This window comes from Orenia marismortui DSM 5156, assembly GCF_000379025.1.
GTDB classification, from domain to species: Bacteria; Bacillota; Halanaerobiia; order Halobacteroidales; family Halobacteroidaceae; genus Orenia; species Orenia marismortui.
In genome coordinates this window covers 111,599-163,135 of the sequence record NZ_KB900621.1, presented here as the reverse complement: position 1 = coordinate 163,135, position 51,537 = coordinate 111,599, and the positions used below count along the sequence as shown (strand labels likewise).

Below are 51,537 nucleotides of genomic sequence, written 5' to 3'. Positions count from 1 at the left end.
TATAATGAGAAGGAAGTTAAATTTTATTATGATGACAATAAGGATGGATCTAATAGAAAGGTAATGACTTTAAAAGTCGAAGAATTTATCCGTAGATTCCTATTGCATGTGCCGATGCCACATTTGAAGGTAGTAAGATATTATGGGATATATGCTGGTTGCAAAAGGGATGAATTGAATAAATGTCGACAGACATTTGGACAAGATGAAGTAAGAGAAATTGAGAAGATAGAGTGGCAAGATTATTGTGAAGAGCATGGGAAAGCAGCAGTATGCCCAGTGTGTGGCAAAAAGTTAGTTAAAGGAAGAGAGTTTAAAGGTGTAGAGTTGAGATTATTATTGCTTTTAATGGGTAAAGAATTAAATTCAGATTTGACATTACGAGACAGAGAGAGGTCTGCGTAGTGTAAAGTATGATTTTTAATAACATGGGTTAGTGAGAAGTGGTTGGAGTAGGCCTAAATTTGCTTAATTGATGATTATGGTATAGTTAATTAGTAAAGTTGGACAAGAAAATAGATGTTAAGGGCAAGAATAAGCTAAATAGAATCCAAGTTATCGCAAGTTTATGGAGGTAAAAATAAATATAAAACTCCATAGAAGGCGCTACGCACTTCATGTAACAAGAGTTTAACGACATCTAATTTTGATCAGAGGTGAAGGTGGCGAGGACTTATGTTAGATATAGATTGATGTGAGGGATAGGTGCGTCTATGAGATGTCGCGAAACTCTGGGACGTTATAAGACATTTTGCTAACTGAGGGTTTTATATTTTCATCAAAAGAGAAAAACCTCTTGGTAAAAACTTAAATTACCAAGAAGTTTAGATAGAAGTAGTATTTTGTTTTAACCAATTTGTTAATTCATCTTTTGAAAGACCTTCAGAAGACAGTTTTATCATTATTGTATAAGTTTCTTTCTCAGATGCAGTTATTTCATAGCCATTATTTTGAAGAAATGTATCCATAGCAACAAGAGCAATTCGCTTATTTCCATCTACAAATGGATGATTTTTGCACAAGTGAAATCCATAGGCTGATGCCATTTTGAATATACTATTATGCAGATATTCACCTTCAAAAGTGCTTTTAGGTTGTTGGATAGCAGAATCAAGAAGTTTTTCATCTCTTACTCCTGTGCTACCACCGTAAATTTGAATTAATTGTTCATGAAAATAGAGTATAGCTTTTTTAGGAATAAAATTTATGCTTTTCATTTAGATAGTTCCTTTAATGTATTCTTAAATTTTTGATTTGTTTTTTCAAAAGATTTAGTCCATTTTTCAAATTCAGGGTCATAAGGGGTTAATGTAAAACCATCATTTTCTTCAATAAGATGAAGTTCTTCCCCTTCTTTCAAATGATATTTTTCCATAAGTTCTTTAGGAATAGTAAAACCATAACTATTTCCAACTTTACGGATTTTTATAGTTTGCATATTAATCACCTCACTAATATTATAACATTTGTATTACATAATATTCAATAAAAATTTAAATGCGATAGTGTCAAGTTTCTGTAGGTAAAAGTTTAAAACTCCTCTTTTGATAATTAAAGCAATGACTTTACTGCTTTAAACAGTCTAGTTCTTACTCCTTTATTTATACTTGGGATATTATTGCTTGGTTCAGCAAATTTCTTTTTCAAATTATTTTTCACTACTTTTGATTCTATTTCCACTATTTTTTCTTCTTTTTGCTCTTTTCTTGCTTTCTCTAGAATAATTTCTTTTAATTCGTATTCTGTTCCTCCATTAAATTTAAAAGACCTTAATCTTGCCATCTGATCTACTCCTACTTCAGACCAACCCATTGGTCTTGAACTTAATCTATCTGATAATATATGACTAACATGACCTTCAGCACTACAACCAATAGCATTTTCATCTTTATAATAGTTTACTATTCCAGCCCAGTTATTATAAATATAGCTTCTACTTTGTCTTATCGCTTTCTTCTTAGATTCCTTTTCAGCTTGAGATATCAATTCACTAAATATCTCTTTTATCTGTACTTTATCTAAATTATTTATTCCTTGCCAAAGATCAAATCTAAGCTTTTGGGCATGTCCTGTAGCCTTTAAAACATACTTATTTAAATGATATCTATCTAGTATCTGCTTACTTTTAGGCAACCACTTTAAACCCTCTTTAATCCAAAGTGCCCCATCTCCTGCAATATAAATCTGCTTTATGCTATCAAAGTCGTAATTATCCTCTATATAGTCCATAATTTCTAGCCACAAGTCTTCCGACTTGTTATACATACCTGAAAAGGAATAACTGTTCTTTAACTTATTTCTACCATTTTCTTTAATAATTCCTTCATGAACATAAACTAATCTTGGTACAGCATTCTTCCCGTTTTGCAAAGAAACATGGTCTTCATCAGCTTCTATATATAAATAATCAATCTTTCTTTTTGCTTTCGGATTACTTAATTTATCGTTTTCTATTTTACCTAATTTTCTTATTTTATTCATAACTGTTTGACCTGTTATAGTTAAATTATTCACTACTTCCTCTCCTACTTTGGCGTAAGATTTATCAATTGATAAATCTACTATCTTTGCTTCTAAGCCAGTATCTATCCTTTGATACTTATCTATACCTAATTTTTTATCTGCTAAATGTTCATACTCTTTATTGAACTTAGATTTATAATACCTTCTCTCAAATTCAACTTCACCAAACTCTGTTATCAATTTTCTCTTCTTTTTTCTTACTATCTTCCAATTCTTTTTACGCTCAGGACTTTCCTTAATTACTTCATCTATTACTTCTATAATATACTTACACAANTCTTTACCTAATTCATCAAAGTCTTTTCTTAGAGTATTTATAAAGTCTGAAATATCTTCTTTATCACTCAATAGAATATTTTTTAAAAATTCTTCTGAATTATCCTTAATTTTTTCTCCAAACTGCTGTATAATTGTATCCATAGGGACTCCTCCTTGATGTGTTTTGATTAGGTACTTAACACTTTATCAAAAGAGGAGTCCTTTTTCTAATTTTTTGATTAAATTTACCTACACTTATTTTACACTAAGTTTGATTTAACAAAAAATTAAATTATTAAACAACAAAATCAAAGACAATAACTATATCAACAGTTTAAATATCTATCAAGGATATTATAAAATTTTAAGCTTTCCTCCAAGAACAGCTAGCAGAATAAGATATTAAGTCAATATGATTTTTTAACAAAAGCTATTAAATATCAGAATAATATCTTATTTCTAATCTTGTCTTGCTCAAAAGAAAGGTTAATCATTACAAACTCCAAGCATTAGATAATATTTTTTACCTTCTATTGCTTTTTCAATAGTCTTGTCACATTGACAATATATTTCCACTTCATTAAAACAACTTAGTAAATTTCTAAATTCTCCTTCTGTATATTGGCGATAATGATAAGGATTAGAACACTCATAATCTCTACCTCTTCCAAAAGGAGTAGAAATTATCAGCTTTCCATTTCTCTTGAGCATCTTTTTTAAATTTTTGATAAATTTATAATCATCCTTAATATGTTCTACAGTTTCCATGCTAATTATACAATCAAACTCACCAAGTTTTTGTACCAAGTCATCATTAACACCATTCCCTACCATGAATTTATTCCATGGGTATTGATAATTAGATTTTGCATAATTTATAGTTTCTTCATCTACATCAACACCAATTATTTCTTTTATTCCTTCACCCATAGCCATTAATATCTCTGTACCATACCCAGAGCCACAAGCAATATCTAATACTCGCCCTTCTATAAATTGACTGGCAAACTTATATCTCGCTATATGCTCTATTAATAATCCATTCTTAGGACTCATTTTTTTCGGAATAACTCGCTCCCCTGTATATTCCACCTCTTATTCATTCCCTTCTCTAAACTTTTTACTGCTGAAATTGTATATTTTGATCTTGGATTCCATAATAACCATCCTGATAGTTGATTATCTTTTACTGCTTTTATCTGTTCTTTAACCTCTTTATTTGTATATCTATGTCTTAGAGAAAAATCTTGTAACCAAGGACGTAACTTATGACCGTCATCCCCTAATTTTTCTTTAGCATCTTCTAGACTTTCAAAGATTATCTCATAGGGATTCTTATCTGGATTATCAACCCCATACATTCCAGAATTATAGTGAGATGGATAAATCATAGGAGATAAGTAATCAACATAATTGATAAGTTTAGTTATATCTTGACCAATTGATAAATCCCCCTTAACGGTTGTAGTTAAGCCAAAAACATCTGCAGAAGTTAAAACATCGTATTCTTTTAAAGCCTTTTTTGCATATTTTAAAAAACCAACAATAGCATCAACTTTTGAATTATTCTTTTTGGATCTAATGATAAATTTACTGTTTAACGCTAAAGTAGGAAATCTAACATAATCAAACTGAATCTCATCTAATCCTAATTCTGCAGCCTTTTTTGCAATATCTAAATTATATTTCCATATGTCTTCCGAAAAAGGATCTACCCAATTATCACTATTAATTATAGTTTGACCATCTTCAGCTAGTACATATTTTAAAGCATAATTCTTATTAGATTTTGCTAAATTTGAATCTTTAAATACAGCTAAACGCCCAATAACATAAATCCCTTTCTTATGAGCTTTATCTATTAATACTTTTAATCCGTTCTCAAATAAGTTTTTCTTTTCGTTCTTACCTTTGGTAAATGTAATTCTTCCTGTTGTTTCTTTCAAATCAACTACAATAGCATTTAAATCACTTTCCCCAATTTCTTCTATTAATTTGTTAACTTTCCCCTCATTAGTTGCTATCCACGCATTGATGTATATACCTTTTACATTTTTAGAATAGCTAACATGAGGAGAAACTAAATTTTGAATATCTAATTTATATATTTTTTTATTTCTATATAAAAAATCAGTATCTAAATCTAATTTATCAAAAGACAAACCTTCAGCAACACTAAAACTATTATCTATATGATCATCTGCGTATATATCATATGAATTAAAAAAACAGATCAGTAATATTATCAAAACTACTGACTTATAACTATTCATTTATAAACACCTCATATTTTTAATATTTACTGTATACCTGATATTATAACATATGCTAGAGGTATTTTTTATATCAATTTATAACAACAAATGAAAAAAGAGGTGGAACTCCACCTCTCCCAACATATAGTTTAGTTGCCTATTTATTTTCCGGTCTCAAATGAGGGAATAATATAACTTCTCTAATTGAAGGTGAATTAGTTAACAACATAATTAATCTATCAATACCAATTCCTAACCCTCCTGCTGGCGGCATACCATATTCAAGAGCTCTAATAAAGTCTTCATCCATCATATGTGCCTCATCATCTCCTGCTTCTCTTTGAGATACCTGATCCTCAAATCTATCTTTTTGATCAATTGGATCATTAAGCTCAGAAAATGCATTAGCAATCTCATTACCCGCTATGAATAATTCAAATCTATCTGTAAAATTGGGATTATCCGGATTTCTTTTAGCCAAAGGAGATACTTCTACAGGATATTGAGTAATAAAGGTAGGTTGAATCAACTTCTCTTCTACAAATTCCTCAAAAAACTCATTAATAATTTCACCAATAGAAGTATTTTCATCATAATGTACATCTTTATCATCAGCTAATATTTTTGCTTCTTCTAGCGTATTAACTTCTGCAAAATCTACATCAGTATATTTTTTAATAGAATCCACCATAGTCATTCTATCCCAATTAGCTAAATTAATTTCTAATCCACCATATTCAACTTCTAGGTGCCCCAGTACATTTTGAGCTACCGTTTTTATTAAATTTTCAGTAATATCAAGCATATCTTCATAATCTGCATATGATTGATATAACTCTAAAGAAGTAAATTCAGGGTTATGCTTAGTAGATAATCCTTCATTTCTCATATTCTTACCTAATTCAAAGACTTTTTCAAAACCACCTACTAACAACCTCTTCAGATAAAGCTCTGGTGCAATTCTCATATATAAATCAATATCTAAAGCATTATGATGAGTAACAAAAGGTCTTGCAGAAGCCCCACCAGCAATCGGATGCATTAATGGAGTTTGAACTTCTAAGAAACCTTTATCCTCTAAGTATCTTCTAATATTATGTAATATTTTACTTCTTAAAATAAACTTTTCTTTAACATCAGGATTTACCACTAAATCTACATATCTTTGTCGATATCTTAATTCCACATCTTTTAGCCCATGCCATTTTTCTGGTAATGGTCGTAGAGATTTGGATAATAATTTAAATCCAGAAACTCTAATACTTATCTCTCCACGTCTAGTTTTAAATACTGTTCCTTCTACACCGATATGATCTCCAATATTCAAACTAGTTAATAAATCGTAATCTTCTTCACCGAGCTTATTTTTTTGACCATAAATCTGAACTTTTCCAGACATGTCCATAATATCAGCAAAAGTAGATTTACCATGATTTCTTAAAGCCATAATTCTTCCTGCAGTTTTAATAACTCTTTCTTCACTTTCTAATTTTTCGAAGTCAGATAGGATATCAGCTATTAAGTCCTCTCGCTCAAAATCATTACTATAAGCTTCAACACCTTTCTCGTTCAATTCATCTAACTTTTTACGACGTTCTAACATCAATTCATTCAAATCATTTTCTACCATAATCTTATATACCCCCAAATTGTATTAAATATACTATTTTTTAATTGATAAAATTTCAAATTTAATTGTTCCAGCTGGTACATTAATTTCAACTACATCTCCAACACTATGTCCCATTAAACCTTTACCAATCGGCGAAGAATTAGAAATCTTTTGATCATCTGGATTAGATTCTGTAGATCCAACTATTGTATATTCTTCTTCTTCATCAAAGTCTAAATCTTTAATTTTTACCCTAGTCCCTATGCTCACTTTAGTAGTATCTATCTCTTCTGTATTTAAAACCTCAGCATTTTTCACCATCTGCTCAAGCTCTTTTATCCTTCCTTCTACAAAAGCTTGTTCATTTTTAGCATCATCATATTCAGAGTTTTCACTGATATCACCAAGGGCTCTTGCTTCTTTTATTCTTTGAGCTACCTCTTTTCGTTTCGGTCCTCTGAGGTATTGTAATTCTTCTTTTAATTTATTTAATCCTTCTTCAGATATAACAACACGCTCTTCTTTCATTCTGAATTACCCCTTTTCTTTATTATGATAATATATTTATTATTTCAAAAATATAAAATAGTGTCAAGACATATTAGCCTAACACTATTTAATCCACTTTAATAATTTATTATAGCTCAATTTGAAAAATTTGTCAAGTGGAGCTTAGTATTCTTCTAACCTTACTAAGTTGCTGTAAAGTTATCTCTCTTTCTAGGCTTCTAAGACTCGATAATTTAAAACCATGTTTTATAGCTAAACTACTTATTTCTAATATTCTTTCCATTTCAAGTTCTGGTCCCAAACTATAGTTTTCAAGCCTTCCTTCTAATGCCAAGATCATTGTTTCTGCCATACATGCATAAGATGTTCCTGGAGGAAAACCAAAATCTAAATTAAACTGTACTTTTCCTGGCACCTCTACTATTCCTCCATCTATGACTAAGATATCCTCTCTTTTACAAGCAACTTCTTCTGCAACATCTCTAGGACGAGCAATATCACAAACAATAGCTCCTGATCTTAATAAAGAAACATCAATTAAACTATTTATTGAACTTGAAACTGTAATAATTATATCAGCCTCTGGTAATAAGCTATTTAAATCAACACTAAATTTTACCTGGGTATTGTATTTACCCCTTATCTCTTGAGCCAACTCTTCTAGCTTCTCTTCTCTCCTAGCAGCTAACATCAAATAATTATTATCTCTAGCTAAAATCCTTGTACAGGCTTTACCTATAGATCCAGTTGCTCCTACAATTAATATATTACTTTTCTTTATATTAATTCCCATTATATCACTAGCTAATTTAGTCCCTTCTAAAGCAGTGGCAACTGTATAGCTGTTCCCTGTAGTTACTGGAATATCTAAATTTTTGGCTACTGTAACTCCTTTGTCCCCTACTACAGAAGTAAATGCACCTAAACCTACAATTTGACATCCTAAATCTATGGCTATATTTCCAGCCGAAATAATCTTTTCCATCACTTCCTCTACTGGAGCTTCTATCATCTGTTTTGATGTAAGTGGACAACATATAAAATATCCTTCGGTTTCAATTCCTAAATCTGACTTAACACCTGTTATCTTAGATGCTTTAAATGGGGGTACTAGTTTAATTACCTTCTTCATTAAATCATCAGAGAAAAATTTAGAAACAGGAAATTTTCTAGCAATATCTTTTATTGTAAGTGGATGAATAATAAAACCAAATTTGTTCATTGCTTTACCTCCTCATAACTTGGAGCAAATTATATCTCTATAACCTCTTAATTATTTGACATATAAAATTGATCAAAATCTTCAATTCGTGGTTCAAACTTAATTTCACGTAATATATTTAAATAATCTGAAATTCTAATTTCTTCTAAAGGCTTATCTAATAATGTAACCAGAACTGCTTCCATTACATTGGTGCCAAAAGACCGACCTCTAAATTCCGGTGTAGTTGTTATTAACTTACTTATCCCTCTATCCTTTAATAAGTTCACATCTGATGAAGTTATTGTATTAGTTATAACAACCTTATTATCTAAATCCTTTGGCAGATATCTCTTTATGTAATGAAAATCACCTGCTATAATATCAGCCCAATCATAGTATTTATTATATTTATTCTTTATATTCTCTTGTTCATTTCCTGTTGGATATAAAAGGTTAAAGGGTAACTTGCTTACCACAGGCATAATAATTTTAGCTACATTATATAAAATCTCTAAAGATTTAAGAGGTACAGGCAGTCCAAGTCCAAAGATTAAGTCACCAATTAACAAATCTGCTCCTATATTATTAAAAGCTTCCGCCATCCCAAACCTATCTAATGCACAAACTATTAAAACTTTTTTATTTTTTAAATCTACTTTGTTATTAATAGACCTAATAGCAGCTCTTTCTAAAGTATTTTTCAAACCACTTCCATCAACTATAGGAGTTTTGTTAATGTTTTTTACTATTTTTTTAGCATCTCTTAATAAATATTTTTTCTTGCCTGCATATAAATATAGATCTATCCCTCCTAGACCAAAAGCATCTACGTTTCCATCTAACTGTTTAAATAATTTAATAGCTTGATCAATATCACCATTTGTACCAATTCGTTCAATGATAAAATGTTCTCCTAGAATATCTATTTCTACCTTATGGTCTCTTGTTGAGGAACCTAAACTAATACTTATAACTCTCTTCATCACTACCACCTCTTGAAAATTTTACTATAAAACTCTCAATTTAATATGTAACAACTATCTAAAATTTATGTATAAAAAAGAAAAAAAGCTGACATCAAAATTGATGTCAGCTTAACTGAGCTCTATATTCTAATAATATATCTTTCATTTTAAATGCATTTTTCGTCTGGTTTAACATATCTTTTATCACTGTACAATTGCGAAGACCTTTAATATACCATGATGTATGCTTTCTCATCTCTCTAACTGCTACATACTCTCCTTTATAATCTACTAGATTATCTAAGTGCTCAATAGCTATATCTATCTTCTCAGATGATTTTGGCAATGGCAATAACTCTCCAGTTTTTAGATAGTGAGCAGTTCTTTTAAATATCCAGGGATTACCTTGAGCTCCCCTTCCAATCATTATACCGTCACAACCCGTCTCATCTATCATTTTTATAGCATCCTCTGGACTAAAAATATCACCATTACCTATTACAGGAATAGAAACAGATCTCTTTACATCAGCTATAATGCTCCAATCTGCTTTACCACTATAAAATTGACTTCTAGTTCTACCATGTACTGCTATAGCTTGAGCACCATTATTCTCTGCAATTTTAGCTATTTCTACAGCATTAATATTATCTTGATCCCAACCTGTTCTAATCTTAATAGTAACAGGTGTATTAACAGCTTCGACCATACTTTTAACTATCTGAGCAAGTAGTCTAGGTTCTTTCATTAAAGCAGAACCATAGCCATTTTTGACAATTTTAGGAGTAGGACATCCTACATTTAAATCTATTATCTCAGGCTGACTGACAGATTCTACTATTTTAGCTGCTTTAGCCATAACTTCTGGATCATTACCAAATATCTGTAAAGAAACCGGCCGTTCCTCTGTATCTATCTCTAGCATCTCTTCTGTTCTTCTATTATTATGAATCAATCCATTTGCACTTACCATCTCTGTACATACTAAGCCACATCCCATCTTCTTAACTATCTTGCGATATGGTAAATCAGTAACACCTGCCATTGGTGCTAAAATTACTGGATTATCTAATTCTAAATCTCCTATCAACAATATCATCACCTCTTTTACATTTAAATACGCTACAAAGATAAAAAGGAAACCTAAAAGTCTCCTTTGATACTTTAATTTATATTAAATAAATTTTAACTATTAGTTAATAAAAAATGATTATCATCACTCTATATCAGCAGCAACACTAACCTTTAGCTGAATCATAAAAATTAAATAGAAATTTTACTCTTAGTTTTGACTAGCAACTACTATCTATTCATCTTCTCAATAAACCTTAATCCCTCTAATGTAAGAAATTCATTATGTATATCTATCTCTTCAGAATATGGACTGATCAACTCAGCTAAACCTCCAGTAGCTATCACTTTAATTTCCTCAGATATCTCTTCTTTCATCCTCTTTACAATTCCATCAACTTGACTAACAAAACCATATAAAATACCAGATTGTAAGGCATTATGAGTATTTTTAGCAATTACCTTGGGAGGAAAATTCAACTCAATTTTAGGTAATTTAGCAGCTTGATTAAATAAAGCTTCTGTTGATATTCCAATACCAGGAGCAATAACCCCACCGACATATTCACCTTGTTTAGATAGTACATCAAAAGTAGTTGCTGTCCCAAAATCAATAATAATGGCTGGCCCACCATATAAGTTATTAGCTGCTACTGTATTTACAATTCTATCTGCCCCTACTTCTTTTGGATTATCCATCTTTATATTAATCCCAGTTTTAACTCCTGGACCTATAATTAAAGCTTCTACTCCAAAGTACTTAATAGCTACCTCATCTAAAGTGTTAATCACTGGTGGAACAACCGATGAAATAATAATTCTATCAATCTCTTCTAATTTAAAACTGTTACTCTCAAAAAGATTTCTGAATAAAATTCCATATTCATCAATAGTCTTACCTCTATCTGTAGAAACTCTCCAATCTATTAGTAATTCATCTTGTTCATATAAACCCAACACAGTATTAGTATTACCTACATCTATAGCTAAAATCATTAACTTCCTCTCCTCATCACATTATTATCTATATAAATGTCCAAAGTGAATTCTATAATATTTTTATATTTTTTACTCGTCACTCGTTACTAGTCACTTGTCACTGTTCTCCAACTTTACTTCATTTTAAACCTCATTCTAAAGTTGGAAAAATTATATTAATTTCCTGAACTAAAATTACTATGACCTAAAGAAACTTCTCCAGAATAAAACTTTCTTATTTCATTGCCCACTTTAACAATTAAAGCACCATCACTAGCTATATCAATAGCTGTTCCTGAAACTTTCTCCTTACTACTCTCTACCTGAACCTGCTTACCAATTGTATAAGAATATTCTTTCCACTCTTCTAATATATCTTCAAAGTCATTTAATTTCTGATAAATCACCTCTATCTCTTCTAATAGAACCTGTACAAATTTAACTCTACTTATCTTCTTGCTTGTCTCATGATAGATAGTAGTTACTTTATTATGTAAAGATTTGTCAAAACTATCTAAAGGAAAATTAAGGTTAATTCCCATCCCAACTACTAGGTAATCAACTCTATCTAACTCAGCACCCATCTCAGTCAAAATTCCACTAACCTTCTTGTCTCCAACTAAAATGTCATTAGGCCATTTTATCTTAGCATCTACATCACTTAGCTTATTTATCGTCTTAACTATAGCTAAAGAAGCAATATAGGTAGCTCTAGTAGCCAAGGTAGGCTTGATATCAGGGCGCAGAATGCAGGATATCCAAATCCCTCCTAAAGGACTACAGAACTCTTTACCTAAACGCCCCTTACCTTTCTTCTGCTCCTCAGAGACAACTATTGTTCCTTCTTTTAGTCCACTTTGAGCTAACTTCTTAGCTGCATCATTGGTCGATTCTATCTCTTTATAATAAATTATCTTTTGACCAATTACATCTGTATTCAGATTACGTTTAATCTCTTCTGGTAATAAATTATCAGCAGGAGTAATTAATCTATAGCCAATCTTTGATGAAGAGTCAATATGATATCCTGCCTCTCGCAAATATTTAATATACTTCCAGATTGTTGTGCGAGAAACTCCTAATTTATTACTTAACTCTTCTCCAGATAAATAATTCCCCTCGGCTTGATACAATAAATCAAGTACCTTTTCTCGTCTTCCTAAATTTTTTCTCATTTGTTTTCACCTCAAAGGCTGATATATATTTAAAGTATGTTGTTGTAAATGTATAAATTAATATAAAGATTATTAATAAAAGACTTTTTATAAATTATATAATAATTTCTTTAAAAACACAATATTTGAACATTGAGAATAGTTAATCTTTAGCAAAACAGGTCTAGGCTTTTATTTTTCTAACCCTAAAATAAAAAAAGAGCCGATATTGGCTCTTTTCATTGTTATCATATATTAAAACCTAACTGTAAATCCAGTAGATAACTCTAACCCATCAAAATCAGCATCTTCAATTTCAAGAACTCTATAAGAAATTTTTCCTACAAAGTCCATGTTAGTACTAAGCGGCATAGCTGTCTCTATACCAAATTTAATTCCTAAATCACTTTCTGAATCAGAATCTAATTCATAAGAATCAACGTCATAAGAATAATATCCTAAAGCACCATTTAAAGATATATTATCTGATAATTTATATGTAAGAGTACCTAAAAGACCAATTAAAGAAACATCTACATTGTAATAATACAAACCATAAAAACCATCATATTCTACTGCTTCAAAATCATAGCTTGTATAGTTAAATTCTGCTCCAAATGCTAATTTATCAGAATTCCATTTTCTAATACCAGTAAAAAATCCTACACTAGAATCTTCACCAACTTTATCTTCGTCGAAAGTATAATAACTAAGCCCTCCATATCCTTCTAACTCATCTTTATAATTAGCCGCACTCACATTAATAGTCATTCCTAAAATTAATGTTACCAAGATAGTTAAAATAAGTTTATTTTTCATTATAAGCCCCCAATAATTATTTTGTTTCTTTTTAGATATTATACCATTTTTATGATAATTGTGTCAATAATTCTTTAAATTATATAAGAAATTATGTATTTAAAAATATTTAAACACTATAATAATCATTTATAATAACAATTAAAAAATGCCCCAAATGGGGCATTTTTATTAAATAATTAATTTATATTATGCTTTAACTTCATCTTTTAAGCTACTGATTAATAAAGCAGTTACCACTGTACCAACTAAGATAGATACAGCATACATCAATACATTGCCTACTGCTCCAGGAATGAATACAGTAAAGATTCCACCATGAGGAGCTCTTAAAGTAGCATTAAATAACATTGATAAAGCACCTGTTACTGCAGAACCTGCCATAATAGATGGTATTACTTTTACTGGATCAGCTGCTGCAAAAGGAATTGCTCCTTCTGTGATAAAAGATATTCCTAATACTGCTGCTGCTTTACCTGCTTCTTTCTGTTGGTTATCAAATTTCTTAGGAGCAATAAATGTAGCTAATGCAAGTCCTAATGGTGGTACCATTCCAGCAGCCATTACTGCAGCCATTGGAGCATAAACTTTTGAAGCTAACAATCCAGTTGCAAAGGTATATGCTGCTTTATTAACTGGACCACCCATATCAAAGGCCATCATTGCACCCAAAATCAAACCTAACAATACTCTATTTGTACCTGACATTCCTTGTAACCAAGCTGTCAATCCATCCATGATATTCTTCATCGGTGTACCTAGTACATAGATCATTAATAAACCTACGATCAAAACAGATAATAGTGGTAAAATCAATACAGGTTTTAAACCTTGAAAATTCTTTGGTAACTTAATAGTGTCATTCAACCACTTAGTAATATAACCTGCTAAGAAACCGGCTACTAAACCACCTAAGAAACCAGCACCGATATTAGCAGCTAACATACCACCAACCATACCAGGAGCAAAACCAGGTCGATCAGCAATAGAGCTAGCAATAAATCCTGCTAATACTGGAATCATCAAAGCAAATGCTGTTCCACCACCAATTTGCATCAATGCTGCAGCCAATGTCCCTTCTTGTTCAAAAGCCTTAATACCAAAGACAAATGATATAGCAATCGCCAATCCCCCAGCAACAACAAAAGGTAACATATTAGATACACCATTCATTAAGTGCTTGTAGAATCCACTTCTTTCTTCTCTTCTTTCAGACTTATGCTTTGCCACATCAGAATATAAATCCTCTTGTGGCTCAAAATCTTTAGCCTTATCTAAAGCTCTGTCAATTAATCCTTTAGGATCTTTAATAGCATCTCCTACAGGAACAGATACAACAGGTTTTCCTTTAAAACGATCAACATCTGCATCGGTATCAGCAGCAACAATAATTGCTTCTGCTTCTTTAATATCTTCTGTAGTTAAAGCATTTTCTACTCCAACAGAACCTCTAGTCTCTACCTTAATATCTATTCCTTTCTCCTTTGCAGCTCCTTCTAAAGCCTCAGCAGCCATATAAGTATGAGCTACACCAGTTGGACAAGCAGTTACAGCTAATATTTTCATTGTATTTCCCCCTTTTAAGATAATAATTTATATTAAGCAGACTCCATATCTAATACCCTCTCCGATGAAGATATTATAATAGGGGGTTCTTATAAAACTTATACATGAAATCTGCCCTATGTCAATTTAATAAATCTCTATCTCAGCTGTTATTCATTCTCTTCAATTACTTTTAACAATTCCTCTTTTGTATCAACAGATAATAAAGCTTCTCTAAAATCAGCATGCATCAATTTCCTTGATAATTTAGCTAATACCTTTAAATGATCATCATTTTTACCTTCAGGTACTGCAATCATAAAGAAGATTTTGGCTGGTTTATCATCAAAACTTCCAAATTCAACACCTTCCTCTGATTTAGCAAATACTAGTGTAGGCTCTTTTACTACACTACTCTTACCATGAGGTATGGCAACTCCATTTCCCACTCCAGTCGTACTTTTTTCTTCCCTCTCCAAAATAGTCTGGTAGAAATCTTCTTTTGAAGTAATTCTTTCAGCTTGGTCTAAAAGATCTACCATTTCTGATAAAACTTCATTCTTAGTATTACTATCTAATTTAAGCTTAATTAAATCTTTACTCATTAAATTACTAATCTTCATTCAATGCTCACTCCTTTATTCTAAAATTTCTATTTCAACCTCTTTAACTAAATTCTTTACCTCTTCTTTACTGCAAATCTGAGTTCCTGCTTTAGTAACAGTACTAGCACTAGCAGCTGTAGCATAAAGCAAGGCCTCTTTTAAATCTACTCCTTCATTTAACTTTAAGGAAAGAGAACCCACCAAAGTATCTCCTGCTCCTATTGTGCTTGCCACTTTGACTTTAGGAGGTCTTATCTTCCAGACTCCCTCTTTACTAATTACAATCGAACCTTCACCACCAAGAGAGATAACTACAATCTTAATCCCTTGTTGATATAATTTTTTCCCTGATTCTACAATCTTATCAATACTATCTAGTCTTTTATTAAATAAAGTCTCTAATTCATCTAAATTAGGCTTAACTAGATATGGTTTAGCCTTTAATCCTTCTATTAGAGGTTTATTAGAGGTGTCCAAAATCACCTTAGCTCCTTTACTTTGAACTTCTTCTATTAGACTAGCATAAGTGTTTTGAGGAAGGCCTTGAGGTAAACTTCCACCCATAATGATTAAGTCATTCTGATCTATACTATCTAATAAATCTTTTTCCAATTTACATAATTCAATATTAGTGATCTGTGGGCCAGGTTCATTCACTTCAGTTTCTTGCTTATTATTTATATCTATTATTTTTAAATTAGTACGAGTATCATCCTTTACCAGAGTAAAATTATGATAAATACTTAATTTGCTTAAACTTTCTTTGATGAAACCTCCACTGCTACCTCCTATAAAGCCAAATGCTTTAGTTTCTCCACCTAGCTCAGATATTACCTTTGAAACATTAATTCCTTTACCTCCAGCATCTTTTCTAACTGCTTTAATTCTATTTAAAGTACCTAATGTAAATTTTGATATTTTAACTGTCTTATCTACAGCAGGATTAAGAGTTAAAGTTATAATCATATTTTCACCTCCTAAGCTAGGATAATTTCTACATTATCTTTAAATTTCTTTAAGGTTTCTCTATTTAAATCTCTATCAGTTATAATTGTATCTATATCTTTAATTTCTGCTATTTTAACAAAAGCAGTCTCTCCAAATTTACTATGATCTGCTAGTATAATTACTTCTTTGGCTCGTTCCAGCATCGCCTTTTTAGTATTAGCTTCTACTAAATCTGGAGTTGTTAGGCCATCACTTAATGTTATTCCATTAGCACCTAAAAAAACTTTATCTGGATTAAGATTTCTTAAGTTTAACTCTGCAATTGGTCCAACCATGGCTAAAGTTTTTTTCTTTAAGATTCCTCCAGTTAAAATTATCTGATGTTTACTTGTAGATAATTCTAAAGCTATATTAGTAGCATTAGTTACAATTGTTAGATCTGAAAGTTCTTCTAATAATCTAGCCAATTCAGTAGTAGTAGTTCCTGCATCTAAGATAATTGTATCTCCATCTTCAATCAATTCTAATGCTTGCTTAGCAATCTTCTTCTTAGCATTAGGATGTTCTTTTTCTTTCTCAATAAAAGATGGTTCAAATTTTCTACCTTCTGCCACTACAGCACCACCATGAGTTCTATTAATCAATCCTGAATCTTCTAACTGCTGTAAGTCTCTTCTTATAGTAGAAGAAGACACATTAAAGATATCACAGAGTTCATTGACTGCAACAGCTTTTCCATCTTTAATCAATTCAAAGATCTTATCTCTACGCTCTTCAGCAAACATTTAATCACCTTTAGATTTATTTTTAGTTTAGCATCTATGACTATTTACTTTTTTTATCACTTTATTTTATGATTGTTTTTGATTGTTTGTTCTTATTTATGATTATATTATAAGTATTCAGAAAAGTCAAGCAGTTATTTATAAATAACTTCATAAACTTTATAAGTAGCTTCTCAGACTTGTGTGCGAAAAGAGAATTATATAAGTCTACTCTCTTATAATACCCATGTTTCAATCACCAAATTCAATCATAAACAGTCAAATCTAAAATTTCAACTTCAGTCTATGAATTAAGTTTAACAATTTTCTATTAATGGGAATAAGATATATTAGATTAATTTGTGGAGGTGATTTAATGGCTAATAGAAGGCCCAATATAGAAAGAGAGCACAAACCTAGCTGCGATTGCCAACTAGCAGAAGCTTGTATTCCCTTTCAAAACTATGGTTCACGCTATAGTCCAATGGAGGCATTAAGCATAGGAACTATCTTTATCGATTTGTATCGACCATATAAACGAAAAAGAATCTAGTCACAGATATAAGGAGGTGAAAAGATGACTAGAGAACAATTGGAAATGCTTAAAGAACTTATGGCTCTCGACTTTTATTTAGTAGAACTTAGTTTATTTCTTAATACCCACCCTAATAATCGACAAGCTTTAGAAGACCATAATATGATTGTCAGAGAATATAAAGAATTGAAAATGGATTATGTCAGAAGATATGGTCCTTTATGTACTAATTGTGTTAGTAAATACCCATGGCAATATATCGAAACTGAATGGCCATGGCAGATTAATTATTAAAAAAGGAGGAAGTAAAGTGTGGAATTATGAAAAGATATTACAATATCCTGTTAAAGTTAGTAAGAATGATTTAGAAATGGCAAAATACCTTTATGCGCAATATGGTGGACCTGATAGTGAATTATCAGCAGGCATTAGATATTTAACTCAAAGATACTTTATACCTACAGGCGAAGCCAAAGCTACTTTAACTGAGATTGGAACTGAAGAATTGGCTCATTGGGAAATTTTAGGGACATTAATTTATAAATTAACTGAAGGAGTTCCAATTCAAGCCCTAAGAGAAGCGGGCTTAGGAGCTCATTATGCTCAACATGGTAAAAACTTATATCCTCATGATGCAGCAGGAGTTCCATGGACAGCATCATATATTCAATCTCACGAAGATCCTATTGCTACTTTACATGAGAATTTGGCTGCTGAACAGAAAGCAAGAGCTACCTATGAAAACTTAATTAATCTTAGTAATGATGCAGGAGTTATTGATACCTTAAGCTTCTTAAGACAAAGAGAAGTAGTTCATTTTCAAAGATTTGGAGAGACCTTAGATATTGTGAGAGATTATTTAGAAAATGACAATAATTATAGAGGATAACTTTTATAATATATACTAAAAGGTGATGTTTAAACATCACCTTTTAGTATATATTATGCAGATATAAAGACTTCTCTACTACCATAATTAATTACCTCTTGATAATTATTAATTAATCTTTCAAAAACTTTATCCCATGATTTATTTATAGCATAGTTATATGCATTATCAGCTAACTCTTCTCTCAACTTCTTATTTATAATCACTTTCTCCAAATTTATAGCAAAACTTTCTGGAGTAACTTCGACACATGCCAATCCATTATATCCATCTTCTAAGTTCTCTCTTACTCCACCTTCCAAGAAAGAAACAACTGCTAATCCTGAGGCCATTGCCTCCAAAATAACATTCCCATAGGTTTCTGTTATAGAAGGAAATGCAAAAATATCTGCAGAAGCATATATTTTACTCAAATTATGTCCCTTTAAGTATCCTGTAAAAATAACATTAGAAGGAGCTTCTGATTTTAATTTATCTAATAAAGGGCCATCTCCTGTGATTAATAATCTGACTTGATCTTTATATTTCTGATTAATGATCTTCATACTCTCCATTAACAAATTTAAATTCTTCTCTGGTGCTAACCGACCTACATATAATAGCGTTATCCTATCTCCTAATTCATAACTTTCCCGTAAATCTTCATCTCTATATTGAGGAGAATATAATTTAGAGTTAATACCTCTATCCCAAATTTCTAGATTTTTAATTCCATTATCACTTAGTTCTTCTAAGCTAGACTGGGAAGGACACAAATTGATTGTAGAATGGCTATGAAACCATCTAAAGAAAGTCCAAATAGGTTTTTCTAAAAAGTGCAGGTTATAATAATCTAAATAATGAGTGAAATTAGTGTGATAAGAAGAGATTAGAGGTATATCATAGCTAGTAGCATATTTCAATCCACAAAGTCCAAGATTAAAAGGTGTTACTATATGAATTAGATCTGGTTGATACTCATTCAATTTATTTTTAATCTTAAAGTAATTGGGTACTGATAATCTACACTCTGGATACAAGAAGAATCGAAAACTAAGCATCCTTTGTATATTCTTTTCAAAATTCAGACTATCAGCTTCTGGGTCATCAGGAGCAAAGATCAAATAATCTATTCCCTCTTTCTCTAAATACTCCTTAAGTTTAGCTAAGGTCTTTGTGACACCATTAACCTGAGGCAAAAAGGTATCAGTAAATATAGCAATTCTCATAATTACCTCCTCTAAAAATTTATTTAACTTATAGAGTTAAAGTGAATGGCCAGAGAAAAAACAATACTAATAAGAATCCCAATAATTACATCTGAGGGATAATGAACACCTAAATATATCCTTGATAACCCAACTAAAAAAGATAAAGATAGAAATAAAAACGAAAGTGAAGGAAAAAAGAAGCTTAATGTAATCGCTAATGAAAAGCTTGCTGTTGTATGGCCTGAAGGAAAAGAGTATTCTTCAAAAGGAATCTTAACTAAATCAATATCCTCTAAAACTCTATATGGTCTTGAACGGTTAACAATTCTTTTAATTATATGAACAAATAAATTACTACTTAGTAGTACTAATAACATTTCAAAAGCAACTTGATCCAATTTTTGATCTCCAAAAATAATTAATAATACTGGTAATGTGATAGTAAAAACTGCTCCACCTAAATGAGTTATATAAGACATAAAACAATTTGAAAATTTACACCTTGCTTTAGTATAGATGAAATTAAATAATTCTATATCTTTAAGCAACAAACGATTAGTTAAGCAGTTCATTGTACTTACCCCCTTAATTACTAGTTTAAATATATTATATACATAAAGTATTAAATCATTGTTAAGGAAAAATTAATTAATTGTAAAATTTCGTAAATCATTCAAAAGAAACTCTAGATAATTATTACATTTAAATCTATAATTACAAAAAAATAAAACTACCCTTTAAATTTAAAGGGTAGTTTTATTTAAGTTTATAAATTAAAATAATCCATGTGCCCAATTAGAAAAATAGATTCCTATTAAAGCACCTGTTATTATATCAGAAGGATAGTGTACACCTACATAAGCTCTTGAAACTGCAACTAATCCAGCTATAGTTTGACTAACAGGATAAAAGCTTGGAAAATTAAATCCTAATACCATAGCTACAGAGAAAATTGCTGTTGTATGACCAGATGGGAAAGATCTTACATCAAAAGGTGGGGTAGTCAAATTCACTTTCTCTAATGCTTCATAAGGTCGCGAACGATTGAAGGTATATTTAGCAAGTTGAACAAATATACCACTGCTAACTAAAGCAATCATCGCTTCCCAACCAACTTGACGAAACTGAGCCCCTCCAAAGAAAACTAATAAGAAAGTAACAGTAAATGTAAATATAGCTCCACCCAAATGGGTTATTCTAGGCATAATTAAATCTAGAAGTCTACATTTAATCTTACGATTAATAAGATAGAACAGCTGAATATCTCTATTTATAATAGCTTTTATTATTCTGTTCATATGTTTCGACTCCTTTTTCTTATAGTATTAATATTATAATATAATTTCTATTAGGACTCAATGATTTTATTATTTTCTTTATTAATATTAGATTAGCCTCCTAGCTCCTGCATATTTCTTCCTCCAAAAACGGTTAAAACGGCTAACCTCTACATCCCTTTTTTGTAAAATATGAATAAACTCATGATCATTAATCATAATTCCAGAATGAGTTACTATGCCATCTAATAATTCAAAATAAACCAAATCTAATACTTGTAAATCTTCTGATCCAATAGGTTTTCCTATCTTTAACAATCCATTCAAATAGCGATCTGGATCTTCCTTATACCACTCTTCAGAGACATATGCCCCATCATTAGATGGAAGTTTGATTCCAAATTCTTTATATATAGCTATAGTTAGACCTAAACAATCCAAACCAGTTAATGATCTACCATTATGCTTGTAAGGGATATTACGATACTTTTTTACTATTTCCCTCATCTTCTTTTCTATTCTCTCCTTCTTCACAAACCCACCTCCTTTGTCATATTGGCAGAACTGATTAAATAATATAACTAAATCATTCTATTAAAAAAATTATAACGCGGTTTATTACATTCTATGTAATAAATGACAATTGGTGAGAGTTTATATCTTTTATTTACTAGAAGAGAATATCTCAGCTAATTTCAAATTCTTCTTAATTAAATCAGGATGTTTTTTAATATACTCTACAAATTTAAATTTAAACTGAATATCTATCTTTTCATCATCTATTTGATTTGCTTTTGCCTTCAAAATCTCTGGTGAAGATTCTTCAACTGAATCTACAAAGCATAGTGGGGGGAATAGTACACACCACCAATTAGCACCTTCTCCTTCTCCTATAACTACATTTACAGCTTGATAATCTCCTGATGGCAAGGTAATATTACCATAAGTTCTTGTAGGAAATTTCCTCATTCCTACATTAATATCTACTTTATAATTAAATCCTTTATCTTTAACTACCTGTTCTGCAACTTCTCTCAAATGATTCTTTTGCTCTCTAACAATATTACTAGCTTCAGTTATATTTTCTATATCTGCAAATAGTGTTTTACTAGATTCGATAATCTTATCTCTAATCTTTCTTTTTAAAGATTGATCTATTAAAGAGTTACTATTAGCTATCACATGTAACCTCAATAAATTAGACGGATTATAGTCTCTATCTTCTAATACAAAAGCTGTTCTACTACCTAATAAAAATAATAGAATTAGTGTTATAGTTATTGATGTAATAAAATATATTCTTCTCATTTTGCTTCCTCCTTTAGTTCAATAGCACTCTTTAACTTCTCTAAAGCCTTCTTTTGAATTCTAGATATTTGGGCTTGTGAGACTCCTACTCTATTAGCTATCTCCTCTTGAGTTTCCCCTTCATAAAACCTCAAATTAATTATTAACCTTTCCCTAGCTGATAAAACCTCAAAACCTCTTCTCATATTTATCTCTTCAATCCAACCTATTCCACCTTTATCACTTATTTGATCCATTATCCTTAATGGTTCACCTTCATCTTCAAATATAGGGGTAAAAATAGAGATAGGACTCTTGGTCGCTTCTAAAGCATAGATTATATCTGATCTAGGAATATCTAATTTCTGGGAGATTTCTTCTAAACTAGGTTCCTTCCCTCTCTTCTTAAGTAGTTCATCTCTTAATTTCAAAGTGCGATAAGCTATCTTTCTTAGTGATCTACTTACTCTAATTTCCCGGTTATCACGAATATAACGTCTAACTTCTCCTAAAATCATAGGTACCGCATAAGTAGAAAATCTAACCCCCTTATCTACTTTAAAATTATCTACTGCTTTAACCAAGCCTATACAACCAACCTGAAATAAGTCATCTAATGGGTGACTATTATTTCTAAACTTTTGTAAGACACTTAATACTAACTTTAGATTTCCATTTACTATCTGATTTCTAGCCTCTATCTCTCCATTATTCATTCTATTAAATAAATCTAACATCTCTTTATTTGATAAAACAGGTAGTTGTGCAGTATTAACTCCAGTCAATTTTACCTTTTCCATCTTAACCACTCCTAATTTATTCCAATTTTTACTATTACTATCATTGACACTAATAACCAGAGTTATACATATAAATTTTAATTTTTTCAACTTATAGTTATATAAATTAAAAACAAACTTTCAAGCCTACTATTAATAGGTATAAAATTCTTATAGATACAAAAAATAAATTATACTAATTATATATCTGCGGAGTGATTATATGAAAAAAATCTCCAACTTGCAGCTTTTTCTGATAGTGATTAACTTTATGCTTGGTAGTGCCATCTTATTTCCTCTTGGTATTAAAGCAAAACAGGACTCTTATCTAGTTATGTTAATTGCTATACCAATAGGTATTCTCTTAGCAATTATTTATATCAAGATAGCTTCTATAGACCCAAATAAAAACTTAATTGAAATAAGCAAAAAGATATTCGGTAAATATTTAGGATGGTTAATTGGGTTAATCTATTCTAGCTTCTTCTTTTACATAGCAATTAGAAATATTAGAGATTTTGCAGGACAGCTGAGCCACTTTCTAGTACCTCAAGCCAATTTAAAATCAATTACTTTTTTAACTATTATACTAGTAATCTATTGTGTTTATCATAATATTGAGACTATAGCAAGGGTAACCACCTTTACTATTGTATTAGGTTTCTTACTACTAACACCTAGTACCCTTTACTTGTTATTCTTTAGTGCCGATTTCACAAATTTACAGCCAATTTTGGCTAAAGGACTCACTCCAGTATGGAAGGAAATATATCCAGGAATATTAGCCTTCCCACTGGCTGAACTGGTGGTCTTTATTATGGTATTCTCTAGAGTCAACGATCATAATAAAAGTAAGCAATACTTTATTATGGCTATTATTTTTTCTTTTCTAATATTAACTATAAATACTATTACTATAATCTCAGTCTTAGGTGTAAAATTATCAGAACAAGTAAGCTACCCTTTAATTAGAAGTGGTCAGGTAGTTAATGGAACCTTACTAAAGCTTGATTTCTCTATCTCTTTAAGCACTACCTTAATCCTATTTAAAAAAATAAAACTATTAACCTATGGAGCAGTAAAGGGCTTTTCTAATCTTTTTAACATTTCATACAAAAAAATAGCTATCATACTACCTATAATAGGAGGATACCTATCAATCATTATCGCTCCTGGTCGAATACAACATCTTGAGTTTGGCTTAGGTCCTTCACTATGGATTAATATAGCTGTAGGAATTTATCTACCCATAGTCAGTTTAGTAGTATATTATCTGAAAAAGTTTTTTATGAGGAAGAGAGGTAAATGATATTTAATAAGTATAAAGAGACAGTAACGAGTGACTAGTAACAGGTGACAAGTTAATCTATTTACTATTTACTATTTACTATTTACTATTTACTATTTACTATTTACTATTTACTATTTACTATTTACTATTTACTGGTTACTCGTCACTAGTTACTAAAGTATCGCAATCTCTATCTATTCTCTTACTATATAAAATCTAACTCAAAACATAAAAAAGAGTTGAGGAAGATTCCTCAACTCTTTTTTAGGCTAATAATTGATCAAATATATAATCATAGATAGGTTTAAACAGATCTGATAATATCAAAATAGGATTAGGCAAGTCTAAATCCAAAAGCACCCCATAACTATATAGAATTCCTATGGACATTAATAGGCTATAGACAAATAACTCTTTCCATTCCTTCTTTTTTATTAATCCTTTAACCTGAAAATAAATTAAAAACATAAAGAAAAGGCTTAAAGCTATTATTTTCATCTATCATCTACTCCCTTATTCAGGCTTGGTAATTGGTTGAGAGATCATTCCTAAACGTTTGATAGTAACCTCTACCTTAATATCTGTAACTACTGTAGGAAAGATTTGATCCCATTGCTCCTTTATCTCTTCCCATTTCTGAGGATCATTTCGATAAACAGCATTTCCATATCCAAAAATATCAGCATTATAATCTTGTTGAGCCCTCCAAAGAACTGTTTTAATATTACCTTCAATCTCTTTGGCTAAGTTCTTCTGTAACTTCTTAATATCCTCACTTTTAGTAAGGTCTAAATTAGTAACTGCTTCAGTGATTGCTAAATCAGTCTTAACCTTTAATTTAAAACTGATCTTTCCATCTTTGATCTCTGGCTTTAAATCAGATTTGCTACTTAATATTTCTGCTGAAAATTTCTCTTTTCCACTTTCATACTCTACAATAGCTCCACCTTCAATTTCATCAATTACAAAAAGATAACCTTTTGATTCTACTCTATCAAGCCATCCTTTTAATTTCCCATCTTTCAAAACAGCATCACCGGATAAAGCAATTACATCTCTTAAATCTTCTGGTATATTCTTTACTAAATCTAACTGCTGATAGGTTCCTTCAGGAGGTAACTTGGGCTTATAGTTAGTTAGACGTCCAGTAACTTCATCAAAATCATCATCGGCTAATCTAATTAACATATCCTTAAGATTAAGAGCATAACTTTCTGACCAGTCTGTTTGATTATTCTGAATCAAACCTGTAATCTCAGCTGGAAGACTAGATTCAAAGCGTGGATTTGACTCTATGGTCTCTTTAATAGGAAATTGTGATATTAATACCCAACTATTGTATCTAATCTCTTTATTTCTAGCAAAGAAGTCTATTATATCCTTCAACCCTTTTTTAGCAGCCTGCTCTCCAATAATTATTAAATTACTATGAAACCAGACTAACTTCTTAGAAACTTTAGACCTCAAATTCTTACTAGCTCTCATCATAGTCTTACCACTAGCAGTGACATTCCAGCTTTGGATAATCGATCCACCCATTCCACCACCTGCTTTACTAGGTACCATTACCTGTACTATAATTTCATACTTCCCTTCATCAGGAAGCCAATCAACACCGGTCAGTCCAACAATTCCCAACTCGTCCATCTCTCTTTTACCAGCACAAGAACTTAAATTTAAGGATATAGTTAATAAAATCAATACGCAGATTAACCTTTTATTCATTCTCATCATCACCTTTTGCTGGAGATGGCTTTACATTTGATCTAATTCTTTGCTGATCTGTTTTTACCAAATAAGAAGGACGATTGTTTTTAAACCATTCTGGTACTTTAATAATCGTATCCTTTAATCCATCCCAATCTGTTGGTGTAAATGGAGATAAATATGGAACACCAAAGGTTCTTAAGCTACATAAGTGAATTAAGAGAAATAAGACAGCAAAAGTAATCCCAAACATCCCCCAACTAGCAGCCAAGAACATAACTCCAAATCGAATCATTCTAACACCTAAAGCAAAATTATAAGCTGGAATCATAAAGGAAGCAATCCCTGTCAATGCCACTACAATAACCATAGCTTGAGAGACCAACCCAGCTTCTACTGCTGCCTGCCCAACAACTAAAGCACCAACTATACTAACTGCCTGACCAACCTGTTTTGGAAGCCTTAAACCAGCTTCTCTTAAAGCTTCAAAGGCAATTTCCATTATTAAGGCCTCTACTAAAGCTGGAAAAGGAACTCCTGCTCTTGAAGCAACAATACTTAATAGTAATTTGGTGGGAATCATCTCTTGATGAAAGGTTGTAATTGCTATATAGATAGATGGGCCTAATAAAGCAGTAAGAAAAGCAAAAAATCTTAATAATCTGGCAAAACTAGCAAAGAAGAACCTCTGATAATAATCTTCATTAGCTTGTAAAAAATGACTGAACACACTTGGAACAATTAATACAAAGGGAGTCCCATCAATTATAATGCCAACCCTCCCTTCATTCAAAGCTGCTGCCAATCCATCTGGTCGTTCGGTATTAGCTATTTGAGGGAAGGGAGAGAAAGGGTCATCCTCAATTAATTGCTCAATAATTCCACTTTCATTAATCATATCTATATCAATCCTCTTCAAACGGTTCTGCACCTCTGCTATCAAATCATCTGGAGCAGTGCCTTCAATATAAGCAATATTAATAGCAGTCTTACTAACCCTTCCTAGCCTAATTGCTTCTAACTTTAAATCTGGAGTCTTGATTCTAGCTCTAATCAGAGATAAATTTGTATCTATATTCTCTACAAATCCTTCTCTTGGTCCACGAACAACTGTCTCTGTCTCAGGCTCTTTGACATTTCTACTTTCACGGGCTGGTATAGGTAATGATAATGCTAAATCATATTCATCTAAAAGTAATATAACATGGCCTGAAAATATATTTTCTATGATCTTCCCAAAGTTATCAACCTTTTCAACAACCCCTATAGTTAATAAACTATTAGGCAATAATTCAATCAAACCTTGATTTCTACTTGATTTTTTTAATTCTTGATTTCTACTTATAATCATTAATTCTTTAAGGATAGTATCATTAATAAACTGTTGATTAACTATACCTTCAATATAAACAAGCGCTGAATCTAGCTGTAGCTGATCGCCAAGAATAAAACGCCTAATATCTAAGTCACTTACTTTATTAAAGACTCCTTTGATATAAGTTAAGTTCTCTTCTAAACTACTTTTTAAGTTTACATTATTAATATCTATTCCCTTTTGGTACTTTTTCTTTAAAGCCTTTAAATCTTCTTCTTCATCCTTTCTCTTCTTCTCTTCTATTGTTAAGGGCCTTTTTATCTTCTTACTCATTCATTATCCCATCCTTTTATGTATAGAAAAGTTAAAATTTATATAACTCTATCTTTTAGCATTATTGTGTACAAATCTGGATTAATTATTAATATTACCCCTTACTATATCTAAGCTTAAGTGCTACACTTTAGATTTTTTCCTATTTTCCAAGAAATATGCAATAATTAATACTAGGATAAAAAGAATTTTCTAATATACCACCTAACTTACTCCCAAAAACTCCAATAGTAACCATTATTAAAAAGCTAACTAAAAGCTGACTAACTAAATTTCCTATTAAACTCATCTTAAGCACCTTAAACCTATCTTTAAAAAAAGGCTTAAACCCCAAAAATAAATTAGGAATAATTAAAAACCAATGTGCTGGTAACAAAGTGCCTCTAATTATTCTCTTAAAGTCTAAATTTAATGGTTTTAAACGAGCTAATTCTATCCAATTATAACTAGTAAAGCTAATAAGCAGAATTGATAAAATTACAATTAATATTCCAAATAGATTGACGCGAATTATTGTTTCTAGACCTTTATAAGATAAATAGCCCCCCATTAAAACTACCAGAATCCAAAAGCCTAATATTTGTTTTCCTGCCATTACAAACTCTATAAATCCAATACTCTCATAGATAATTAAAATAGTTAATTCTATATTTAGCAATATAAAAGGTAGCAAAATTATTCTTCCTAATATACTAACAAAAACCTCAATACAGTCCTGGACAATATTCTGATTAGAAAATTCACAGCTTAACTTAAATACTAGATAGTGTAAGGGGGCAACAATAAAACCAGAAATTATAATTGCTAGCCAAGCATTCACTCCACTCTCCTTAATCACTTCACTTGGTACTAATAATAAAATAGTAGCTAGAACTACATTGAGCGATAATAAAAATGCTTGTCTGCTACTTATCTTCTTTTCTGACATTCTATCACCTAATATGAGTTTATTATATATTTAACTATTTCTTATTTCTATTGGCTATAGCATATGCTAGAGTCAATAATAAAATAGTAGGTAGACTAACAGTTGTTAAAACACCAATAACAAAATATTTAGTTACTAATCCAGGTAAAGAGATACCACTACTATAGATCGTTAAAGTCAAAATAAGAAGGGTAAAGGGAATGACTACTCTTTTGTAATCCTTTAACTCAAAACAATCAGCAATTAATTTAACGGTCACAAAATTAAATATCCCCATCTTCAAAACATTACCTAAAATCCAAATCACAAAGGTAATTACCTCTACACCAGACAATGATAGATCACTTAAATTATGAAAAGAAAAATTTAAAATTGATGCTAGATTCCTTCCAAAAATACCAACTAAAAAAATAACTAATACACTAACTAATATCTGAATTACTAAGTTAGAAAATCCTACTGCCTTAATCACTCTTTTCTTATTATTAAAATAAGGCTTTAATACTATTAAAATAACAGAGTGATAAAAGAATAACCTAGCTGGATATAAACTTCCAGCAATAATTCTCTTAAAATTAAAAATCAATGGCTTTAATCTAGACAATTTTAAAGTGGTAACTAAAGGAGTTGTTAGCAGAATAATAATTGTACCAGTCAATAAAAGAAAGCTACCGATAGTATTACTTCTAGCTATAACTTCAATCCCTTTAGATGATAAATATGCTACTAAAACACTAATAGCAATCCAAAAAGCGGTGATAGATGACTCCTCCATAACAAAAGTAATATAACCTGTACTAAAGATTAATAGCATAATATTAGTCATAATTAAAACTAGAATGTATGGTATCAAAATTATTTTTCCTAATAAAGGTCCAAACATCTCTTTAGAATCACCAATAATACTTTTATTAGAAAAATTACAGCCTAATGTTAAAAACAAGTGATTTAGTAAACCCATAGATAGTCCTGCCGCTATTATTGAAGCCCAGCCTGCCCCACCACACTCTTGAATTACAATGTTAGGAGCAGTTATAACAATAGTAGGTAAAATAACTGCTATTCCTAACCAAAAGAATTCCAATTCACTTATTTTCTCACTCATCTTATCACCTAATTATATTATTACTAATTATTAAAATTCCTCTAATACTATAAATACCTAAGTTCAGTAAAAATAAAATTTAAATTATTATTTAATCTAATCACTAATTCTAAATTATAATATGTATCATTTAATATTCACTACTTAAGTAATAAATATTTATGATAAAAGTTTGGCAACTATTTTCTTATCACTAATTATGCTATAAAGATTCTCTTATTTTTAGCACAGTATATATTTAAGGTCATTCTTAAAATAATCCTTAATAGATTAATTTATATCTTTATTAGAACTATTCTTAAATAAATATCCAAATATGAATAATATTATTAGAGGAATGTATATATATATTAGACTCACTGCAGCATTAATCTTAAATAATATCCTGACCAAAGAGGTATTTACCCCAAAAAGAACAAGAGAAATATTCATAATTGAAATTGGTATGAGTAATATTTTATAATTCTTTAACCCAAACCATTCACTTATAGCTTTAGCGATAGCAAAATAATAAATTCCAACCTTTAATACACTTCCTCCAATCCAGTTAATAAAGATAACTACCTCTAATCCCAAAATAGACAATCTGCTTAGATTATAAAAAGGGAAATTTAAAGTAGAAGTTAATCTAATCCCAAAGATAGCTATAGTAAATATAACCAAAACTACCACTATAATTTGAATAAATAGATTTGCCAAAATACTATTTTGAATAATCTTATTAGAATTTTTAAAAAAAGGTTTAAACAGCAATAAAATAAAGCTAGGCTGTATAAACCATGTACTAACAAAGATACTCCCTTTTATAATTTTCTTAAAATCAATTATAAAAGGGCTAAGTTCTTTAAAATCTAATCTTGTATAGTTTAATATAAAAATAGTGAATATAGATAATACAACTACAATCATAATTAAAGTACATAACCTGCAAATAGTCTCAATTCCTTTATAAGCTAGATAATCAGCCAATAAAGCTACTGCAATCCAATACCTTAGATTATGACCTCCAGGCATTACATAGCCTATAAAATCTATAGCTTCATACATCATAAAATAAAGAATTATGAATAATGCTAAAATATAATATAATATAATTATACTGCCCCAAAAATTCCCGAAAATTATTTTAGAATCATCAATAATACTTCTTTCAGAAAATTCAAAACTAAAACTTAATAAAAAATATTGTAAAAACCCAATAATTAAACCAGAAAATATAATTGATACCCATCCTACCTGACCCGCAACTTCTACTACTTCCCTAGCTATAAGCAGAATAATAGTTGATAAAATAAGACTAAGATTTAAAAAAAATGCTTGTATACTACCTATTCTTTCTATCATTTAACCACCTATCTAAAGATTTATACTCTAAAAATTTATGAATCATTAAACCAAAGTAATTCTTAGTTAAATTTCAAAACTATCTCCTTTTATTGGCTAAACTATAAGCTATACTTAAAAATATTAGAAAAGGGATCTCAAAGATTAATGCTAAAACTATTATTATATGTATAAAGTGTAATAATGCTAAAGGCAAGTCAAATTCAAAAATACCAGTTTCAATAGTAAATAAAGCAAAGGGTAGGATCAATACTCGATAATCCTTTAAATTAAAATATTCTCTAATTGAAATTAAAGATATAAAACAATATAAGCCAGCCTTTAATATAATTCCAAATATCCAAGCCATAAAAATTATAATATTTAAGCTCTTAATCGATAGCGCTGTTATTTCATAAAAAGGAAACCTTAAAGCATCAATTAAATCAACCCCAAATACAGTTATAGAGATAAACAAATGATTTAAAAGTCCCATTTGACTTAATATATTTCCTAGTAAACTAGCTTTAATAGCCTTATTATTATTTTTAAAATAAGACTTTAATACCAATAAAATATTGGGCAATATTAAGAACCAATGAGCAATACCAATACTTGCTTTTGACAAATTATTTAAATCTAGCGATATAGGCTTTAATCTATTTAAATGAACAAATTTTAAATGAGGAACTAAAACTATTATAATTGATAATAAGAATATTATTGATGCACTTTGTACCACTCTAGCAATAACCTCTACTCCTCCATTAGCTAGATAAGAAGATAAGAGAACAATAATAATCCAAAAACCCAAAATACTCTTAGCAGGCATTAGATATGCAATAAAATCAACACCTTCATAAATTATTAAAATATAGAGCTGTATAGTTAGTAAAATATAAGGCAATAAAATGATTTTGATCTTGAATTTACCAAAAATCTGGCTACAGTCTTGAATAAAACTATTATTAGAAAAATCACAAGCCAACCTTAAAATAATATAATGCAATATTCCTACTATAGACCCAGCTACTATTACTGCTATCCAGCTTGTTTGAGTAGCCTTACTGATAATAATTTTGGGAATAGTTAAAACAGCTGTAGCTAAAACCAATGTTACTGAAATCCACAATATTTGTATTGCACTTATCCTTTCTTCTTCCATTTAACCACCTGCTTGTAAACTTAAAGATATCTTTAGTTTGTTTAAAAATGACTATTAGTATCCTATTAATTACATAAAAATAGCTAAGATTGAATGAAATCTTAAATTGATAAACTTATCAAAAATTAGTATGATATAAGAAGGGAGGTGAATAATATGGCTAATCAATTTAATGCTTTAGAAATTATTAAAATAGCAATGAATGTAGAAAAAGAAGGAGAAAACTTCTATAAGCGTTGTGTAGAAGTTAATTCTGAACCTGAAGTAAAAAAAGTGTTTAAAGAATTACAAGAAGATGAACAAGAACACTACAAATACTTTAAGCGATTATTAAAGATATTTGATGAAGAAGATAAAAGTATTACTAGAGACTACCTCTATGAACAAGAAGTTAATAACTACTTAAAAGCCTTAGTAGATACTAAAGTCTTTCCTACTGATGATAAAATAACTGATGATATAGCTCATAATCTACAAGAAGCTATTGAAGTAGGCATTAAGGCAGAAAAGAACTCTTTATTATTATATGCTGAATTAATTGATATTGAAGAGGATAAAAACACTATTGAAGCCTTAGAAAAATTAATTATTGAAGAAAAGAGACATTTAATTAAATTAGAAAGTTTGAAATCACAAATATAAAAAAAGATTAACCTCCAACTGGAGGTTAATCTTTTTCTATCTCTAATATAGCAGTAAAACGATTTAAACCTGAAAATAAATCAATTACTGCAATTAACTCTAATAACTCTTCTTCCTTTAAGGCTAATTTATCAAAATCATCTTTACTTAAATCTGCATAATTATTGGTAGCTTTATCAACAAAATTTAATATTCGTGCTTCAACTTCAGTTAATAACTCATAAGCCCCTGCTTTAACTTGATCTAATACTTCTGATGGATACCCTATCTGCTTTAAACCATTATAATGGGCATTAATACAATATTCAGATTTATTTAATACCGATACTCTTAAAGCGGCTAGCTTCTTTAATTTTTTAGGTAATAGATCATCCTTCATAACTGAAGACATCTTATTCCAAGTAGCTCTTAAGATTTGAGGCTTATGTGCATAAGTCTTAAATAAATTTGGAACACTTCCTTTTTTAGATTTAATATCTAATAAAATATCCTTAACAATTCCTGTTGCCTCTTCAACTTTTATCTTTTCTACCTTATCTTTAGTGATTATTGATGTTTGTGACATATAATCGCCTCCTATATATATATTCTTCTATATATAAGCTTTCAATTCAAAAATAAAGTAATTTGTAAGATCTAATTAATGTTTAAGTTTAGTAACGACTACACATAATAAAATAATCATATCAAACTCATCTATAACTATAGTTATCTAACTCTAGAATAAAATCTGAGTATGTCTTTATAGAAAGATAAAGCGACAGTTTCGGAGTTAGGCGTTAGGAGCTAGGACATAGAAAGATCTTACTAACTCCTATGACCTATCACCTAGCACCTAGCACCTAAAAGTGTCGCTTTATCACCATTAAATTTAATTTTAGACTTTTTTATCTATATAAGATTATTTATACTATATATAAACTAAGCAGGTGTTTACATATGAAAAACATCAGCAATAGTCAGTTGTTAACTCTAATGATTATCTTCCTAATGGGAAATACAGGGGTTTTTAGCATAGGAATTGAGGCTAAACAAGATGCTTGGATTGCAATCTTAATAGCAATGTTAATGGGATTAATATTGCTTAAAGTTTATCTTAGTCTCCAAAATAAATTTCCTAATAATAATTTGATAGAAATTATAGAAATAATTTTTAGCAAGTTATTAGCTATACCCTTTGGAATACTTTATACTATCTATTTTATGTATTTATCCTTTTTGATCTTATTTAACTTAGGTAATTTTATAAGTCAACACTTACTAATCAACTATTCTACTTTACTAATATATACTTTGATCTTTATAAATATAATCTATGTAACATTATCTGGAATTGAAACCATAGGCAGATTAACCGAACTTCTAGCATATTTTCTAATTATCCCAATAACTATTTTAGGAATAATCATAATAGTTTCTTCTAAAGAAACAGATCTTAATAATCTAAAGCCTATCCTAGATCAAGGAATAACTCCCATAGTTAAAATAGCCTTTAGTCAAGTCTTAACCTTTCCTTTTGGAGATCTAGTTGTCTTTTTAATGTACTGAAAATACCTTAACTCTAAAAAGAGGATAAATAAAATATCTATCATATCAATAATTATAATTGGACTATTAACTAGTTTTTCAACCATTTCTATAATATCAGTTTTAGGAGTAAAATTAACTCAAAATATAAATACACCTATTATGGTAGTTAGTCATATTATAAACATAGGAGAGAATTTACATGGAGTAGACCCTTTAGTGGTCATAATTGTATTTATTACTGGCTTTATAAAATTAACTATCTCCTTTTATGCAGCAGTATTATCATTTAAAACAACCTTTAAATTAAAACAAGACAAATTTATAATAATCCTCTTTGCTTTGTTTGTGATTCTTATTGCTAATTATTTATTTACTCCAGTAGAATTCATGATATTTTCTAAAAAATCCCCTGAAAATTACATTCAGCTCATCTTTGAAGCTGCTATCCCTATTCTAATACTATTTATTTACTATATAAAAAGAAAAAAGAGTGCTTAGGAATTCCTAAGCACTCTTTTAATAAAATCTATAATTTAACTACATTTTGAGCTTGTAGTCCTTTATCTGTCTTTTCAAGAGTAAATTGAACTTCTTGGCCCTCTTCAAGTTTTTTGAATCCATCTCCTTTAATAGCAGAGAAATGAACGAAAACATCGTCTCCTTCTTCTCTCTCGATAAATCCAAAACCTTTTTCATCATTGAACCATTTTACTTTACCCTCTTCAAAATCTAAATTTAGATTTTGATCTTCTGCTTTTGCCCTAGACTCTTTATTAACTTCTTTTACCTTATCCGCATCAACAACACCAGCATTTGCTAATGCTTCTCCTAAATTTAACATATTTATCCCTCCAAGAAACAACTTTTTATTCTGTTTAGCATTTAATTCTTTAACTATCATAACATTCTAGTAGGGAGTTGTCAAATTAGCTAAGATTATAAATTTCTAGTCCAAGAGCCAGTAATAGGATAAGAGAAGTCTTTATCATTCCATACTTTAACAGTAGCTACAATAGCAGCAATAACCGATAAAGCACCTACAACAGATAAAAGCACAAAGCCTATTAAGATAAACATTAAAGGGATACTAATAACTGATAAAATCACCATCGCCCCTTGAAATACCAAAGCCTCTTTAGCTTGTAACTTAACAAAGCTATCTTCACTTAATAGAAATATTAATAACGGAGCTAAAATTGGAGCACCAAATAAAATTCCCAGATGAGCAATAGTAGCTAAGATTTTCTGCTCTGATGTAAACATTTTTCTTCCCCCTTCTTTACTCTTCTTAGTATATTCGAACTCCTAAATATATGATAATAAAATAATACTCAAAATCTAATTATTTAGAAATAGATAATAAATTTTTGATTTTGTCATATATCTCTCCTTGACCTGACAATATCATATCTCTAGGATAATAAAGATTATACATCACTTGCTTCTTTCCTGCAATAGCTCTGACTGGATCTGATAATTGTGATAACTCATTAATTTCTCCTTGCTTATCTTCTAAATAGATAGGATTTTTGCTATGTTCATCTTCTGGTTGATAATAATCATAAGAGATATGAGATGGATGATCTAATACCAAATAATAATCTGGATTAATTCCTAGCTTATTAAAGAAAGTGACTAACTCTTCATAGATTTCATCTGTGATACCACACTCAATTCTCTTAAAAAGTCTTCTATTTAATATTCGAGAACTTAAATCTGCTAAAATATCATCAGAACTCTGACTCCAATATTGAAATACCGTAAACATAAATGCATCATCTAATTTTAAATAATCTTCTACTCTTGAATTATCAGTTAAAATATTTCTTAAGCATAGTGGAAGATAAAAATCAAAACCTTGTTGGCATAAAATTCTAGCTCGCTTAAAGATTTTCTTTAAAATTATCTCCCCACTTCTTGTAGTAGGATGGAAATATACCTGCCAATACATTGAATATCTGGCTAATACATATGATTCAATAGAATGCATGCCAGCTGTTCTAAACAAGATAGATCCATCATTAATTTCCATCACTCTAATAATTCTATCTAAATCAAATTGACCGTAGGTTACTCCAGTAGCTTTAGAATCTCTTAATAAGTAATCCATTCTATCAGCATCAATTTGACTAGAAATCAGGCTAACCACTAATTTATTATAATATTTAGCATCTATGACTTGAGCAACCTTCTTAGGAAAATCTGAACTGATTCCTGCTAATATTTGATTGATTTCAGTATCTCCTAAGATAATATCTTTACTCCATTGCTCATGACTCCCTCCAAAAACACTCTCTAAAGAATGAGAAAAAGGGCCATGACCACAATCATGTAATAATGCTGTAACTTTACACAATAACTTATCTTCTTCAGATAGTGGCAACTCACCTTTACGAGATAATTTATCTAATATCCTTCTCATAACCTCATAAGTTCCTAAAGAATGAGAAAATCTACTATGTTCAGCCCCATGATATGTAAGATAAGAAATCCCTAATTGCTTTATCCTTCTTAGTCGCTGCATCTCCTTGCTATCAATTAAGTCTAGAATAACCTTGTCATAGACATAGATGAAATCATGTACTGGATCTTTAAACACCCTCTCTTTCATCTTATTTCCTCCTTCTCCTCACATAAGTTGACTTGCTAAGATTTTATAAGTATTAAATAGATCTAAAGTGATAATAAGAAACTAATTTATCTAATACCTACTCCTTAGCTAACCTAGTTACTAAAATACAACTTGATCTGTTCTTTCTATTATTTTAACTCTTCTGTAATATTTAACTTTAATTATTTATTCCCCATTATAGTCATCCAACTCTAAAGTAGAGCTTACTGGTGATAAAGCGACACTTTTAGGTGCTAGGTGATAGGTCATAGGAGTTAGTAAGATCTTTCTATGTCCTAGCTCCTAACGCCTAACTCCGAAACTGTCGCTTTATCTTTCTATAGAGACATCTTTAAATTTCATTCTAAGATTAGACATCTATACTAATATTATAATATAAATATAGATTAAAATAAAAAAAGAACTTGAAAAATCAAGTTCTTAAACCGTTATAAAGGTTTTACTTTTTATAGCAGAACTCTAACTCTTAATCTTATAACCAATTTTAAATAAATAGGTTACAAGAATCATTAATCCAACAAATAACCCAAGTATTATAGTTCCAGAAACTATAGGAGCTACATCTGACTTACCAATAAAACTATATCTTGTAGCATCTACCATATAGAAGACTGGATTAAATAGAGATACCTTACTCCAAATCCCCGGTAAACCTTTAACAGAATAGAATACACCACTTAAAAAAGTCAATGGTGTAATGAAAAAATTAGAAAAGATGGAAACATGATCGAACTTTTCAGCCCATAAACCTGCTATAATCCCAAATAAAGAGAAGATTGCAGAAATAAAAAAGGCAAACAGAATAGCTAGTATTGGATGGACAATTTCTCCTCCATAAAAGAATATAGATACTAAATATATTACAGTACCTACTAGCATACCTCTCACAATTCCACCAATCATAAATCCAAGAGTAAGCTCAATATAAGAAAAAGGAGCCAATAAAAAGTCGACTATATTTCCATTATATTTAGCACCTATTAAAGAAGATGATGTATTAGAAAAAGAGTTCTGAATTAAACTCATCATAATTAATCCCGGTACAATAAAATTAATATAAGGAATTTCGTATCCCAAAACTTCTCTACTCTTAAATGAATATGAGAAGATAATCAGATATAATCCTGTAGAAATCAATGGAGAAAAGATAGTTTGAATCGCTACCTTAGAAAATCTAGAAACTTCTCTTTTAACTAAACTATTAAAAGTAATATTATTAATTCTCACCACCTCCCAAGTTAGTCAATTTAATAAAGACATCCTCTAATTTGGCACTTTCAATATTCATATCAGTAATATGTAAGTCTAATCCATTAATAAATTTAAGCAGTTCATCTAAATCCTGCTTACTTACTTCAACCTCTATCTCATTATTCTCTTCATCAATATTATAATTTCTACCTTCTAATTGATCTGATAAGTCCTCAACTGAGTCAGAAAACTGAACTTTAACTAATTTCTTATCAATAGAATTAATTAGATTTTCCTTGGTATCAATCTTAACTATCTCACCTTTATTCATAATTGCAATTCGGTCACATAAGGTCTCAGCTTCCTCTAAATAGTGAGTAGTCAAGATTATTGTTTTTCCTTGTTTATTTAATTTTATAACATAATCCCACAGGCTATTTCTAAGCTCAACATCTACCCCAGCTGTTGGTTCATCCAATACTATAATCTCAGGGTCATGAACTAATGCTTTAGCAATCAATAGTCTTCTCTTCATCCCTCCAGATAATTGCCGAGGACCTTGCTCTGCTTTGTCATCTAAATCTAAAGCCTCTAAAAGTTCATTTATCTTCTCATCATTGTCCTTAATACCAAAGTAACCTGATTGAAGCTCTAGAGTCTCTCTTACATTAAAGTATGGATCAAAGCTAACCTCTTGAGGAACAATCCCAAAGGATTTTTTACTTTCTCTATAATTAGAGATAATATCTTTTCCTAATACACTAACCCTACCGATATCTTTATTGACTAAACCACCTAAAATCCCAATTAAGGTACTCTTTCCAGCACCATTAGGTCCTAGCAAGCCAAAAAATTCACCTTTATTAATAGTCAAATTCACATCATTTAAAGCTTTTAGATTACCGTAATTTTTACTTACATTTTCAATTTTTATAGCGACTGTCATATTTATTCCTCCTCTCTTTTATTTACTCAGTTTATAATGAAACTCAAATCAAAGTAGAATTATGCTTCAAGCTTAAATATTCCATATTATTATAATAACTCTTTAAAAGAAAATAATCAAAGATTTAAATCATTTTTCTTAATAAAGAACTGCATAAATCTAAGAAATTACTCATAATATTATCTAGTCCATCCTAAAGAGGTGTTATCTTATATGTCAGATCAAAGGTTCTTTTTACCTCCAAATAATCCAACTACTTACCAAAGGCATCAGCTATTTAAACAAGCCTTACTTGATGTAAATAGACTTGAGGATTATAAGAATATTATTGATCTATTAAGCCCTCCACCAGACATAACAAAGCTTGCTTCCCCAGGAGCGTTTAAAGGAATAAAGGTTGGAATTATCGGAGGAGGCTTAGCAGGCTTATCAGCAGCTTTTGAGCTTAGAAAATTGGGATTTGACATTACAATATTTGACGCTTTAAAAGACCGTGTAGGTGGAAGAGTTTATACCTATTATTTTAATAAGAGTAAAGGACTGTATGGAGAATTAGGTCCTATGAGAATCCCAATCAGCCATGAAGCTACCTGGCATTATATTAATTTGTTTAACCTAAATACTCGTCCTTTTATTCAAAATAATGAGAATGCTTTTATTTATGTAGGAGATGTTAGGGTAAGAAATGATCCTTTAGGAAAAAATGTAATGAAAAAAATCTATCCTATGTTTAAACTACGAGGGTGGGAAAGGAGAACTCCATGGCAGAAGCTATTAAGCTATGGTTTAACAACACCTTTATCTAGAATCCCACCTAGAATAAGAAGAGAGATCTTAGAAATCAAAAAACATTATCACCTTCTAATTAAATATTGGACTTCCTTTAATGAACGTCAAGTTCTAGAAAAGATGAATTTGAGCCAAGGAGCCATCTCAATGCTTGGTAGTGTCAGCCCTTTTGTAGAAGACTTCTTTTATTATAGTTATTCAGAGGTTTTGCAAGAAGAATACACAGTAGCCTATAGTTTTTTATATGAAATTATAGGTGGTTTAGCTAAACTTCCTATCTCATTTTATAAATCACTCACTTCTAATACTCCAACACAGTATGATAATATTCCTACTAATAGACTAGGAAAGATAACTTGGAAGAGTGACCATCTCATTACTGAAATATCTCAAAACCCAGAAAAAAATCAAGTTATTTTAAAATACAATAACAACCTATCCTCAAATATAATCGAAAGCTTTGATTATGTTATTTGTGCCATCCCATTTTCTAGTCTACGACTTATTACTGTAGATCCATTATTTAGTACTATGAAGATGGTAGCTATTAGAGATTTAGGCTATTCTAATTCTCAAAAAACTGTCCTTCTTTGCAAGAATCGTTTTTGGGAAGAAGGTGGGGAAAATAATAGAATTATAGGCGGAGGATCATATACAGATCTACCTATTACTAGTATCTGGTATCCTTCTGACCATGCACGATGTATATATAATAATAAATGCTCTCCCAAAGAAGCTGGAGTCTTATTAGCCTCTTATAACTTCACACTTGATGCTGTACGCTTAGGAAATTTAATCAAGCCTAGACGTATTGAAGAAATAAAACGACAAGTAGAATCTGTACATGGTCTACCTAGAGGATATTTAGATAATATAGTAAAAGACTATAAAAGTGTAAATTGGAATGAGCAATCGGAATTCTATGGAGCTTTTGCTTACTTTCAACCAGAACAAAAAAGAATCTATTCTTCCACTATTATTAGACCAGAGTATAATAACAGGGTATTTTTTGCAGGTGAACATACCTCTGCTACTCATGCCTGGATGCAAGGTGCTTTAAAAAGTGGAATGAGAGCAGCTAATCAATTAGCTAAATCTTGCAAATTGAATAATAAGCTTTAAATTAATCAAGTATTTTTATTAGCTACTAAATAACCTATACTCAATATTAACAAACTTGGTATTTGAATAACTAAATATCCTACTACAAAATAATCCATATTAAGAACACTAAAGACTGGAACTTGATTTTGAAACATTGCTATCGCCATTACCATAATCGAAAAGGGAATATTTAATATTTTCCATTTCTTTAACTCAAACCATGTTTTTATTCCTTTAATCGTAATAAAATAATAAATTGAGACCTTAACAATATTCCCCGCAATCCAAGCTACAAAGATAGCAACACCTAAACCTTCTACTATTAATGTCCCTAAACTATAAAAAGGATAGCTTAATACCTGAGTCAAATCAATTCCAAAAACTATAACACAGACAATAATCAAAGCAAAAATAATAACTTGACATAAAAAATTACCTAATAAACTTGCTTTAATTGCTTGATTATTATTTTTAAAAAATTCTTTTAGAAATAATAATGAAATTGGTGGTAAGATAAACCAACTAAAAGCATAAATGCTACCTTGAAGTACTTTCTTAAAATCCATCACAAAAACTCTCAATTCTGTATTATAATTTGGATAATTTAATAACATCACCATTATAATAACTACAACTAATGAAAATAATGTAATTGTTATAGCCCTTGCTATATTTTCAATTCCATTGTACAAAAGATAGATAATCAACAATGTAAGGCCAATCCAAACACCAAAAATAAAAGTTCTTGGCATAAAAAACTGAATAAATTCAATAGTTTGAGATAATATTGTAGTAATATCGTAGATAATCACAGCAACATAAGGAAAAACTATTATCCTCCCTAGTACTGATCCAAATATTTGCTTAGCATCTTCAACTACACTTTTATTTGAAAAATCACAGCCTAATTTTAAGATAAGATAATGTAATACAAGTGCTACAGATCCAGCAACTACAACAGTAAGGCAAGCTCCTTCTTCAGCCAGACCTACTGCAATAGCAGGTACCGATAAAATGATTGTGGGGATAATAATTGCAATTACTAACCAAAAGACTTGGTAGGCACTGATCTTTTCTTCCATCTAAAAACATCTCCCAATAATTTAGAGTTAATGAAGATTATATTAACTATTATTTTTTTGCTTAATTATTACTTTTATTCAATCTGTCCTATGAACTTATTAATCAACACTACTAGATCTTGTTGCAAAGACAAAATAAAGAATAATAAACAAAAATAATGATAAGCCATATCCAAAAAATAATTGTCCTACTACAATATGGGCTAAAATATTCTCTAATAATATATTTTGAGAAGAAAAGATAGAAGATGCAGTGAATAAAATTGCAAGGGGTATGATCATATCTTTAGAATTGCTCAACTCAAATAATTCAGCAATAATCTTACTGGAAACAAAATAAAATACTGATAGTTTTAAAAATGTTCCCATAATCCAAGTAACAAAAACCATAACTTCAAATCCCTTTATTGTTAGTTTAGTCAGGTCATACACAGGAAACTTCAATGCTGAAGTTAGATCTATACCAAAAGCAGCAATAGTGATAATAAATAAAGAGATAATCAATAGTTGAATAAAAAAATTTCCGGATAAACTCTTTTTAATACTTTTCTGATTCTCTATTAAATAAGGTTTAAACATTAGTAAGAGATTGGGAATCATAACAAACCACAATAATGGTAACAAACTTCCTTTTATAATTAACTTAAATTTAAAATTTAGAGGATATATCCTATTCCAATCTACTATATCACCTCTAAATAAGATTAAAATCATCATAAAGGCTACAGCAGCAATCATTATCACTACTGCTATTTTAGAAATCCTACATAAAACTTCCACCCGATTATATACTAAATAAACAGTTAATAAACTTATAGCAATATAAAAGAATTTAGTATTTATTTGAGGCATACTAAACTCCATGTAATCAACAGTTTCAATAAAGATAAAAATAGTATCAGATAAAATTACAATAACATAAGGCAAAAGAATTATCCTTCCCCAAATAGGACCAAGAATAATCTTACAATCCTTTATAATACTCTGATTAGAAAAATTTAAACTCAATTTCAAAAGAATATAATGAAAAATCCCAGCTAATACTCCTCCTAATATCAGCGATATCCAACCTGCTGTACCAGCATCTTTAGCTAAACTAGCTGGTACTGATAAGATAAGTGTTGGTACAACTATAATTATGCTTAAATAAAAGACCTGTTGTCTACTTATCTTTTCTTTCATATTTTCACCTATTTCACAGTTTATGATATCTTTAGTTTGCTTAAATAAACTTGCTATTATCCAAGGATTAATAGTCTCTTCCTTTTCCTGAATCTTTAATCTCTATTAACTTGTCAGGATAAGGATGAAAAAAGCTCTGCTCCTTTAAATAATTCTCATCATATTTAATAATCCAAGCCTCTAAAATATTATTAGGTACACTCAAAGGAACCTTATTATCACGATACTTATCTAAAGTATCAAGAAAGAACTTCTTCTCTTGACTAGATAATTCTTTAGAAAAATAACCAAAGGCATGCATTAAGGCATTAATATTGGCTTTATAAGTAGTCATTTCTTGCAACAATTTATGTAGATGTAGTTCATACTCATTAATAACTTTATCCCAGGAAAGATGCTGCTGATTGGCTGCTATTCTACCAAGTTTTCTCATCTCTGCTTCCTTATAAGCAAAAAACAATAGCTTATTCTCTGCCTGAAATTGAACTAATCTTCCTATAGATTTAGACTCTTTAACTTTTCGGAAGCGAGCTAGTAGAAATAACTTAGTTAAAAAATCCTCCCTAATCCTAAAATTCTTCAGTCTTCCTTCATTTTCAACTATTGAATAAGGATAATTCTCCTCTACCTTCTGGGCAAACAGCCCATTAGATTTCTCTATTACCATCGAACTTTTATCTGTTCCAGAATATACTTTAGAATCTTTAGTCCCACAAGATGGGGAACGATCCTTTAGAAGAAATCCATCTACCTGATCTAATGAAGCTAAAAATTCTTCACTAAATTGATTCATCTCCTTAGTTATATCTCTGTTAGTATCTGGTTGCCACAATCTAATCTGATCCTCTTCTTTAACTAGTCTAATCGTCTTTCTTGGAACACCTAATCCTATCTCCACTTCAGGACAGACTGGAATAAATTCTACATATTCATTTAACTTCTTGATAAATTGATCATTAATCATCACTCCATTATAACGACATTTAGCAAACTCCAGACATTTACTAACAACTACAATCGGTTTCACAAGCTCCATCATTATCCCTCCTAAAATAAAGTTATCGGTAATTTAGCTTCTACTTCTCTTTCTTTACATAAATCAGCAATTCTTTTCACATAAATAGTAATATCAAACTTCCTTTTTAAGCCATTAGCATTCATATACCTAACCTTACCAAATATCTCTCTTTCTCTCCAAGCTCGATCATGTTTGCCAAAACACCAAGCTATTCCAGCAAAAGCATTTGGATCTCTCCCATCAAGGTTATATTTATTATTAAGATATAGAGCTATCTGAAAAGCCTCTTCAGGGTCTGTAGTCCATTCTAAGATCTTCTTGCCCCAGTACATTCTCATATACCCTTGCATCTTCCCAGTTAAAACCATTTCCATCTGAGCAGCATTCCAATAAATATCATGAGTCAACCCCTGTTCAAACTCTTCTCTCGTATAAATATCTTCTCTTAGATCTTCTCGATGATTATTTAATGTTTTTAAAGCCCAATCTGGTAAAATAGCTTCTAAATTAGAATCATAATTTTGATTATAATAAACATAATTAAAACTTAATTCTCTTCTAATTATTAACTGCTCTAAAAAATCATCCCTTCCTGGACTATAAACTTCTCCTACTTCAAGAGCTATATACAAAGGTGAAATCTGGCCAAAATGAAGATAAGGACTTAAATGAGAAGAATAGTCTAAGCTAGGATCATTACTTAACTCCCCATATTTATCAAGCTTATTATCAATAAATTCTTCAAAATATTTAATAGCTTCTAAGGTTCCTCCTACAAATTCATCTACTTTATTAACATTGATATCAACATCTAACTTCTTAATAACTTTATCTAAATTAGAAATATCTAACACAGGTAATTCAATATCTAAAGAAGACCTTCTTAATTCTCTTTCTTTTAATGGTACTAAATATTTATCTAATTGTTTATTTATCTTCTTTCTAATAGTATAAGCAGCATACTCTTCTTTATTTGATGCTTCTTCTATTGGAACAATTAGATTGCTTTCAACCTGTATTAATGGACAATCTATATTTTCAGCTACTACTTTCCTCCACCTTCTCTCAATATTTAAATAACCTCTATCAACTACTATCATAGATGCTTTCTTAGCCAATTTTTGTACTCCAACTTCTGGACTTTCATATCTAATAATAAAGTTAATACCACGTTTATATAAACTATCTTTAACCTCTTGTAATCCTTCAAGCATAAAATAATAATGGCGAGCATTTGCTTCAGGAAATCGATCAGTAATCCCAAAATAAACTAATAAAGTTTGGTCAAGAGAATTGGCTTTTTCAATAGCCAATTCTAGAGCATGATTGTACTCTGTTCGGTGAGAAGCTTGCATCCAATATAGAACATAGTCTCCAACTTGAACTTTATTATTATTTAAAGCTTTTATTCTAGTCTTTTGAATCATCTAATCACTCCTTAATATCTTAAAATAACAGATAAATATTAGCTCTATCTAAAGTTGAACAATTAATAACTATTACTATTAATTATTTACGCTAAAATATAAATAAATCCTTTAATAATTTTCTATCTAACTAATACACCTTAATATAATCTGAATTATCTTTACTCTTATAGGTAATATTATAATTAGTACTAAAAATCAAAACTATTGTTTGAGCTTAATCTAGTCCATATCTAATAAAAAATTCAACCTTTAAACAAAGTAATTAGTAAATAGATCATAAAAGCTAAGGAGATGATTAAAATAATTATAACTACTACTGATTATATTGCTGGTAAAGAGACAGTAAGTACTCTAGGATTAGTCAAAGGAAATACAATTAGAGCTCGCCATATTGGAAGTGATATTGGAGCGGGATTAAAAAAACTTGTTGGTGGTGAAGTAAAGGGCTATACCAAGATGATTAATGAAGCTAGAGATGAAGCTATGGCTAGAATGAGAAAAGAAGCAACTAGTTTAGATGCAGATGCTATTATCAATGTTAGGTTTGCAACCTCACAAGTAATGTCTGGAGCAGCAGAAGTCTTAGTTTATGGTACTGCTATTAAACTAAAATAAGGGCAGAATTTATAATCTGCCCTTTTAATTTTTACTACTTATTATTCAATTGCAATAAACACATCAAGTCTATAGTCACTAACCTCTTTAGCTACATTCCAACCTTGAATCCGATATACTCCTTGATCAATATCTACACCACGATCACTCTCTTGATCCCAAATTTCTTTATAAACTAAAGACTCTCCAGGTTCTAAAGTAATTACCTTAGTAGCCTGAGTAAACATCTGATCCGCTGACCAGCTCCATATTCTCTGACCTCTATTATAAGCTACTAACTCAATCCTTTGACCTGACTTATAACTTAACTTAATTGGAGTGTTAGTGATATTAGTTTTTACTAAATTAACCTTAACATATTCTCCAGCCTCATAGCTGTCTTGATCAGTAAACATTACAATTAACAATCCATTAACTACTATATAATCAAAATTCTTAGTTCTATACTCTACTCTTCTTTCACCTTCTCTAATCTCTTCTCTTTCTTCTAAATCCTCTTCAGCTCCAGGTACAACTAATACTTGACCAACTTCTACTAAATCAGGATTCTCAATATCATTTAACTCTACTAAATTCTGAACAGTAGTCCTAAAACGCTGAGCAATTTCATAAAGAGTATCTCCAGGTCTTACCCTATAAATCATACTATCACCTCCTTTATTATCTTAAGGAATATAACAAAGATACCTATCTATATCATATTCTATAGAATAGCTCAAAGTGATTTTTATAAAATAAGTTCACCAAGAAATAACATTCTTGACTAGTCAGTTAAATTTATTTAGCTAAAAAACATTAATTTTATAATCTTAAAATTAAAAAACTCTTTGTTTAATTTTAAACAAAGAGTTTTTATGATTTATTGTTTTTCTAACTTCATAATTCTTCCAAAATAAGGTGGAATATTTTTTATTTTAGCTTTATTATTATTTATAAGAAATTCCTCTCCACCATTTAATAAATCCTTTAATTTATATTCACCTACTAAATCAATATCTAAATTAAGATCTAAAGCTTTATCTGAAGAATTAACTACTACTAATAACTTTTCACCTTCATACTCTCTTAAAAAGGAAAATTGCTGATGATCCACAAAAATTTCACTATAGCTACCATAACGTAAAGATTCAAAGCTTTTTCTTATATCGGCAAGAGACTTAATAACATTTACTAAATCTCGATGTAGACTAGTCTCAGCTACTTTACTAATCTTTAATTCTGGTCTGAGCGGATCATCCTTACCATCTACCTTTTTACCATCTATTCCCCATTCACTTCCATAATAAATCGCAGGAACTCCTGGCATCATAAATAAGAGAATATGTAATGGGTACAAGTAGGCAGGATTATCAAGAGTAGTGCTAATTCTATTTACATCATGATTATCTACAAAATTATATAGTGGTAAATGCTTATATATTCCTTCTTCTCCGAATTGGCGCTTAAGAGAATAAGCAATTTCAAAGTAATTTTTATCATTATGGCTTGAATATAAGCCTTTATAACATTCATAATTAGTTATAGAATCCATCATAGCTGCTCCAGCCCACTTTCTATAATCACCATGAATTACTTCCCCTAATATCCAAAAGTCACTTCTAATCCCTCTACATAACTCTCCTAATTCAACTATGAAATTCTTATCTAGACAGTCTGCTGCATCTAATCTCAAGCCATCGATATTAAACTGATTAATCCATTCTTTAACTGCATTAAAAAGGTATTCTTTAACATCTTTATTCTTGAGATTTAATTTAACTAAATTATAGTGCCCTTCCCAAGCCTCATAAGTAAAAGGATCACCATAAGGACTTTGATAGTTAAAATCTAAACCAGCAAACCAATTACAATACTTTGAATCTTGCTGTTTTTCTAAGACATCCTTAAAAGCCCAAAACTCTCTACCTACATGATTAAAAACACCATCTAAGATTACTCTGATTCCATTATCTTGCAAATAAGCTATTAACTTTGCTAAGCTTTGATTATCACCTAATCTTCGGTCAACTTGATAATAATCTTTAGTATCATAACCATGACTATTTGACTCAAATACAGGTCCTAAATACATAGCATTTATTCCTAAATCCTTTAAGTGTTCAACCCAATCATATAACTTATCTAATCTATAGTTTACAGGTAAAGAAAAATCATTCTCCTTAGGAGCTCCACATAGACCCAAGGGATAAATGTGATAAAAAACAGAATCATTAGCCCAGCTTTTCATAATTAATTCCTCCTTATAATTTTTAAGTCATTTAATCAATATTTATATAGATAAACAACTTTAAAATAAAACTTAATAGGTATAAAGAGACACTTTTAGGTGCTAGGTGATAGGTCATAGGAGTTAGTAAGATCTTTCTATGTCCTAGCTCCTAACGCCTAACTCCAAAACTATCGCTTTATCTATCTATAACACCATTGTTAAATTTCATCTTAAAATTTAACATTAATATACCGATCGGTATAAAAAACTCAAAAAAATAATCATTAAGAATAAATCCCATGCATAAATTGATGAACTGCCTGATAGGTTAACTGCTCTTCTAACTCTAATTCCCCTGTTAAAAATAAAGTAATATATGTATTAATCATTCCTAAGAAAGTAGCAGCATAAGCTTTATGTCTTCCCTTCATATTACCATGATCTTCACTTGCTTTAATAAATAGACCTTCTAGCATTTCATACTGTTCTTTAATATATTTGCTAACTACTTTACTGGCTTCACTTTCAGGTGGTGCAAAACTCATCGCCAATTGCATCCTATAAAATGTATCTTTTTCTTTTGCAAAATTAAAATAAGCAGCTGCTATCTTATTTAAAGTCAAAGGTAAATCATGATTATAAACTAATGCTTCTTCAACTAAAGTATTTAATCGAGAAAATTTTTCTTCCAAAACTATCTCTAAAAGTCCCTTTTTATTACCAAAATAATGATAAAGAGTAGGCTTAGTAACACCTGCACATTCAGCTATCTCCTTTACACCAACCCCATCATAACCACGTATAGCAAAAAGTTTAAGGGCTACTTCTATGATTTTAGAACGATTATTCATACCATATTTCACCTCCTAAAACATTAATTAACCTTAAACTTATTATACCGTTCGGTATAGTAGCTGTCAAGAAAATAATCAAATAAAAAGAACCCCCATATAAAATGAAGGTTCTTCCTATCTAGTTACTCTCCAGCAGGAGGAGTAAAAGTTCTTTGAGCTAATTCACTATCTAACATATAAATTCCATTTCCATTCTCACCAATTCTCTCTACCTTCTTCAATAATCCATCCATTGTTGCTTCCTCTTCAACTTGCTCATCAACAAACCATTGTAACATACTAATAGCTGGATAACAGCTCTCTTCTTGAGCAATATCCATTAATTTATAGATTCGTCTAGTAACACTTTCCTCATGGTGTAAAGCATACTCAATTGCATCAGCAATAGAATCAAATTCATTTCTTGGCTCTCCAAGAGCTTTTATAACAACTCTCTCCCCCATCTCATCAATAAAATTAGCAAACTTTTGAGCATGAAAACGCTCTTCTTCTGCTTGAATTTCAAAGAAATGAGCAAAACCTTCTAGATCTTCAGCTTTAAAATAAGCTGCTATTGCTAAATAATAATGAGCTGATTCATATTCATACCTTAGCTGTTCATTCAATTCTTCTAATAATCTCTCTGCTAACATTATCTTACCTCCTAAAATTATATATACTTATGTACTATTAATAATTATTCTTTGTAAAGAAATATTATCCTGCAATCGATTATATAAATCTACCCTTCCTACAAATGATAAGGTTCATTCTTCATAATCTTAAAAGCACGATAAACCTGTTCTAATAATATTAATCTAATCATCTGATGAGTAAAGGTCATATGAGAAAAACTCAAAACATAATCTGCTGTATCTCTTATTTTTTGATGTAATCCTAATGCCCCACCAATAATAAATTCGATACTACTATAGCCTTGAACCTGTAAATTACTAATAGATTTTGCTAATCCTTCTGAAGTCATAGGCTTACCTTGAGGATCTAAAGCTATGGTATAAGACCTATTATCTATCTTATCCAAAATTTTATCTGCCTCTTCTTCTTTAACCTGATTCATCTCAGAGGAACTCAAATTACCTGATATCCGTTCATCTTTAACCTCTATAATCTCTAAATTTACATGTCTTTGTAATCTCTTAACAAACTCATTAATGCCTTGATTAATATAATTTTCTTTAATCTTTCCTACTGAAATCACCTTAATATTCACCTTCATCACCCCTTAAAACTTAATAAAAGACTAGCTTAAAGCTAGTCCTTTTATTTTCTATTCTATTGGTCGTTCTTCTAATCTCAATCTAAGGTTAAAAGTTTTATTTTCTCGATGAACTAATAAAGTAATCTTATCATTTATATCATAACTTTTCAAAATATCTTTTAATCTATCCATTCCTTCAACTTGCTGTTCTTCTATTAGGGTGATTATATCACCTTGCTCTAAACCTGCTTTATCAGCAGGACTATTTTCTATAACTCTAGCAATATATACCCCATATTCATAATCAAGACCATACTCTTTAGCTATATCAGGAGTTATATCACCACCATAGATTCCAATCCAAGGCCTAATAATCTTACCATTCTTAATTAATTTATTAGCTATATCTTTAGCAGTATTTATTGGGATAGCAAAGCCTAATCCTTGAGCTTGTCTAATAATAGCAGTATTAATTCCTACAACTTTACCCTGACTATTTAATAATGCACCACCACTATTTCCTGGGTTAATAGCAGCATCAGTTTGAATCATATTAGTTAACTCTACACCTTCTTGTATAGGCAGGTCTCTACCTAAAGCACTAATCACTCCAGTTGTTACAGTATTAGAAAAGCCATAGGGATTACCAATAGCAATGGCTAATTCCCCAACTTCTAAGTTACTAGAATCTCCAAAATTTACTCTAGGTAAAATATCCTTATTTGTCTCTATCTTCACTACTGCTAAATCTGTTACAGGATCACGACCTATTACTTCTCC

53 protein-coding genes and 2 pseudogenes (1 of these 55 running past the window's edge) are annotated in these 51,537 nt (G+C 30.2%); 9 read left to right on the top strand and 46 right to left on the bottom strand.

What is annotated here, in order from left to right; genetic code table 11:
* Positions 1-405, top strand: a 405-nt coding sequence (locus OREMA_RS0112200; protein WP_026188996.1) for a transposase, incomplete at its 5' end; no start/stop codon positions are given.
* A 419-nt stretch (positions 406-824) separates the two neighbouring features.
* Here the strand turns inward: OREMA_RS0112200 and OREMA_RS0112195 are convergent.
* The 17 genes from OREMA_RS0112195 to OREMA_RS0112115 all read right to left on the bottom strand — a co-directional run bounded on the left by OREMA_RS0112195 (position 825) and on the right by OREMA_RS0112115 (position 17,232).
* Positions 825-1,217: a type II toxin-antitoxin system death-on-curing family toxin gene (locus tag OREMA_RS0112195; RefSeq protein ID WP_018249546.1), complete on the bottom strand. Its 393-nt coding sequence runs from the start codon at positions 1,215-1,217 to the stop codon at positions 825-827.
* Positions 1,214-1,438 carry an AbrB/MazE/SpoVT family DNA-binding domain-containing protein gene (locus tag OREMA_RS0112190; protein WP_018249545.1) on the bottom strand — a complete coding sequence of 75 codons (225 nt, stop codon included), beginning with the start codon at positions 1,436-1,438 and terminating at the stop codon, positions 1,214-1,216. The genes OREMA_RS0112195 and OREMA_RS0112190 overlap by 4 nt, the downstream gene beginning before the upstream one ends.
* Positions 1,439-1,551: 113 nt before the next feature.
* Positions 1,552-2,943, bottom strand: coding sequence for an ISLre2 family transposase (locus OREMA_RS0112185; RefSeq protein ID WP_018249544.1), 1,392 nt, complete (start codon positions 2,941-2,943; stop codon positions 1,552-1,554).
* Between the two features lie 324 nt (positions 2,944-3,267).
* Positions 3,268-3,873 carry a class I SAM-dependent methyltransferase gene (locus tag OREMA_RS0112180; protein ID WP_026188994.1) on the bottom strand — a complete coding sequence of 202 codons (606 nt, stop codon included), beginning with the start codon at positions 3,871-3,873 and terminating at the stop codon, positions 3,268-3,270.
* Positions 3,834-5,054: a putative glycoside hydrolase gene (locus tag OREMA_RS0112175; RefSeq protein ID WP_018249542.1), complete on the bottom strand. Its 1,221-nt coding sequence runs from the start codon at positions 5,052-5,054 to the stop codon at positions 3,834-3,836. The genes OREMA_RS0112180 and OREMA_RS0112175 overlap by 40 nt, the downstream gene beginning before the upstream one ends.
* 139 nt (positions 5,055-5,193) lie before the next feature.
* Positions 5,194-6,666: a lysine--tRNA ligase gene (lysS, locus tag OREMA_RS0112170; RefSeq protein ID WP_018249541.1), complete on the bottom strand. Its 1,473-nt coding sequence runs from the start codon at positions 6,664-6,666 to the stop codon at positions 5,194-5,196.
* A gap of 33 nt (positions 6,667-6,699) precedes the next feature.
* Positions 6,700-7,176 carry a transcription elongation factor GreA gene (gene greA / locus OREMA_RS0112165; RefSeq protein WP_018249540.1) on the bottom strand — a complete coding sequence of 159 codons (477 nt, stop codon included), beginning with the start codon at positions 7,174-7,176 and terminating at the stop codon, positions 6,700-6,702.
* A gap of 133 nt (positions 7,177-7,309) precedes the next feature.
* A complete protein-coding gene (locus tag OREMA_RS0112160) occupies positions 7,310-8,380 on the bottom strand; it encodes an SDR family NAD(P)-dependent oxidoreductase (RefSeq protein ID WP_018249539.1) in 1,071 nt (356 codons plus the stop codon).
* A gap of 47 nt (positions 8,381-8,427) precedes the next feature.
* On the bottom strand, positions 8,428-9,345 hold the full coding sequence (locus OREMA_RS0112155) for a hypothetical protein (RefSeq protein WP_018249538.1): 918 nt from the start codon (positions 9,343-9,345) through the stop codon (positions 8,428-8,430).
* Between the two features lie 106 nt (positions 9,346-9,451).
* Positions 9,452-10,420: a tRNA dihydrouridine synthase DusB gene (dusB, locus tag OREMA_RS0112150; RefSeq protein WP_018249537.1), complete on the bottom strand. Its 969-nt coding sequence runs from the start codon at positions 10,418-10,420 to the stop codon at positions 9,452-9,454.
* Positions 10,421-10,629: 209 nt separating this feature from the next.
* A complete protein-coding gene (locus tag OREMA_RS0112145) occupies positions 10,630-11,394 on the bottom strand; it encodes a type III pantothenate kinase (RefSeq protein WP_018249536.1) in 765 nt (254 codons plus the stop codon).
* A 158-nt stretch (positions 11,395-11,552) separates the two neighbouring features.
* Positions 11,553-12,551, bottom strand: a complete 999-nt coding sequence (locus tag OREMA_RS0112140; RefSeq protein WP_018249535.1) for a biotin--[acetyl-CoA-carboxylase] ligase — start codon at positions 12,549-12,551, stop codon at positions 11,553-11,555.
* Positions 12,552-12,785: 234 nt separating this feature from the next.
* Positions 12,786-13,349: an outer membrane beta-barrel protein gene (locus tag OREMA_RS0112135; RefSeq protein ID WP_018249534.1), complete on the bottom strand. Its 564-nt coding sequence runs from the start codon at positions 13,347-13,349 to the stop codon at positions 12,786-12,788.
* A 189-nt stretch (positions 13,350-13,538) separates the two neighbouring features.
* Positions 13,539-14,915: a PTS fructose transporter subunit IIC gene (locus tag OREMA_RS0112130; protein WP_018249533.1), complete on the bottom strand. Its 1,377-nt coding sequence runs from the start codon at positions 14,913-14,915 to the stop codon at positions 13,539-13,541.
* Between the two features lie 149 nt (positions 14,916-15,064).
* Positions 15,065-15,517, bottom strand: a complete 453-nt coding sequence (locus tag OREMA_RS0112125) for a PTS sugar transporter subunit IIA (RefSeq protein WP_018249532.1) — start codon at positions 15,515-15,517, stop codon at positions 15,065-15,067.
* A 15-nt stretch (positions 15,518-15,532) separates the two neighbouring features.
* The gene (pfkB, locus tag OREMA_RS0112120) at positions 15,533-16,465 is read right to left on the bottom strand and encodes a 1-phosphofructokinase (protein ID WP_018249531.1); all 933 of its coding nucleotides are present in this window, start codon (positions 16,463-16,465) and stop codon (positions 15,533-15,535) included.
* Positions 16,466-16,476: 11 nt separating this feature from the next.
* The gene (locus tag OREMA_RS0112115; protein ID WP_018249530.1) at positions 16,477-17,232 is read right to left on the bottom strand and encodes a DeoR/GlpR family DNA-binding transcription regulator; all 756 of its coding nucleotides are present in this window, start codon (positions 17,230-17,232) and stop codon (positions 16,477-16,479) included.
* A gap of 355 nt (positions 17,233-17,587) precedes the next feature.
* Between OREMA_RS0112115 and OREMA_RS18695 the strand changes: the two genes are divergently transcribed.
* The 3 genes from OREMA_RS18695 to OREMA_RS0112100 are packed head-to-tail and all read left to right on the top strand — an operon-like array spanning position 17,588 to position 18,635.
* Positions 17,588-17,764: a spore coat associated protein CotJA gene (locus tag OREMA_RS18695; protein WP_018249529.1), complete on the top strand. Its 177-nt coding sequence runs from the start codon at positions 17,588-17,590 to the stop codon at positions 17,762-17,764.
* Positions 17,765-17,788: 24 nt separating this feature from the next.
* A complete protein-coding gene (locus tag OREMA_RS0112105; protein ID WP_018249528.1) occupies positions 17,789-18,040 on the top strand; it encodes a spore coat protein CotJB in 252 nt (83 codons plus the stop codon).
* Between the two features lie 16 nt (positions 18,041-18,056).
* Positions 18,057-18,635: a manganese catalase family protein gene (locus OREMA_RS0112100; protein ID WP_018249527.1), complete on the top strand. Its 579-nt coding sequence runs from the start codon at positions 18,057-18,059 to the stop codon at positions 18,633-18,635.
* Between the two features lie 53 nt (positions 18,636-18,688).
* On the opposite strand, the gene OREMA_RS0112095 is transcribed toward OREMA_RS0112100, so the two are convergent.
* From OREMA_RS0112095 to OREMA_RS0112070, 6 genes are all read right to left on the bottom strand, one after another.
* Complete coding sequence (locus OREMA_RS0112095; RefSeq protein WP_018249526.1) at positions 18,689-19,843, bottom strand: glycosyltransferase family 4 protein; 1,155 nt, start codon at positions 19,841-19,843, stop codon at positions 18,689-18,691.
* 23 nt (positions 19,844-19,866) lie between these two features.
* The gene (locus OREMA_RS0112090; RefSeq protein WP_018249525.1) at positions 19,867-20,397 is read right to left on the bottom strand and encodes a phosphatase PAP2 family protein; all 531 of its coding nucleotides are present in this window, start codon (positions 20,395-20,397) and stop codon (positions 19,867-19,869) included.
* A gap of 201 nt (positions 20,398-20,598) precedes the next feature.
* On the bottom strand, positions 20,599-21,123 hold the full coding sequence (locus OREMA_RS0112085) for a phosphatase PAP2 family protein (protein ID WP_018249524.1): 525 nt from the start codon (positions 21,121-21,123) through the stop codon (positions 20,599-20,601).
* 87 nt (positions 21,124-21,210) lie between these two features.
* Complete coding sequence (locus OREMA_RS0112080; protein WP_018249523.1) at positions 21,211-21,636, bottom strand: C40 family peptidase; 426 nt, start codon at positions 21,634-21,636, stop codon at positions 21,211-21,213.
* 129 nt (positions 21,637-21,765) lie between these two features.
* Complete coding sequence (spoIIR, locus tag OREMA_RS0112075) at positions 21,766-22,410, bottom strand: stage II sporulation protein R (RefSeq protein ID WP_018249522.1); 645 nt, start codon at positions 22,408-22,410, stop codon at positions 21,766-21,768.
* Positions 22,407-23,189, bottom strand: a complete 783-nt coding sequence (locus OREMA_RS0112070; RefSeq protein ID WP_018249521.1) for a SigB/SigF/SigG family RNA polymerase sigma factor — start codon at positions 23,187-23,189, stop codon at positions 22,407-22,409. The genes spoIIR and OREMA_RS0112070 overlap by 4 nt, the downstream gene beginning before the upstream one ends.
* A gap of 202 nt (positions 23,190-23,391) precedes the next feature.
* Here OREMA_RS0112070 and OREMA_RS0112065 point away from each other — a divergent pair, with 202 nt between their 5' ends.
* Positions 23,392-24,477, top strand: a complete 1,086-nt coding sequence (locus OREMA_RS0112065; RefSeq protein WP_018249520.1) for a GerAB/ArcD/ProY family transporter — start codon at positions 23,392-23,394, stop codon at positions 24,475-24,477.
* Positions 24,478-24,723: 246 nt separating this feature from the next.
* Here the strand turns inward: OREMA_RS0112065 and OREMA_RS0112060 are convergent, their stop codons facing one another.
* The 7 genes from OREMA_RS0112060 to OREMA_RS0112030 form a co-directional block, all read right to left on the bottom strand.
* A complete protein-coding gene (locus OREMA_RS0112060; protein ID WP_018249519.1) occupies positions 24,724-24,957 on the bottom strand; it encodes a hypothetical protein in 234 nt (77 codons plus the stop codon).
* A gap of 15 nt (positions 24,958-24,972) precedes the next feature.
* Positions 24,973-26,184, bottom strand: a complete 1,212-nt coding sequence (locus OREMA_RS0112055) for a Ger(x)C family spore germination protein (RefSeq protein WP_018249518.1) — start codon at positions 26,182-26,184, stop codon at positions 24,973-24,975.
* Positions 26,177-27,814 carry a spore germination protein gene (locus tag OREMA_RS0112050; protein ID WP_018249517.1) on the bottom strand — a complete coding sequence of 546 codons (1,638 nt, stop codon included), beginning with the start codon at positions 27,812-27,814 and terminating at the stop codon, positions 26,177-26,179. The genes OREMA_RS0112055 and OREMA_RS0112050 overlap by 8 nt, the downstream gene beginning before the upstream one ends.
* A gap of 142 nt (positions 27,815-27,956) precedes the next feature.
* Complete coding sequence (locus tag OREMA_RS0112045; RefSeq protein ID WP_018249516.1) at positions 27,957-28,742, bottom strand: GerAB/ArcD/ProY family transporter; 786 nt, start codon at positions 28,740-28,742, stop codon at positions 27,957-27,959.
* 34 nt (positions 28,743-28,776) lie between these two features.
* Positions 28,777-29,847: a GerAB/ArcD/ProY family transporter gene (locus OREMA_RS0112040; protein WP_018249515.1), complete on the bottom strand. Its 1,071-nt coding sequence runs from the start codon at positions 29,845-29,847 to the stop codon at positions 28,777-28,779.
* Positions 29,848-30,117: 270 nt separating this feature from the next.
* The gene (locus OREMA_RS0112035) at positions 30,118-31,191 is read right to left on the bottom strand and encodes a GerAB/ArcD/ProY family transporter (protein WP_018249514.1); all 1,074 of its coding nucleotides are present in this window, start codon (positions 31,189-31,191) and stop codon (positions 30,118-30,120) included.
* Between the two features lie 79 nt (positions 31,192-31,270).
* Positions 31,271-32,335 carry a GerAB/ArcD/ProY family transporter gene (locus OREMA_RS0112030; protein WP_018249513.1) on the bottom strand — a complete coding sequence of 355 codons (1,065 nt, stop codon included), beginning with the start codon at positions 32,333-32,335 and terminating at the stop codon, positions 31,271-31,273.
* Between the two features lie 156 nt (positions 32,336-32,491).
* Between OREMA_RS0112030 and OREMA_RS0112025 the strand changes: the two genes are divergently transcribed.
* On the top strand, positions 32,492-32,977 hold the full coding sequence (locus OREMA_RS0112025) for a ferritin-like domain-containing protein (RefSeq protein WP_018249512.1): 486 nt from the start codon (positions 32,492-32,494) through the stop codon (positions 32,975-32,977).
* A 25-nt stretch (positions 32,978-33,002) separates the two neighbouring features.
* Here OREMA_RS0112025 and OREMA_RS0112020 read toward each other — a convergent pair whose 3' ends face one another.
* Entirely contained in the window at positions 33,003-33,542 is a 540-nt protein-coding gene (locus OREMA_RS0112020) for a carboxymuconolactone decarboxylase family protein (RefSeq protein WP_018249511.1), read from the bottom strand.
* 374 nt (positions 33,543-33,916) lie between these two features.
* Between OREMA_RS0112020 and OREMA_RS19235 the strand changes: the two are divergent.
* Positions 33,917-35,005, top strand: a pseudogene (locus tag OREMA_RS19235) (GerAB/ArcD/ProY family transporter).
* Between the two features lie 28 nt (positions 35,006-35,033).
* Here the strand turns inward: OREMA_RS19235 and OREMA_RS19230 are convergent.
* The 5 genes and pseudogenes from OREMA_RS19230 to OREMA_RS0111985 form a co-directional block, all read right to left on the bottom strand.
* Positions 35,034-35,231 (bottom strand): annotated as a pseudogene (locus OREMA_RS19230) (cold-shock protein); the annotation flags it as partial.
* Between the two features lie 212 nt (positions 35,232-35,443).
* On the bottom strand, positions 35,444-35,770 hold the full coding sequence (locus OREMA_RS0112000) for a DUF4870 domain-containing protein (RefSeq protein WP_018249507.1): 327 nt from the start codon (positions 35,768-35,770) through the stop codon (positions 35,444-35,446).
* A 79-nt stretch (positions 35,771-35,849) separates the two neighbouring features.
* Entirely contained in the window at positions 35,850-37,118 is a 1,269-nt protein-coding gene (locus OREMA_RS0111995; protein ID WP_018249506.1) for an HD domain-containing protein, read from the bottom strand.
* A 480-nt stretch (positions 37,119-37,598) separates the two neighbouring features.
* The gene (locus tag OREMA_RS0111990) at positions 37,599-38,366 is read right to left on the bottom strand and encodes an ABC transporter permease (RefSeq protein WP_018249505.1); all 768 of its coding nucleotides are present in this window, start codon (positions 38,364-38,366) and stop codon (positions 37,599-37,601) included.
* Positions 38,356-39,276 carry an ABC transporter ATP-binding protein gene (locus OREMA_RS0111985; RefSeq protein WP_018249504.1) on the bottom strand — a complete coding sequence of 307 codons (921 nt, stop codon included), beginning with the start codon at positions 39,274-39,276 and terminating at the stop codon, positions 38,356-38,358. The genes OREMA_RS0111990 and OREMA_RS0111985 overlap by 11 nt, the downstream gene beginning before the upstream one ends.
* A 213-nt stretch (positions 39,277-39,489) precedes the next feature.
* Here OREMA_RS0111985 and OREMA_RS0111980 point away from each other — a divergent pair, with 213 nt between their 5' ends.
* Positions 39,490-41,187 (top strand): flavin monoamine oxidase family protein, encoded by a 1,698-nt coding sequence (locus OREMA_RS0111980; protein ID WP_018249503.1) that lies wholly within the window; start codon positions 39,490-39,492, stop codon positions 41,185-41,187.
* Positions 41,188-41,192: 5 nt separating this feature from the next.
* Here the strand turns inward: OREMA_RS0111980 and OREMA_RS0111975 are convergent, their stop codons facing one another.
* The 4 genes from OREMA_RS0111975 to OREMA_RS0111960 all read right to left on the bottom strand — a co-directional run bounded on the left by OREMA_RS0111975 (position 41,193) and on the right by OREMA_RS0111960 (position 45,878).
* On the bottom strand, positions 41,193-42,251 hold the full coding sequence (locus tag OREMA_RS0111975) for a GerAB/ArcD/ProY family transporter (protein ID WP_018249502.1): 1,059 nt from the start codon (positions 42,249-42,251) through the stop codon (positions 41,193-41,195).
* A gap of 99 nt (positions 42,252-42,350) precedes the next feature.
* Entirely contained in the window at positions 42,351-43,433 is a 1,083-nt protein-coding gene (locus OREMA_RS0111970; protein ID WP_018249501.1) for a GerAB/ArcD/ProY family transporter, read from the bottom strand.
* 67 nt (positions 43,434-43,500) lie between these two features.
* On the bottom strand, positions 43,501-44,472 hold the full coding sequence (locus tag OREMA_RS0111965) for a YbgA family protein (RefSeq protein WP_026188990.1): 972 nt from the start codon (positions 44,470-44,472) through the stop codon (positions 43,501-43,503).
* 8 nt (positions 44,473-44,480) lie between these two features.
* On the bottom strand, positions 44,481-45,878 hold the full coding sequence (locus OREMA_RS0111960) for a deoxyribodipyrimidine photo-lyase (RefSeq protein WP_018249499.1): 1,398 nt from the start codon (positions 45,876-45,878) through the stop codon (positions 44,481-44,483).
* A gap of 294 nt (positions 45,879-46,172) precedes the next feature.
* Here OREMA_RS0111960 and OREMA_RS0111955 point away from each other — a divergent pair, with 294 nt between their 5' ends.
* Positions 46,173-46,496: a YbjQ family protein gene (locus tag OREMA_RS0111955; protein ID WP_018249498.1), complete on the top strand. Its 324-nt coding sequence runs from the start codon at positions 46,173-46,175 to the stop codon at positions 46,494-46,496.
* A 41-nt stretch (positions 46,497-46,537) separates the two neighbouring features.
* Here the strand turns inward: OREMA_RS0111955 and OREMA_RS0111950 are convergent, their stop codons facing one another.
* The 6 genes from OREMA_RS0111950 to OREMA_RS0111920 form a co-directional block, all read right to left on the bottom strand.
* Entirely contained in the window at positions 46,538-47,140 is a 603-nt protein-coding gene (locus OREMA_RS0111950) for a BsuPI-related putative proteinase inhibitor (protein WP_018249497.1), read from the bottom strand.
* Positions 47,141-47,355: 215 nt separating this feature from the next.
* Positions 47,356-48,723, bottom strand: coding sequence for an alpha-amylase family glycosyl hydrolase (locus tag OREMA_RS0111945; protein ID WP_018249496.1), 1,368 nt, complete (start codon positions 48,721-48,723; stop codon positions 47,356-47,358).
* 266 nt (positions 48,724-48,989) lie between these two features.
* Entirely contained in the window at positions 48,990-49,556 is a 567-nt protein-coding gene (locus OREMA_RS0111940; RefSeq protein WP_018249495.1) for a TetR/AcrR family transcriptional regulator, read from the bottom strand.
* Positions 49,557-49,681: 125 nt separating this feature from the next.
* The gene (locus tag OREMA_RS0111930; RefSeq protein WP_018249493.1) at positions 49,682-50,191 is read right to left on the bottom strand and encodes a ferritin; all 510 of its coding nucleotides are present in this window, start codon (positions 50,189-50,191) and stop codon (positions 49,682-49,684) included.
* 98 nt (positions 50,192-50,289) lie between these two features.
* Positions 50,290-50,769 carry a 23S rRNA (pseudouridine(1915)-N(3))-methyltransferase RlmH gene (gene rlmH, locus OREMA_RS0111925; RefSeq protein WP_018249492.1) on the bottom strand — a complete coding sequence of 160 codons (480 nt, stop codon included), beginning with the start codon at positions 50,767-50,769 and terminating at the stop codon, positions 50,290-50,292.
* Positions 50,770-50,826: 57 nt separating this feature from the next.
* On the bottom strand, positions 50,827-51,537 hold the 3' portion of the coding sequence (locus OREMA_RS0111920) for a S1C family serine protease (RefSeq protein ID WP_018249491.1). 477 nt of this gene lie beyond the right edge of the window; the window shows 711 of its 1,188 coding nt (coding positions 478-1,188); its start codon lies beyond the right edge, outside the window; it ends in the stop codon at positions 50,827-50,829.

Excerpts from the sequence above, each read along its gene's own strand:
- spoIIR (WP_018249522.1), bottom strand. The coding sequence starts at position 22,410 with ATGAGAAGAATATATTTTATTACATCAATAACTATAACACTAATTCTA.
- OREMA_RS0112160 (WP_018249539.1), bottom strand. The coding sequence starts at position 8,380 with ATGAACAAATTTGGTTTTATTATTCATCCACTTACAATAAAAGATATT.
- OREMA_RS0112115 (WP_018249530.1), bottom strand. The coding sequence starts at position 17,232 with ATGTTTGCTGAAGAGCGTAGAGATAAGATCTTTGAATTGATTAAAGAT.
- OREMA_RS0112025 (WP_018249512.1), top strand. The coding sequence starts at position 32,492 with ATGGCTAATCAATTTAATGCTTTAGAAATTATTAAAATAGCAATGAAT.
- OREMA_RS0112190 (WP_018249545.1), bottom strand. The coding sequence starts at position 1,438 with ATGCAAACTATAAAAATCCGTAAAGTTGGAAATAGTTATGGTTTTACT.
- OREMA_RS0112030 (WP_018249513.1), bottom strand. The coding sequence starts at position 32,335 with ATGGAAGAAGAAAGGATAAGTGCAATACAAATATTGTGGATTTCAGTA.
- OREMA_RS0112065 (WP_018249520.1), top strand. The coding sequence starts at position 23,392 with ATGAAAAAAATCTCCAACTTGCAGCTTTTTCTGATAGTGATTAACTTT.
- OREMA_RS0112105 (WP_018249528.1), top strand. The coding sequence starts at position 17,789 with ATGACTAGAGAACAATTGGAAATGCTTAAAGAACTTATGGCTCTCGAC.
- OREMA_RS0112085 (WP_018249524.1), bottom strand. The coding sequence starts at position 21,123 with ATGAACAGAATAATAAAAGCTATTATAAATAGAGATATTCAGCTGTTC.
- OREMA_RS18695 (WP_018249529.1), top strand. The coding sequence starts at position 17,588 with ATGGCTAATAGAAGGCCCAATATAGAAAGAGAGCACAAACCTAGCTGC.
- OREMA_RS0112095 (WP_018249526.1), bottom strand. The coding sequence starts at position 19,843 with ATGAGAATTGCTATATTTACTGATACCTTTTTGCCTCAGGTTAATGGT.
- OREMA_RS0111955 (WP_018249498.1), top strand. The coding sequence starts at position 46,173 with ATGATTAAAATAATTATAACTACTACTGATTATATTGCTGGTAAAGAG.
- OREMA_RS0111960 (WP_018249499.1), bottom strand. The coding sequence starts at position 45,878 with ATGATTCAAAAGACTAGAATAAAAGCTTTAAATAATAATAAAGTTCAA.
- OREMA_RS0111965 (WP_026188990.1), bottom strand. The coding sequence starts at position 44,472 with ATGATGGAGCTTGTGAAACCGATTGTAGTTGTTAGTAAATGTCTGGAG.
- OREMA_RS0112045 (WP_018249516.1), bottom strand. The coding sequence starts at position 28,742 with ATGTCAGAAAAGAAGATAAGTAGCAGACAAGCATTTTTATTATCGCTC.
- OREMA_RS0112060 (WP_018249519.1), bottom strand. The coding sequence starts at position 24,957 with ATGAAAATAATAGCTTTAAGCCTTTTCTTTATGTTTTTAATTTATTTT.
- OREMA_RS0112055 (WP_018249518.1), bottom strand. The coding sequence starts at position 26,184 with ATGAATAAAAGGTTAATCTGCGTATTGATTTTATTAACTATATCCTTA.
- OREMA_RS0112035 (WP_018249514.1), bottom strand. The coding sequence starts at position 31,191 with ATGATAGAAAGAATAGGTAGTATACAAGCATTTTTTTTAAATCTTAGT.
- OREMA_RS0112040 (WP_018249515.1), bottom strand. The coding sequence starts at position 29,847 with ATGAGTGAGAAAATAAGTGAATTGGAATTCTTTTGGTTAGGAATAGCA.
- OREMA_RS0111930 (WP_018249493.1), bottom strand. The coding sequence starts at position 50,191 with ATGTTAGCAGAGAGATTATTAGAAGAATTGAATGAACAGCTAAGGTAT.
- OREMA_RS0111940 (WP_018249495.1), bottom strand. The coding sequence starts at position 49,556 with ATGAATAATCGTTCTAAAATCATAGAAGTAGCCCTTAAACTTTTTGCT.
- OREMA_RS0112090 (WP_018249525.1), bottom strand. The coding sequence starts at position 20,397 with ATGAACTGCTTAACTAATCGTTTGTTGCTTAAAGATATAGAATTATTT.
- OREMA_RS0111970 (WP_018249501.1), bottom strand. The coding sequence starts at position 43,433 with ATGAAAGAAAAGATAAGTAGACAACAGGTCTTTTATTTAAGCATAATT.
- OREMA_RS0112050 (WP_018249517.1), bottom strand. The coding sequence starts at position 27,814 with ATGAGTAAGAAGATAAAAAGGCCCTTAACAATAGAAGAGAAGAAGAGA.
- OREMA_RS0111980 (WP_018249503.1), top strand. The coding sequence starts at position 39,490 with ATGTCAGATCAAAGGTTCTTTTTACCTCCAAATAATCCAACTACTTAC.
- lysS (WP_018249541.1), bottom strand. The coding sequence starts at position 6,666 with ATGGTAGAAAATGATTTGAATGAATTGATGTTAGAACGTCGTAAAAAG.
- OREMA_RS0112125 (WP_018249532.1), bottom strand. The coding sequence starts at position 15,517 with ATGAAGATTAGTAATTTAATGAGTAAAGATTTAATTAAGCTTAAATTA.
- OREMA_RS0112130 (WP_018249533.1), bottom strand. The coding sequence starts at position 14,915 with ATGAAAATATTAGCTGTAACTGCTTGTCCAACTGGTGTAGCTCATACT.
- OREMA_RS0112070 (WP_018249521.1), bottom strand. The coding sequence starts at position 23,189 with ATGGAAAAGGTAAAATTGACTGGAGTTAATACTGCACAACTACCTGTT.
- OREMA_RS0112140 (WP_018249535.1), bottom strand. The coding sequence starts at position 12,551 with ATGAGAAAAAATTTAGGAAGACGAGAAAAGGTACTTGATTTATTGTAT.
- OREMA_RS0111985 (WP_018249504.1), bottom strand. The coding sequence starts at position 39,276 with ATGACAGTCGCTATAAAAATTGAAAATGTAAGTAAAAATTACGGTAAT.
- OREMA_RS0112145 (WP_018249536.1), bottom strand. The coding sequence starts at position 11,394 with ATGATTTTAGCTATAGATGTAGGTAATACTAATACTGTGTTGGGTTTA.
- OREMA_RS0112135 (WP_018249534.1), bottom strand. The coding sequence starts at position 13,349 with ATGAAAAATAAACTTATTTTAACTATCTTGGTAACATTAATTTTAGGA.
- OREMA_RS0112020 (WP_018249511.1), bottom strand. The coding sequence starts at position 33,542 with ATGTCACAAACATCAATAATCACTAAAGATAAGGTAGAAAAGATAAAA.
- OREMA_RS0112000 (WP_018249507.1), bottom strand. The coding sequence starts at position 35,770 with ATGTTTACATCAGAGCAGAAAATCTTAGCTACTATTGCTCATCTGGGA.
- greA (WP_018249540.1), bottom strand. The coding sequence starts at position 7,176 with ATGAAAGAAGAGCGTGTTGTTATATCTGAAGAAGGATTAAATAAATTA.
- OREMA_RS0112175 (WP_018249542.1), bottom strand. The coding sequence starts at position 5,054 with ATGAATAGTTATAAGTCAGTAGTTTTGATAATATTACTGATCTGTTTT.
- OREMA_RS0112155 (WP_018249538.1), bottom strand. The coding sequence starts at position 9,345 with ATGAAGAGAGTTATAAGTATTAGTTTAGGTTCCTCAACAAGAGACCAT.
- OREMA_RS0111975 (WP_018249502.1), bottom strand. The coding sequence starts at position 42,251 with ATGGAAGAAAAGATCAGTGCCTACCAAGTCTTTTGGTTAGTAATTGCA.
- OREMA_RS0112195 (WP_018249546.1), bottom strand. The coding sequence starts at position 1,217 with ATGAAAAGCATAAATTTTATTCCTAAAAAAGCTATACTCTATTTTCAT.
- OREMA_RS0111995 (WP_018249506.1), bottom strand. The coding sequence starts at position 37,118 with ATGAAAGAGAGGGTGTTTAAAGATCCAGTACATGATTTCATCTATGTC.
- OREMA_RS0111945 (WP_018249496.1), bottom strand. The coding sequence starts at position 48,723 with ATGAAAAGCTGGGCTAATGATTCTGTTTTTTATCACATTTATCCCTTG.
- OREMA_RS0111950 (WP_018249497.1), bottom strand. The coding sequence starts at position 47,140 with ATGATTTATAGGGTAAGACCTGGAGATACTCTTTATGAAATTGCTCAG.
- pfkB (WP_018249531.1), bottom strand. The coding sequence starts at position 16,465 with ATGATTATAACTTTAACTCTTAATCCTGCTGTAGATAAGACAGTTAAA.